Source organism: Pseudoxanthomonas sp. CCNWLY206-1, assembly GCF_039710385.1.
Taxonomy (GTDB): domain Bacteria; phylum Pseudomonadota; class Gammaproteobacteria; order Xanthomonadales; family Xanthomonadaceae; genus Pseudoxanthomonas_A.
In genome coordinates this window covers 57,672-115,342 of the sequence record NZ_JBDKXI010000008.1, presented here as the reverse complement: position 1 = coordinate 115,342, position 57,671 = coordinate 57,672, and the positions used below count along the sequence as shown (strand labels likewise).

Annotated in this window: 40 protein-coding genes and 1 pseudogene (2 of these 41 cut by a window edge); 25 read left to right on the top strand and 16 right to left on the bottom strand. The window is 61.9% G+C overall.

Translation table 11 applies throughout. The features are described 5' to 3' along the window. Positions 1–10: the end of a hypothetical protein gene (locus tag AADW18_RS17220; protein ID WP_337344631.1), read on the top strand. The gene continues 470 nt to the left of window position 1, outside the view; only the last 10 of its 480 coding nucleotides appear in the window; its start codon lies beyond the left edge, outside the window; the stop codon is at positions 8–10. Positions 11–223: 213 nt separating this feature from the next. On the opposite strand, the gene AADW18_RS17215 is transcribed toward AADW18_RS17220, so the two are convergent. From AADW18_RS17215 to AADW18_RS17170, 10 genes and pseudogenes are all read right to left on the bottom strand, one after another. After that, positions 224–1,351, bottom strand: a complete 1,128-nt coding sequence (locus tag AADW18_RS17215) for a cupin domain-containing protein (RefSeq protein WP_337344630.1) — start codon at positions 1,349–1,351, stop codon at positions 224–226. A 307-nt stretch (positions 1,352–1,658) separates the two neighbouring features. After that, positions 1,659–2,417 carry a 2-dehydro-3-deoxy-D-gluconate 5-dehydrogenase KduD gene (kduD, locus tag AADW18_RS17210; protein WP_337344629.1) on the bottom strand — a complete coding sequence of 253 codons (759 nt, stop codon included), beginning with the start codon at positions 2,415–2,417 and terminating at the stop codon, positions 1,659–1,661. Positions 2,418–2,585: 168 nt separating this feature from the next. Continuing rightward, positions 2,586–3,434 carry a 5-dehydro-4-deoxy-D-glucuronate isomerase gene (gene kduI / locus AADW18_RS17205; protein ID WP_337344628.1) on the bottom strand — a complete coding sequence of 283 codons (849 nt, stop codon included), beginning with the start codon at positions 3,432–3,434 and terminating at the stop codon, positions 2,586–2,588. Between the two features lie 244 nt (positions 3,435–3,678). Next, entirely contained in the window at positions 3,679–4,737 is a 1,059-nt protein-coding gene (locus AADW18_RS17200) for a LacI family DNA-binding transcriptional regulator (protein WP_337344627.1), read from the bottom strand. A gap of 56 nt (positions 4,738–4,793) precedes the next feature. Continuing rightward, positions 4,794–6,296: pseudogene (locus AADW18_RS17195) on the bottom strand (family 43 glycosylhydrolase); the annotation flags it as partial. Positions 6,297–6,434: 138 nt separating this feature from the next. Then, entirely contained in the window at positions 6,435–7,580 is a 1,146-nt protein-coding gene (gene pelA, locus AADW18_RS17190) for a pectate lyase (protein WP_337344626.1), read from the bottom strand. Next, positions 7,577–8,857 (bottom strand): TRAP transporter large permease, encoded by a 1,281-nt coding sequence (locus AADW18_RS17185; RefSeq protein ID WP_337344625.1) that lies wholly within the window; start codon positions 8,855–8,857, stop codon positions 7,577–7,579. Before AADW18_RS17185 ends, pelA begins: the two co-directional genes overlap by 4 nt. 3 nt (positions 8,858–8,860) lie before the next feature. Next, positions 8,861–9,382: a TRAP transporter small permease gene (locus AADW18_RS17180; RefSeq protein WP_337344624.1), complete on the bottom strand. Its 522-nt coding sequence runs from the start codon at positions 9,380–9,382 to the stop codon at positions 8,861–8,863. 10 nt (positions 9,383–9,392) lie between these two features. Further along, positions 9,393–10,388: a TRAP transporter substrate-binding protein gene (locus AADW18_RS17175; RefSeq protein WP_337344623.1), complete on the bottom strand. Its 996-nt coding sequence runs from the start codon at positions 10,386–10,388 to the stop codon at positions 9,393–9,395. Continuing rightward, complete coding sequence (locus AADW18_RS17170; RefSeq protein WP_337344754.1) at positions 10,385–11,236, bottom strand: 2-keto-4-pentenoate hydratase; 852 nt, start codon at positions 11,234–11,236, stop codon at positions 10,385–10,387. The genes AADW18_RS17175 and AADW18_RS17170 overlap by 4 nt, the downstream gene beginning before the upstream one ends. A gap of 185 nt (positions 11,237–11,421) precedes the next feature. Between AADW18_RS17170 and AADW18_RS17165 the strand changes: the two genes are divergently transcribed. The 3 genes from AADW18_RS17165 (at position 11,422) to AADW18_RS17155 (ending at position 15,123) form a co-directional block, all read left to right on the top strand. Beyond that, a complete protein-coding gene (locus tag AADW18_RS17165; RefSeq protein WP_337344622.1) occupies positions 11,422–12,945 on the top strand; it encodes a hypothetical protein in 1,524 nt (507 codons plus the stop codon). A gap of 55 nt (positions 12,946–13,000) precedes the next feature. After that, on the top strand, positions 13,001–13,954 hold the full coding sequence (locus tag AADW18_RS17160) for an alpha/beta hydrolase (protein ID WP_337344753.1): 954 nt from the start codon (positions 13,001–13,003) through the stop codon (positions 13,952–13,954). A gap of 275 nt (positions 13,955–14,229) precedes the next feature. Further along, the gene (locus AADW18_RS17155; RefSeq protein WP_337344621.1) at positions 14,230–15,123 is read left to right on the top strand and encodes a rhamnogalacturonan acetylesterase; all 894 of its coding nucleotides are present in this window, start codon (positions 14,230–14,232) and stop codon (positions 15,121–15,123) included. Positions 15,124–15,228: 105 nt separating this feature from the next. On the opposite strand, the gene AADW18_RS17150 is transcribed toward AADW18_RS17155, so the two are convergent. The 4 genes from AADW18_RS17150 to AADW18_RS17135 form a co-directional block, all read right to left on the bottom strand. Next, positions 15,229–17,388 (bottom strand): hypothetical protein, encoded by a 2,160-nt coding sequence (locus AADW18_RS17150; RefSeq protein WP_337344620.1) that lies wholly within the window; start codon positions 17,386–17,388, stop codon positions 15,229–15,231. Positions 17,389–17,563: 175 nt separating this feature from the next. Next, on the bottom strand, positions 17,564–20,761 hold the full coding sequence (locus AADW18_RS17145) for a TonB-dependent receptor (RefSeq protein ID WP_337344619.1): 3,198 nt from the start codon (positions 20,759–20,761) through the stop codon (positions 17,564–17,566). 228 nt (positions 20,762–20,989) lie between these two features. After that, positions 20,990–22,345, bottom strand: a complete 1,356-nt coding sequence (locus tag AADW18_RS17140; protein ID WP_337344618.1) for a hypothetical protein — start codon at positions 22,343–22,345, stop codon at positions 20,990–20,992. 166 nt (positions 22,346–22,511) lie between these two features. Beyond that, a complete protein-coding gene (locus AADW18_RS17135; protein WP_337344617.1) occupies positions 22,512–25,334 on the bottom strand; it encodes a TonB-dependent receptor in 2,823 nt (940 codons plus the stop codon). A gap of 240 nt (positions 25,335–25,574) precedes the next feature. On the opposite strand from AADW18_RS17135, the gene AADW18_RS17130 reads away from it, so the two are divergent. From AADW18_RS17130 to AADW18_RS17085, 10 genes are all read left to right on the top strand, one after another. Continuing rightward, positions 25,575–26,594, top strand: coding sequence for a sugar kinase (locus tag AADW18_RS17130; protein WP_337344616.1), 1,020 nt, complete (start codon positions 25,575–25,577; stop codon positions 26,592–26,594). A gap of 320 nt (positions 26,595–26,914) precedes the next feature. Next, positions 26,915–27,811 carry a CoA ester lyase gene (locus AADW18_RS17125; protein WP_337344615.1) on the top strand — a complete coding sequence of 299 codons (897 nt, stop codon included), beginning with the start codon at positions 26,915–26,917 and terminating at the stop codon, positions 27,809–27,811. Positions 27,812–27,888: 77 nt separating this feature from the next. Continuing rightward, the gene (locus AADW18_RS17120; RefSeq protein WP_337344614.1) at positions 27,889–30,348 is read left to right on the top strand and encodes a sodium:solute symporter; all 2,460 of its coding nucleotides are present in this window, start codon (positions 27,889–27,891) and stop codon (positions 30,346–30,348) included. Positions 30,349–30,465: 117 nt separating this feature from the next. Beyond that, positions 30,466–31,335 (top strand): LysR family transcriptional regulator, encoded by an 870-nt coding sequence (locus AADW18_RS17115; protein ID WP_337344613.1) that lies wholly within the window; start codon positions 30,466–30,468, stop codon positions 31,333–31,335. 429 nt (positions 31,336–31,764) lie between these two features. Next, positions 31,765–34,008: a TonB-dependent receptor gene (locus AADW18_RS17110; RefSeq protein ID WP_337344612.1), complete on the top strand. Its 2,244-nt coding sequence runs from the start codon at positions 31,765–31,767 to the stop codon at positions 34,006–34,008. An 80-nt stretch (positions 34,009–34,088) separates the two neighbouring features. Beyond that, positions 34,089–35,501 carry a serine hydrolase domain-containing protein gene (locus tag AADW18_RS17105; RefSeq protein WP_337344611.1) on the top strand — a complete coding sequence of 471 codons (1,413 nt, stop codon included), beginning with the start codon at positions 34,089–34,091 and terminating at the stop codon, positions 35,499–35,501. Further along, positions 35,498–36,445 carry a ribokinase gene (locus AADW18_RS17100; protein WP_337344610.1) on the top strand — a complete coding sequence of 316 codons (948 nt, stop codon included), beginning with the start codon at positions 35,498–35,500 and terminating at the stop codon, positions 36,443–36,445. Before AADW18_RS17105 ends, AADW18_RS17100 begins: the two co-directional genes overlap by 4 nt. Before the next feature lie 42 nt (positions 36,446–36,487). After that, positions 36,488–38,659: an SUMF1/EgtB/PvdO family nonheme iron enzyme gene (locus tag AADW18_RS17095; protein ID WP_337344609.1), complete on the top strand. Its 2,172-nt coding sequence runs from the start codon at positions 36,488–36,490 to the stop codon at positions 38,657–38,659. Continuing rightward, positions 38,656–40,566, top strand: coding sequence for a beta-L-arabinofuranosidase domain-containing protein (locus AADW18_RS17090; protein WP_337344608.1), 1,911 nt, complete (start codon positions 38,656–38,658; stop codon positions 40,564–40,566). Before AADW18_RS17095 ends, AADW18_RS17090 begins: the two co-directional genes overlap by 4 nt. A 198-nt stretch (positions 40,567–40,764) precedes the next feature. Continuing rightward, the gene (locus AADW18_RS17085; protein ID WP_337344607.1) at positions 40,765–41,976 is read left to right on the top strand and encodes a CoA transferase; all 1,212 of its coding nucleotides are present in this window, start codon (positions 40,765–40,767) and stop codon (positions 41,974–41,976) included. A gap of 158 nt (positions 41,977–42,134) precedes the next feature. On the opposite strand, the gene AADW18_RS17080 is transcribed toward AADW18_RS17085, so the two are convergent. Then, the gene (locus AADW18_RS17080; RefSeq protein WP_337344763.1) at positions 42,135–42,428 is read right to left on the bottom strand and encodes a hypothetical protein; all 294 of its coding nucleotides are present in this window, start codon (positions 42,426–42,428) and stop codon (positions 42,135–42,137) included. On the opposite strand from AADW18_RS17080, the gene AADW18_RS17075 reads away from it, so the two are divergent. The 11 genes from AADW18_RS17075 to AADW18_RS17025 all read left to right on the top strand — a co-directional run bounded on the left by AADW18_RS17075 (position 42,321) and on the right by AADW18_RS17025 (position 55,781). Continuing rightward, a complete protein-coding gene (locus AADW18_RS17075) occupies positions 42,321–44,333 on the top strand; it encodes a protein-L-isoaspartate(D-aspartate) O-methyltransferase (RefSeq protein WP_337344606.1) in 2,013 nt (670 codons plus the stop codon). The genes AADW18_RS17080 and AADW18_RS17075 overlap by 108 nt on opposite strands. Before the next feature lie 336 nt (positions 44,334–44,669). Next, a complete protein-coding gene (locus tag AADW18_RS17070) occupies positions 44,670–45,092 on the top strand; it encodes a CBS domain-containing protein (RefSeq protein WP_337344605.1) in 423 nt (140 codons plus the stop codon). A gap of 94 nt (positions 45,093–45,186) precedes the next feature. Continuing rightward, positions 45,187–45,696: a BON domain-containing protein gene (locus AADW18_RS17065; protein ID WP_337344604.1), complete on the top strand. Its 510-nt coding sequence runs from the start codon at positions 45,187–45,189 to the stop codon at positions 45,694–45,696. A 475-nt stretch (positions 45,697–46,171) separates the two neighbouring features. Further along, the gene (locus tag AADW18_RS17060) at positions 46,172–47,677 is read left to right on the top strand and encodes a tyrosinase family protein (RefSeq protein ID WP_337344603.1); all 1,506 of its coding nucleotides are present in this window, start codon (positions 46,172–46,174) and stop codon (positions 47,675–47,677) included. A gap of 91 nt (positions 47,678–47,768) precedes the next feature. Next, positions 47,769–49,235 carry an asparagine synthase-related protein gene (locus tag AADW18_RS17055; RefSeq protein ID WP_337344602.1) on the top strand — a complete coding sequence of 489 codons (1,467 nt, stop codon included), beginning with the start codon at positions 47,769–47,771 and terminating at the stop codon, positions 49,233–49,235. A 357-nt stretch (positions 49,236–49,592) separates the two neighbouring features. Further along, positions 49,593–50,627 carry an aldo/keto reductase gene (locus tag AADW18_RS17050; protein ID WP_337344601.1) on the top strand — a complete coding sequence of 345 codons (1,035 nt, stop codon included), beginning with the start codon at positions 49,593–49,595 and terminating at the stop codon, positions 50,625–50,627. Then, positions 50,624–51,478: an amidohydrolase family protein gene (locus AADW18_RS17045; protein WP_337344600.1), complete on the top strand. Its 855-nt coding sequence runs from the start codon at positions 50,624–50,626 to the stop codon at positions 51,476–51,478. Before AADW18_RS17050 ends, AADW18_RS17045 begins: the two co-directional genes overlap by 4 nt. After that, on the top strand, positions 51,475–52,236 hold the full coding sequence (locus AADW18_RS17040; protein WP_337344599.1) for an SDR family oxidoreductase: 762 nt from the start codon (positions 51,475–51,477) through the stop codon (positions 52,234–52,236). Before AADW18_RS17045 ends, AADW18_RS17040 begins: the two co-directional genes overlap by 4 nt. Positions 52,237–52,281: 45 nt before the next feature. After that, complete coding sequence (locus AADW18_RS17035) at positions 52,282–53,157, top strand: fumarylacetoacetate hydrolase family protein (RefSeq protein ID WP_337344598.1); 876 nt, start codon at positions 52,282–52,284, stop codon at positions 53,155–53,157. Further along, positions 53,150–54,463, top strand: a complete 1,314-nt coding sequence (locus AADW18_RS17030; protein WP_337344597.1) for an L-fuconate dehydratase — start codon at positions 53,150–53,152, stop codon at positions 54,461–54,463. Before AADW18_RS17035 ends, AADW18_RS17030 begins: the two co-directional genes overlap by 8 nt. A gap of 145 nt (positions 54,464–54,608) precedes the next feature. Next, the gene (locus AADW18_RS17025; protein ID WP_337344596.1) at positions 54,609–55,781 is read left to right on the top strand and encodes an alpha-hydroxy acid oxidase; all 1,173 of its coding nucleotides are present in this window, start codon (positions 54,609–54,611) and stop codon (positions 55,779–55,781) included. A 914-nt stretch (positions 55,782–56,695) separates the two neighbouring features. Here AADW18_RS17025 and fucP read toward each other — a convergent pair. Next, positions 56,696–57,671, bottom strand: the 3' portion of a protein-coding gene (gene fucP, locus AADW18_RS17020; RefSeq protein ID WP_337344595.1) for an L-fucose:H+ symporter permease. The gene runs 311 nt beyond the window's last position; 976 of the gene's 1,287 nt are visible here — the last part of the coding sequence; the start codon falls outside the window, past its right edge; the stop codon is at positions 56,696–56,698.

Sequence of the window (57,671 nt, the reverse complement as noted above, 5' to 3'; positions counted from 1 at the left end):
TGCTGATTGATGAAGGTAGGGGCAAGGGTCAGAGATCAGCGAAAGCATGGTGGCTTTGCCCCCTTTTAAAAGGGGGCTACGGGGGATTTGCTTTTGCTTTGCGCTTTTTTCTTAAGAGCAAAAGCAAATCCCCCTCAATCCCCCTTTTAAAAGGGGGAGGTAAAGCAAAAGCCCTTTCGTTCTCCGTTCTCCGTTCTCCGTTCTCCGTTCTCCCACTCCACCTTCAATCCCGCTTCTTCCCATACATGATCAGCAATTCGAGATCCTCTTCACCGATCTGGCGAATCGCATGCGTGCTGCCGGGCCGGGTCAGCATGGCGTCGCCTGCCTGCACGTCGTAGGCCTTGCCGTCCAGCACATACGTTCCGCGTCCGCTGAGCACGTAGTAGATCTCATCCTTGTGGTGCTGGTGCAGGCCGATTCCCGCGCCTTTGTGCAGCACGCGCTTGCGGAACTCGAATCCAAGCGCGGGGGCGTCGCGAAAGAAAGGATAAGCGGTGGTCGTGCCGGCACCGCCGTGCGGCCCGACCTGCTTTGTGGCGATGGCACGTTCGTGTGCAATCAAGGAAGGGTGGGATTGAGCGCGCAGATCGGCTAGCGCGGTGGATGAAGCGCCGCAATCGGTGTCGCGCACGACGTGTGTCTTCAATGACTCATCCAGGCGCTTCCATTCGTCCACCACCAGGCAGGCGACCGCCACCGCACCTTGCGACGACAGGTGCGTGTCGTCGGCCTGCTGCTGTTCCGGTACGTGCATGAAATAGGCCTTGGAGGGTCCATCGCCCAGCGCTCGCAGCCAGTCCATGCTGCGGGCGTTGAGATCAATCAGGCCAAGATTCTCTCGCTGTGCCAGATCGCGCACGGCCTGGGTGTAGAGACCATGCGTGTCCAGCAGCTGCTTGCCATGATCAAACGTGCGGCGCGCTACCGGTGTGATCAGGATCGGCGTCGCGCCTTTCTCGCGCGCTAGCGTTGCGTAGCGCATCAGCCACTGCGGAAACGCATCTTGCGGCTCGTTGTAGCGCGTGGGATCTTCGATCTTCTCGTCGTTGTGGCCGAACTGGATCAGCAGCACATCGCCAGCGCGGAGCTCCTTGGCGACGCCGTCGAACCAGCCTTCTTCGATGAAGCTGCGCGCGCTGCGTCCACTCTTTGCGTGGTTGTGCACCACGAAGCTGTCGTCCAGAAAGGACTCCAGCGCCTGGCCCCAACCTTGCCGCGGAGCCCGCTCTGGGCCGTATTCGCTGGCGGTGGAATCGCCGGCAATGAAGACTTGGCGTGGGGGATTACGGGCTTCCGCTGCGAACGACACGGCGACGCAGATCAGAATGGCGACGGACCATCTTGGCATAGCAGTGCCTCGTCAGTAACAGCGCAGCGGTAGGAGCGATATTTAGCTTTCTTGTAGGAGCGGCGTCCCGCCGCGAGCTCTTTCCATCAGATTGCGATAAATCTAAAAACGATTGACGCGGAAAGCCTGCACTGTTCACCGTCTTGACGCGCTGCGGCGCGTTCTTGGTCGCGCGCACCGAAGGGCTGCCGCGGCGCGGCGCGGCGTCCCGCCGCGAGCTCTTCCCGTCCGGATTGCACGGACGCAAAAGCTCGCGCCGGGGACGGCGCTCCTACGAAGGATTGTTGGTTCTTGTGGTGGGGAATCCTCAGCGAGCCAGCCAGCCACCGTCGACGGGGATAACGGCGCCGTTGACGTAGTCCGAGGCGCGCGAAGCCAGGAACACCGCGGTACCACCCAGATCGGCAGGTTCACCCCAACGTGCGGCCGGAATGCGGTCCAGGATGGATTTGTTCCGTTCCGCATCGGCACGCAGTTGCGCGGTGTTGTCGGTGGCCATGTAGCCGGGCGCGATCGCGTTGATGTTGAGTCCCTTGCTGGCCCATTCGTTGGCCAGCAGGCGCGTGATGCCCGCGATGCCTGACTTGCTGGCGGTATACGACGGCACGCGTATGCCGCCCTGGAACGACAGCATCGAGGCGATGTTGATGATCTTGCCGGAGCCCTGCGCAATGAAATGCTTGCCCGCGGCTTGCGACATGAAGAACGCGCTCTTGATATTGACGTTCATCACGTCGTCCCAGTCTTTCTCGCTGAACTCCACCGCGTCGGCGCGGCGGATCAGTCCGGCGTTGTTGACCAGGATGTCCAGTCCGCCCAAACCACTCACCGCCTCGGCGACGATGCGCTCCACCGGCTCAATGGTGATCAGGTTGGCTTCGATGTTGAGGAAGCGGCGACCGAGCGCCTTCACTTTTTCTTCGGTTTCTGTGGCGGCCACGATGCCGGCAGCGGCGATATCCGCGCCTGCTTCCGCCAGCGCCAATGCGATGCCCTGGCCCAAACCGGTATTGGCGCCGGTGACCAGCGCGACCTTGCCTTGCAGACTGAATGCGTTGCTTGCCATGGTTTCCTCGTTATGGGTGCTGCGGCGTTGTTGTAGAGCCGGGCTGCGCCCCGTGATAGAACAAAGTTAGTAGCAATGAGGCCGTCGCAACGGCAGGTGAGCGAATAACGCTTACGGACACCTCTTGTGCCGCCGTCCCCAAGGGGAAAAGCAGCTCGGCTCTACAAATTACTTAAGCTGGCAAATATCCAGCACGTGCATGTCGGTGTAGTCCAGGTTCTCGCCGCCCATCGCCCAGATGAAGCAGTAGTTGCTGGTGCCGGAACCCATGTGGATCGACCACGGCGGCGATACGACGGCTTCGTCGTTCTGCACCACGATGTGGCGCTGCGCTTCCGGTTCGCCCATGAAGTGATACACGCGATCGTTGTCGTCCAGATCGAAGTAGAAGTAGACCTCGGAACGGCGATCATGCAGGTGCGGCGGCATGGTGTTCCATACGCTGCCGGGCTTCAGCACGGTCAGGCCGAGCAATAGCTGCGAAGACTGGCAGGTGGCCGGCACGATGTACTGGTAGATGGTGCGTTCGTTGCTGGTCTCCAGCGCGCCGCGTTCCAGCGAAACTGCATTGGCGATCGCCAGCGGCTTGGTCTCGAAGCGGGCATGCGCCGGAGTGGAGGTCAGATAGAACTTGGCAGGCGTGCCGGCATCGTCGGATTCGAAAGCCACATCGGCGCTGCCCATCGCCACGTACAGGCCATCCTTCGGTCCCAACGCGTAGACCGTTCCGTCCACGGTGACTTTGCCCGCGCCCTGGCCGACGTTGATCACGCCCAGTTCGCGCCGCTCCAGGAAGGGCTTGCCGGCAGCGGAGGCGGGTTCGGTCTGGCGTGGCAGTTCGACTTTCTTCGACACCGGTGCGGCGCCGCCGATAACGAAGCGCTCGTTGTGCGAATAGTTGAGCTGCACCGTATCGGCTACGAACAAGCCGCCGATCAGGTAGCGGTCACGCAGCTGGTCATTGCTGGCGCCGTCCATCATGTCGGGGTGGGTGGCGTGATAGGTCTTGCAGAACATGGCTTGGCTCCGTGAAGGCTCAGGCGGGCGCGGAAGGCGCATCCGCGACGTGGGGTGGAAGGATTCTAGCGGCTTTGGTAACCGGTGTCATTGCGCGGTGCGGTAGGAAAGCCGGGAATGGGGAATAGGGAAACGGGAGTCGGAACGGGTGCCAAAGATGACGAGTGCGGCGGGATATTCCTGGGGTCCTGGGCTCAAAACACCGGGAAACAACTATTCCCGACTCCCTATTCCCCACTCCCAGCTACTCCGGCGGCTGACAGGAGTCGCGGATGACCAGGTGCGGACGGATGCTGGCGGCCGACAAGGCGCCAACGGTGTCCGGATGGATCAGCATGGCGGCGGCGATACGGCCGGTGTCGCGGGTGTTGCGGCGTACGGAGGTCAGGGCGGGCCACAGGCGGGAGGCCAGCGGGCTGTCGTCGAAGCCGACAATGGACAACTGGCGCGGGATGTTGATGCCTGCGCGCAAGGCAACTTTGTACGCACCAGCGGCCATTTCATCGTTGCCGGTGAAGATGGCGGTGGGGCGCTGCTTGCCCGACAGCAGTTTTTCCGCGGCGGCCACGCCGGACTCGAACGTGTAGCCGGCCTCGATGATGCGCGACTTCGGCAACTCGATGCCGCGCTGCGCCAAGGCGTCCACGAAGCCGGAGGTGCGTTCATGCGACGAGCGATACGCGCTGGGACCGGTAATCAATGCAATGTCGGTGTGGCCCAGCGACAGCAGATATTCGGCGGCTTCGGCAGCGCCGTTGCGGTCGTGCGTCACGACCATGCGCGACGGTTCGTCCATCGATACCGACGCGATACGCGTATAGCGGACGCCGATTTCGGCCAGCATATCGGCCAGCGCCTGGTCTTCCGATGCACGCGGAATCAGCATCACACCATGCAGCTTCTGTTGCTGCACGAAGCGCCGCACGCCGTCGATATAGCCGGGGCTGCGGCTGTCGCAAGGATGCACGACCAGTTCGAAGCCCGAATCGCGTAGTGCATCCAGCGCGCCGTACTGCATGTTGACGATGTACTGCGCGGTCGGGTTGTCGTAGACCATGCCGATCAGGAACGAGCGGCGGAACGCCAAGCCACGTGCCATCGGGTCGGGCACATAGCCGACCTCACGCATCAGCGCCTCCACCTTTTCGCGGGTGTCCTTACGGACCAGCGGCGAGTGGTTGATGATGCGGGAGACGGTCTTCTTGGAGACGCCCGACAGCCTCGCGATGTCGTTGATGGTCGCCGCCTTGCCGGAGGAAGCCGGCGGGCTGGCGGAACTTTCGGGCTTCTTGCGCACGGGCATGGGAGCGTCTACGAGAAAGGAACGGTGATTGCCGGGGATTCTAGCGGTTTACGAACTCAGTCCAGCGCCCGGTAGCGGAAATTCCGGAACCGCACGGCGCCGGTGCCGGCGGCATAAATGGCCGGTTTCAGCGCCAGGAACTTGCCGGCGACGTTGTGGTGATAGCCGGAAACCTCCATCTGCACTGGATATTTGGTCCATTGCTTGCCGTCCTGGCTGGAATGGATAGTGACGATATGACGGTTGTTGGTCACCCGCAGCCATAGCTTGCCGCCACGCCCGCTGGCCGCCAGCTTGGCCGGGCGCTCATCGCCGTAGCGATGCATGACGAACTGTTCGCCATTGCTTCCGACACCCGCATAAAGCCGATCGCTGTAGAACAGCAGCGCCCCACCGACGGCGCCGGGCTCCACTTCCATTTCCACTTCGAACTGATAAGCCTGATCGCCAGCGATGACGGTCAGCGGCGACGCGTCCCGCGGTGCGCTGCCTTTGCCTTGCAGCGTCATCACGCCGTCGCCGAACGACAAACGCTTCATTTCATCGACAGCCGGGTTGAAGAACGACCATTGCGGCCCCAGCCGGCCGCTGCGGAAATCATCCGACAGCGCCATGCCGTGTTGACCAGTGGACTTGCCGCTGGGCTTTGCCAAGGGTTGCCCCAAGTCGCCACCTTTGGCGATGAACCAGCCATCGCCGGTCCATTCGATGGGCTCAAGAAGTGCTTGCCGGCCCAGCGTCCAATAGCCGTTCTCGTAGCCGTGATAGATCATCCACCAGCGGCCATCGGTGCCTTCCACCAGCGTGGCGTGACCGCGCGACCACCAAGGCTCTTTCGCCGAGCGGGTCCGCGTGATGGGGTTGTGCGGCGAGTTCTCCCACGGGCCGTGTATGGAACGCGAGCGCGCGGAAATGACCATGTGACTGGTGGGTGGACCGGCGGTGCCGCCAACAGCGGTCGTCATGTAGTACCAGCCGTCGCGGAAGGTGATCTTCGGGCCTTCCTGCGCATAGCCTTCCACATCCCATTCTTCCGGGTACCGCCAGCCGTCGTAGACGTGTTTGGGGTCGCCCACCACCTTCAGACCATCATCGGACAGCGGCACGTAGTCGCCCGCGCTTAAGAACAAGTAGCGTTTGCCGTCTTCACCCACCGCATGGCCTGGATCGATGTGCTTGCTCAGACCGATATCGATGGGATCGCTCCATGGCCCGTTGATGTCGTCGGCCCAGACAACGAAGTTGCTACGTGTGCCGGTTTCGCCCCGGCGCGCCGGGAAATAGATGTAGTAGCGCCCCTTGTGCTTGATCAGGTCCGGCGCCCAGATCGCACCGACATTCTGGGTAATCGCGTGGCCGATCGGCTTCCAATTGACCAGGTCGCGCGAATGCCACAGCGGCAAACCGGGATACGCGTCGAACGAAGACAGCGTCAGGTAGTAGTCATCACCGTCCTTCAGCACGGAAGGATCGGGATGATCGCCGGCGAGCACGGGATTGAGAAAACGGCCATCACCCAGATCGGCTTGGCGTTGATTCTCGATGCCGCGCTTCCAGTCGACGGCTTTGTCGCCGGCGGCGAAGGCCGGTGCGATCGATAGCAGGGCGACGGCGGCGGTGGCGTACCACGACTTCGTTTGCATACGTTGCGTTCCTCGTATTTCCAGATGCTTTCTTAGTGCAGGGAACAAGCGGCGTTAGTGCGGCAACCGTGCCTTCCAGCCCGGGTAGTCCTTCGATAGCAGCTGCTTCGGCCATTGGCCGTACCATTCGTAGCCGGTGCGGCGTTCGCGCGGGATTTCGGCGTAGTCCTTCACACGTACGCCCTCTCGCGTGGCCAGCACCACGCTGTTGTCGCTCAGATCGTAGAAGCGCGCCCACAGGTTTGATGCGGATGCGTCGCGTACCAAACGGCGATCCGTTTTTGCCGCGTGATAGCGGTACTGCTCGGGTTCGGCCTCGAACGTTTCTATCCGCCAGCCTTCCAGTTCTATGCGCTGTAGCCAAGCGACGGCACCTTCGATCGCGGCAATCACTTCCGGCGACGGATTCGGAATGCTCATCAGGTAACGCACGACGCCGACGGATTCCTGCGTCGCCATGGCGGGCAGTTCAAAACGGCGTCCGTGAGTCGGTTGCAAGGTCTGGTCATCGTATTGCCCGGCCCATCCTGTCAGCGTTTTCCCCTGGCGCACCTGCAGCTGGAGCAGGCAGGCATCGCCGTCGTCGACGGCCTTGCGAATGCGTTCGCGTAGTGGCGCCTCGATAAAGCCGAAACGTGGCGCATCGCTTGCGGCCGCGCGCAGCGTACCCAGCACACCCGCGGTGACGTCGTCGGCGATGGTGATGTACGGGTGGTAGGACTCGGTACCCGGCACGCTATGCGGCCAACCGCCACATTTCGGATTCTGGTGCGCCAGGATGAATTCGAGGCCGCGCACGCTGGCATCGCGGTAGCGTGCGTCGCCGGTCAGTGCGTATGCGCCAGCGAGATAATCGACATGCGTATAGATGTTGCGATTGTCGAAACTGCCGCCGGTCTTCGCGGCTTCTTCCGCGTATTGCTTCAAACCTTCCGCATCCAGGATGCGCGCCGGGTCCTGGTTTTGTATCCAGCCGCCATCCTGGCGCTGATAGCGCAGGATGTTGTCGGCGATCTGCGCCACTTGCTCGGGCGCATAGCGCGGATAGGCATCGCGGTGCGTGTTCTGCCAGTGATGGATCGAGTCTTCGAAACCATCCAGTACTGGTGTGGCGGGTGAGGGTGATTGCGCATTAGCCGACCCAGCGGCGGCCATTGCCACCGCCAGCAGCGCAGCCGCCAGGCGCCGCCCACTGATCATTTCAGCAACGCCGGAAGCCACAGCGACAGGCCGGGGAAGAACGCCACGATCAACAGCACCACCAAACCAGCCAGCCAGAACGGCCAGATCGTGCGCATGCTTTCACCAATGGAGATCTTGCCAATGGCCGTGCCGATGAACAGCACGGAGCCTACCGGAGGCGTGACCAGCCCAATACCGCCAGTCAGAACCAATACCAAGCCGAAGTGGATCGGATCGATACCGTACGCCTTGGCGACCGGCAGGAAGATCGGTGTGCAGATCAGGATCATTGGCGCCAGGTCCATGAAGGTGCCCAACAGCAGCAACACCACGATGATCAGCAACAGCACCAAGTACTTGTTGTGAGCGATCGACTGCAGCGCTTCGACCGCCGCCGCCGGCACCTGCAGGTATGCCAACAGCCAACCGAATACCGCGGCGGTGGCGATCACGAACAGAATGACGCCGGTAGTGCGTGCCGCGTGGGCAACCGTCGCGAAGAAATCGCGCAGCTTGAGTTGGCGATACAGCACGCCGGTCACCAGCAACGCGTAGACCACGGCGATGGCTGCGCTCTCCACGGCGGTGAAGATGCCCGCGCGGATGCCGAAGAAGATCAATGCCACCAGGCCCAAGCCGGGCAGGGCGGAGATCAGGCGTGTCATCACCGCCCGCATGCCTGGGAATGGCTCGACCCCGTAGCCACGATGGCGCGCCACCATCCAGCCGGTGAACATCAGCACTGCGGTCATCAGCAGCGCCGGGACGATGCCGGCTGCGAAAAGGTCGGCGATAGACAGCCCGCCACCGGCCGCCGCCGAATACAGGATCAGGTTGTGCGAAGGCGGCACCAGCAAGGCGACCAAGGCGGCGGTGATACTGACGTTCACCGCGAAATCGCGGTCGTAACCACGCTGGACCATCTGCGGAATCATGGTGCCGCCGACGGCCGATACATCCGCGATCGCCGACCCGGAAACGCCGCCGAAGAACAGGGAGGACAGAATGCTGACCTGGCCCAGGCCGCCGCGCAGACGCCCGACCAGGGAGGCGGCGAGACTGATCAGGCGCTCGGAGATGCCACCGCGCAGCATGATCTCGCCAGCGAAGATGAAGAGCGGGATCGCGATCAGCGAGGGCGAACCGGCACCCGCGGAAATCTGCTGCACCAGCACGATGGAAGGCAGGTCCAAGTAGAACAAGGTCGCCAGCGCGGCGGCGGCCAGCGCGTACGCCACGGGAACACCGATCAACAGCAATATTCCGAAGACGGAAAAAAGAAGTGCGATCGCCATGGTTCAGTCGTTTCCTTTGGCGGAAGATTCGGTCAATGCCTGCACCAGTCGGTTCAATGCAAACACAACCATCAGCAGTCCACCCACCGACAGCGGCAGATACGGCAGGCTTTGCGGAATGGGCGCACCGGCCATGCGGATATCCAGGCCATCCAGCAACAACACCCATCCCCAATACGCCATCACCGCGCCAATGACGGCGACCACCGACGGCGACACCGCGTGGACCAGGCGCTTGGATCGCGGACCCAAGGCCTCCGCCAACAGGAAAAATCCGAAATGGCGATTCGTATGCACACCGCTTGCTGCGGCCAGACCCATGGCGGTACTGAGTAGCACCAGCGTGACCGGTTCGGTCCAGCTGGGCGAGTCGTTGAGCACATAGCGTGCGATGACCTGCCATCCCTGCACCAATACCAAGCCCACCAGGGCGGTAGCGGCTATGCCGATGACAGCATTGGAAAGCAGGTCCAGCGCGCGTCTGGCGCCGCTGGCGGACGGAGTGATTGCTGTGTCTTTGGACATCGCGATGGCCTCAGGCGAAGTCGCGTATGCGACGGTAGAGGGGCGCTATATCCGCGCGCTGCGTGTAATCGGCCAACAGCGGCTCAGCGACTGTGCGGAACGCGTCGATGTCGACATCGTTCATCTTTACCCCGTAATCGATGACCGCTTTGCGTGCGGCGCTTTCCGATTCATCCCAGTGCTGGCGCATGATCGACACGGACTGCCGTGCGGTTTCCAGCAACAGCTGCCGATCGGCGGGAGACAGCGAATCGAAACTGCGGCGCGAGATCAGCAGCACGTCCGGCGCGTAGGAATGGTCGCTTTGCGACCAGAACCGCGCCGCCTCGAAATGACGGCTGGAGTGGAAGCTGCGCATATTGTTTTCGGCGCCGTCGATCATGTGCGTCTCCATGCCGGAGAACACCTCGCCCAGCGACAATGGCGTGGGGTTGGCGCCGAACAGACGCATCATGCGGATGAAGATGTCCGATGCAGGCACGCGGATCTTCAATCCATGCAAGTCAGCTGGGGTTTGGATGGGACGGCGCGTGTTGTAGAAACAACGTGCGCCGGAATCGTAGATCGCCAGTCCCACCAGCTCGCGCTGTTCGAATCCGCGCAGTACTTCCTCGCCCACGCCTTCGTCCATCGCGCGGCGCATGTGTTCCACCGAATCGAATACATAGGGCAGACACAACGCCTGGGTCAGGGGAAACGCATTGTTCAACGCACCGGAATAGACACGGGTCATGTCGATGGCGCCATAGCGCGCCATATCGATGGCTTCCGATTCACGGCCTAGTTGCCCGGCGTGATAGAGACGGATCCTCAGGCGTCCGCCAGTCTCGCGTTCCAGCGTCTCGCCTATCCAGCGCACCGCTTGAACGGTGGGGTAGTCCTTCACATGCACGTCGGTGGCGGTCAGTATCCGCGCGTCCGTGACGGGGCTCGACGAAGCAGCCGCCCACGATGCGGTGACCGCCGCGCCTGCGCTTGCGGTCAGGAAAGTACGGCGACTGATCATGCGCTGGCTTCTCCGGTCCCCCGCGGCGTGGCGGCGACGGCGCGGCAGACGATGTCCTTGAATCCGGCGAACTCAATGCGGGCGTGCTGGCCGGCCTGGATATCGTGGATGCCGGTGGCGTTGCCGGTCGCGATGAGATCGCCTTTTTTCAGAGGCCGGCCGCGTTTTGCCGATCGCGATAGTGCGAATGCGAATGCGGCCCGCAGCCCGCCCGGCAGCACGGTGGCTCCGCCGCTACCCACACGCTGTCCGTCGATGAAGGTCTCGCAGGTCAGTTCGTTCTCCGGACGCGAGGTCCAATCGGAAATCTCCTCACCCAGGATCAGCCCATTGTTGTTGCCGAAATCCGAGATCACCACGCGCGGGCCAAGCAGGTTGATGGTGGCCAGCGGACTGCTGGCTACTTCCATGCCGGTGTACAGCGTGGAAGGAACCGCGGCGGCTTCCTCGGGTGTCCATTCGGTCTTGTCGGCGGGCGCGTCGCCGTCCAGTCGCAGCACGTACTCGGCCTCCACTGCGCCGAAGCCGCCAGAGAACACGTGAAAATCCAGCGATTCCCCCGGATGACCACCGGTAGCCATTTGGAGCGCGCTTTTAAAGATCGGACCCAGCAGGCGCTCGTCGCCGGAGACATCGCGGCGCTCCGGCGCGATATAGCCGACCTTCCACCCCACCACGCGGTCCGGCCATTGCGCGATAGCAATGTCCTGTACGCGATAGGCGGTGACCAGGTCTTCGGGGATTTGGCCGGGGAACTCAGGCAGCGAGGCGCCCATTTGCCGGGCCTGGACGAATCGGTCCGCAATGGCGGCCAATTCTTCCGGCGGGTTTCCTGGTGGCACTTCCATGGCGCGGTCGTTGATGCTCAATTGGGCTCTCCCCGTAATTCAGTTTGCTGCACTGCCGAGTGACAACGCAGTCCGATGGAAGGTATATGGTAAACCGGTGTCATTTACAATGTGCACTGCCGCAAAATCGAGTGCCTGATCCATTGCCTGGCGCGTGAGCGCCAACCACTCCTGGGAGGGAGTCAATGCTCCGTTTCGCTGTTCCTAAGAACCTGCTCACGATCCTGCTGCGCTCGGCAGGCAACCCGCGTGCGGTGCTCGCAATGCTCACGCATCCCCAATACGCTGCGCCTGTGCTTGCATCCCCTTGGGCGGCTCCGCTCCGCCACGGCCTGCCAGCTTTCGCTCGCGACGGATCGTGGACAGGTTCTAAGAAGGCGATCCGTCGCCGATTCGCCCACGCCACCCTCCTGGTGCTGTTGTCGTGCACTGCAGCAGCCGTTTCCGCGGCGGAATCGGCCGGTCCCTTGGCTTTTCCCGGCGCGCAGGGCTGGGCAGCGCATACGCCAGGCGGACGCGGCGGCAAGATCATCCGGGTCACCACGCTGAAGGCGGAGGGTCCTGGGTCGTTCGCAGAGGCGGTGAAAACGCCCGGTCCGCGCACCGTGGTGTTCGAGGTAGGCGGCGTGATCGACCTGGAGCGCAAGGAGCTGAAGATCACCGAGCCGTTCCTGACCATCGCCGGCCAGACCGCTCCCGCACCGGGGATTACCTTCATCCGCGGCGGCCTGGCCATCGCCGCACATGACGTGGTTGTCCGTCATATCGCGGTGCGCCCGGGCGAAGCCGGACTGTCCAAGCGCGCCGGTGTCGACTTCGACGCCATCAATACCGTGCGTGGCGCCTACAACGTGATCGTCGACCATTGTTCGCTCACCTGGGCCACCGACGAAAACCTTTCCGCTTCCAGCACGCGCTTCGCCGGCGAGAACGAGCAGGAGTGGATGCAGAACGCTTCGCGCCGCATTACCTTCAGCAACAACCTGCTGGCCGAGGGCCTGGCAAATTCAACGCACGGCAAAGGCGAGCACTCCAAGGGCTCGCTGATCCATGACCATGTCAATGATGTGCTGATCGTCGGCAACCTGTATGCGCACAACTACGAACGCAACCCGCTGTTCAAGGGCGGCGCTCGCGGCCAGGTGCTGAACAATCTGATCTACAACCCCGGTCAGCGCGCCGTGCACTACAACCTGATCGCGGAAGAATGGGCTGGGCACACGCCGTATTCCACCGGCCAGATGATCCTGCGCGGCAATGTGATGCGTGCCGGCAAGGACACCGAGACCTTGGCGTTCTTCATGATCGGCGGCTCCGGCGACATGGAGCTGTATGCGGAAGACAACCGGGTGGTCGACCGCATTGGCAACGCACTGCCGCAGCAAGGGCGCTATACGACCACACCGATCAAGCTGACCGAGTTGAAGCGCGCACCAGCCCTGCCGTTCGGCGTCCAATTGCTGCCTTCCGCGCAAGTGCAGGACGCAGTGATCGCAACCGCCGGCGCGCGCCCCTGGGATCGCGACCCCATCGACCGCCGTATCGTCGCCGACGTGATCGAGGGGCGTGGCGACATCATCGACAGCGAACAGGAAGTCGGCGGATATCCAAAGCACAAGGAAACACGCAAGCCTTTCGTGGAATCGGACTGGAACCTGGACACGATGGAACCGTTGAAACCATACGAGCGTGGCGAGCCGCTGCGCTGAGCGTTACTTCGTGAGGGTTACCCGCTTGGTCGTACTGATGTTCGTCGTGCTGGCGATGGCCGTCGCGCCGTCGACACGCGCGGCGACCACTCAGGAGGACAGCGAGGAAAAGGTCTATCTGTGGCCGGATCGCACCGCACCCGGATCGACTGACTTCGGCCAGAAGCAAGCGATCACCGAACGCAGCAAGGATCCTTCGGTACCTGACCGCATCATCACCGGCGTCAGCCAACCTTACCTGGTGGTTTACCGGCCCAAGCGGCCGAACGGTGTTGCGCTGCTGGTGACGCCCGGCGGGAGCTACGAACGCATCGTGCTGGACAAGGAAGGCACGGTGCTGGTGCCTCCCTTCGTCGACGAAGGTGGCATCACGTTGTTCATGCTTCGCTATCGCCTGCCCGATGCCGCTCACGCTGAAGGCGCGAACGCTCCGCTGGCTGACGCGCAACGCGCCATGCGGTTGCTACGTGCACGCGCAGCGGAGTGGGGCGTCGATCCCCAGCGTATCGGCGTGATGGGGTTCTCCGCGGGCGGGCACGTCGCCGCCAGCCTGGGTAACCGTTTCGGCGAAAGCACGTACATGCCCGTGGACGCACACGATCGAATCAGCGCGCGTCCGGATTTCATGTTGCTGATATACCCGGTGATCGACATGGGCGAGCATGCGCATGGCGGTTCGCGTACCCAGTTGCTACGTGCGCTGTCAAAGACATCCACCGACATCGCCACGTACTCACTGCAGAACCGCATCACTGCCGCTACGCCGCCCACCTTCCTATTGCATGCCAGCGACGACGACGTAGTGACGGTGGAGAACAGCATGCTCTTCTTCGATGCGCTACGCCGCGCAAATGTGCCGACCGAGCTGCACGTGTATCCGAAGGGCGGCCACGGCTTCGGCATCCGTGGCACGCGGGGATTGCCAGTGGCGGAATGGCCGCGGCTGGCGGTGACGTGGATGTCATCGTTGCGGACGGGATCTGCCACAACAAAAAATAGTGATCGCTGAGCTCATGCCAATGGGAGCTGGAGCGGTCGCTTTTCGTAGAGCCGAGCTTGCTCGGCTGCTCTTCGACGTGGATCCGGATCGGAGAGCAGCGGAGCAAGCTCCGCTCTACAAGAAGCACAATAACGGGCTATTCGCCACCGCTTGCCGTTGCGACGGCCTCATTGCTACTGGTTCGGTGTTATCGCGGGGCGCAGCTCCGCTCTACGTGAATCTTGCTGTCGTCACGGCCGCATAGCCGTTCGAATATCGTCCCCCGCTGCCAGACAACATCAACCATGAAAAAATTTCCCGTTTTGCTTCTGATCTTTTTCAGTTCGACATCTGCCCTAGCTGCCCAGGAAGCACGCCCATCGGTCAAGCCAATCCAAGCCGACAAGATCGTGCTGGTCGGCGACTCCACCACCGCGGTGCTAGGCGGTTGGGGCCCGAGCTTCTGCGCAAAGCACGTCACCTCATTCCTTGCGTGCATCAATCTGGCCCGTGGTGGGCGAAGCAGCTACAACTATCGCGCCGAAGGCTCCTGGAACATCGTCGAACGCGAAATGCGTGCCGGTGGTTATCGCAACGTCTGGGTGCTGGTGCAGTTCGGCCATAACGATCAACCCGGCAAGCCGGGGCGCTCCACCGACCTGGCGACAGAGTTCCCCGACAACCTGCGTCGTTACGTGAAAGAGATCCGTGCGGCGGGTGCGCATCCGGTCCTGCTGACGCCACTTACCCGGCGCCAGTTCAAGGACGGGCAGGTGATCGACGATCTGGCGCCATGGGCGGAGGCTGTGCGCAGTGTTGCTAACGAGTTGAAAGTTCCTTTAGTGGATCTGCACGCCCGTAGTCGCGATGCGGTGCAGGGCATGGGCCCGGTGCAGGCGATGCGCTTCGCGCAAATGCCGCCGACGCCGGAGCAAGTGAGCGCGGCGCAGACGGGTACCACCATCGGCGATACACGAACCTCCGCGGGAGGCAGCCAGGCCGCGGCGAATCAGATGCAGGTCTCAGGAAAGGCAAAAGCCACGCCACAGGACAACGCCGCGGCCGAACCAATGGGGCAGGCAAAGCTCGCTTTCGACTACACACATCTAGGACCGGAAGGCGCTGATTTCTTCGCCGCCATTGTTGCCGACGAGTTGGCGCGAGCGGTGCCGCAGCTACGGAAGCAACTGATTCCCTGATTTCCAAGAATCCGAACGTGGCTCTACCGCTGCAAAGAAAGAACCCCGGCATTGGCCGGGGTTCTCGATAGTGCCGCTATCAGTGGCACATTGCCTAGCAACTCTTCACTGACAACTCGCCGGCGCCGCCGCAATGATCGCAGCAATTCCCGCCGTCTCCGGCGAAACATACGGCACCTTGCCGCCCTTGCCCGCGGTGGCGAAGACGTAGCGCGCCAGATCCATGCCCGCTGGCAATCGGTTGGTGGTGACCAGATCCTTTGAAAGTGCGTCGTAGCCGGCAAACATGTCCGGCGTGGTGCCGTAGGAAAGTGTCAGGTCGCCCGGTGTGCCGGTCGCCTGGCAGGCGGCATTGGCGTACCACACGTAACTGCCGGTGGTCCTGATGTTGCCGCCGGTGTAATCGCGGATCAGCGTCGCGACCCAGTACGCCATGTCATCGCCTTGGCTGTTGTCGACGTTGTTGAGGAACATGTTGTCCTCGAAGGCGATGCGGCCGCCCACGCGGATGCTCAGCAAGTCCTTGCGGTAACCGTAGAAGACGTTGTTGAAGATGTGCGACTGACCGCGGCGCAGCAGCGGCACTCGGCGCAGGCCGTTGTAGGCGGCTTCGCCGTAGTGCGCGTCGGTGGTGACGAACAGGTTGTCGTGGATCGTGGTGGTGATGTTGGCGGCCATAGGCTCGCTGTCGCCGGATGCGTGCAGCGAAGCGCGCTTGACGTTGAGCAGCTTGTTGAACGAGACCGTGATGCTGTTGGCACCCACCTTCACGTCGAAGGCGGAATCGCCCGTGTTCTCGAACGTATTCTGGTGTATCCAGATATCGCGGGATGCCCCGGTGGAACGGGTCATGTCCGGGTCGAGGTTATGGTCCTCGACATGGCCAACACCAACGAAGCGATTGTTGGTGATGATCACGTTCTGGCTCAGATGCGTGCTGGCGCCTTCACTGTCGGCACCAATCTTGAAGCCGCTGAACAAGAACGTGGCGTTGCTGCCGCGGCCGTCGATGGTCGTGTTGGAATCGATCATCGGAAGCTTGATCGCATTCAGGCTGCTGTTGTTGAGGCGGGTATTGAAGAAGGTGTTCTCACACGTTGCGCTCGACACGCCATGGTTGGCGCACCACAAGCGGTGATCCATGCATTCGGCCACGGTGGCGTTGTCCAGCGCCGTCAGCACGGCCGAGTTGGTGCAGCCATTGCGATACATGGCCACGTCGGTCGCGGCGGCGAAGTTGCGCTTGTCGAACACGATCCACTTATGATCCGGCGTGCTGATCGCGTCGAGGATCTGCTTTTCCGGGGTGACCGTGCCGTTCTTCGTGATCACGACCAGCCGGCTGCCGCCGCTCGGATTGTAGCCGCCCGTTGCCTTGTAGCCGAAGCCCACCGCGCCGCCGAGCGAATCTGCCAGGCAGGCGACAATCTGCTGGTCGGTGGTGAGCACCGTCGATTCGCGCCAGTTCACGTTGGGGTCGTTGATCAGCGTGCGGCAGGCTTCCACCACGCCGCCGCCACTGCTCGGCTGAATGGTCACGCCAACCGCGGAAGAGTCGTAGCCCGTGCCGCTGCTGTTGATCGCCCTCACCCAGTAGTAGTAAGTGCCGCTCGCGAGTCCGGTGTCGGCATAGCTGGTACCGGTCACGCCATTGGCGATGCGCACGCGACCAGTCGGGTTGCTATCGGTATCGCGATAGACTTCCTGATTGGTGGCAGTGCCGCCGCTGACTGACCAGCTCAAGTTCGCACTGGTACCGGCAGCGGCCGCGCTCAGGGAGACGCTTAAAGGCGTCGGCGTAGTGCCTCCGCCGGCGGCATAGGTTTCGAACTCAGCGACAGCGGGCGTCGCGCTCGAGCCGGTGATTTCGAAATTGATCTTGGTCAGTGAAACAGGCGTGAAGCTGATGGTGCCGGCACCCGTGCCAGTAGCCAATACCGCGCCGTTGCCGTTGTTCACCAGTCGCCATGTGCCGATGCGGCCGGTGAGGCCGGACGGCTCACGGATAACCACCGTGCCCACCGTGACCGCCGAACCCCACTTGATCGACACGCGTCCGGTAGAACCGGCCGGCGACCAGTAAGTGCTCATGTTGCCGTCGAGAACGCTGCCGTAACTGGTGCCGCTGGCCTTGCTGGAGCCGTCGCTGCCGGCTCCCAGGCTGAGATTCGTGCCGCTCTGGGCGTGCGCGGGAAGTGATGTTCCCGTTCCGATACCGATCCAGAGTAAAGCCGCCAACAGACAATGCGATGCAGATGTCTTCATATCCGGTCCCTCTATGGTTAGCAATCAGAGCCATGCATCCAAGCAGTTGTCGCTCGCATCATCCTGATGGAGCGCGTTACGTTTTCCACACCGCTCTCATCCCCGGAGTTTGGAATGGGTAGCCGGAGCGACAGGCCCGTTCGCTGTGGCGACGGACGTGCCGGCCGGCTGTGTGTCAGAACTTGTAGCGCGCCCCGATGTAGTACTGCCTTCCTGTGTGGGTGTATCTGTCCTGCAGCGATAGCACCGAATCCACATACCGGCTGTCTTCGGTATCCAGCAGGTTGATGGCCTCGAACGTCAGCGACAGGTTGTCGTTGACGCGGTAGGACATGTTGAAGTCGACGTTGCGCACGTCGTACTTGCCGGTCACGTCGGCGGTGGTCAACTGGTTGCCGTCCAGGTCCCAGACGTTCTCCTGGCTCAGGATCTCGTTGATGTAGCCATCGCGGTAGCTGGTGGAAATGCGCGCGCTGAACGTGTCGTTGTCGAAGTACAGCGTGGCGTTGTACGAGTTCGGCGACAGGTTGATCAGATCATTCTCGGTCAGTGTGGTCACTACCGTGTTGTTGTTGTTGGCCGCGGTGCTGAACATGTACTTGATCTGCGATTCGACGTGCGTGTAGTTCAACTGCACACCGAAATGACGCCAGAAACCAGGCAGGAAGGTGAACGGTTGCTGGTAGGAAAGCTCGAAGCCTTTCAGCGGGCCGCCCGGTGTATTGAAGAAGCTCTGCACGTTGAAAATCGTGTCCGCGGTGAAACCAGTCGGCAGCAGGTCCAGCGAATAGCCCAGATCGCCCCACGTGGTCAGCAGGCGGGTGCGTTGGATGTAGCTCTCGATGTCCTTGTAAAACACGGCGGCAGACAGCAACGCACCCTCGCTGAAGTACCACTCGGCACTCAAGTCGTAGTTGGTCGAGCGGAAAGGTTCCAGCTTGGGATTACCGAGGTTGATCTGGAACACGCGGCCATCGTCGAAGTAGCCGGTAGGACCGCCGCTGACGCCGGGCGACATCTGGGTAAGGGTCGGCCGCGCCATGGTCTTGGCCGCGCCGAAGCGGAGCACCAGGTTGTCGGCGATGTCCCACGCCATGTTCAACGACGGCAGCACGTCATCGTAGTCGTGCGACACGTCGCTCTTCACCAGCAGCCGGTCACCCGCGGCCGCGGTGGCGCTGGCAACACCGAAGAACGGCTCGCAGGCGCTGGAAATGGCAGCCGCATTGGTGGCGGTACACGGTGCGTAGCCCGAGGCGGTGATCTGCGTATTGGCGAAGCGCACGCCTACATTGCCGCGGAACGCACGGCCGAGCAGATCGGTGTTGAAGTCCAACTGCAGGTAAGCGCCCAGCGATCTTTCGTTGACTTCGAAGTTGTTGTTGGACGAGCCGAAATGTCCGACGCCCGCCAGCCGATAGTCGCCGCCGAGTGTTCCGCTATTGCAGTTGCAATAGATATCCAGCAGGTCGGCGATCTTGTTGAAGTCCGGAATCAGCCAACTGTTCGGAACATTGCCATCAAGACCGCTGCCAAAACCGGACAGCGTGGTGCTCAGGTCTGCGACAGTGACACCGGCAGGAAGCCCTTGCGCCAGGCGGCCGTAGCTGATGTGGCGGTATTCCTCCGAACTCATGTCGTAGTCCTTGTAGGACAAACCGGCTCGGAAGGTGAAAGTGGGATTGAGGTTGAACTGCAGATCTACCTTGGCGGTATCGAATGCGTTCTCGACGTAACTGGGATTGAGCCGCACTTCACTGATGTTGCCGCCGCGCGCGGTGCCGTTGCTGTTGACCGGCACACTGCCGTAGCCCAGCCATGACCATGCGCTGGGGTCGTTGAGCGCGAACGGGAAGGTCATGCTGGGCATTTCCCCGCCACCTCGCATGTCCAGCACGAAACCATCCAGGTTGGAGTTGTCGAAGCTGACCAGCGAGAACACCGGCCGCGCATAGTCCGACGAGGAATGGCCGACGATCGCATCCACGCGCACGTCGTCGTTGAACTGGTGCTCCAGGCTCAGGCTGAACTGCTTGAACTCGGTGCTCTCCTGGATATCGGACGACTCGGTACGGAAATCGACGTTGTCGAACACGCCGTAGACCAGACGGTTCTGATCATCCACCTGCGCCTCGCGCACGGTGATCTGCGTCTTGCCGCCCAGGTTGGCGGCGCGATGCAGGTTGGCGCCCAGGGAGTCTTCGCGTTGATCCTTTTCCAACTTCGAATACAGCGCATCGAAGTTGAGCAGGGTGTCGTCGGAGACTTTGAACTGCAACGCCGCCGTCACGCCCAGCCGTTCGATCTCGTGAGCGGTGCGGATGTAGCGCGGATAGCGCGGGATCCAGGCGTTGGTCGCGGTCTCGTAGGCGGCGATGTTCTCAGGGGTGTTGGCCGGCCGCGGAATGCCGGTGCCGCAGGCCGTGGCACTGATGCCATAAGTACCCCAACCGTTGTTGCGGTCCCGGTTGGCCTGGCTCGAGCCGGTTTCATTGGTGACCGGATTGCGTGGCGTTTGCGGGTTGTAACCCACTGGGCTGCAGAAACCGTAGGTGCCGTTGTTGGTGGCCGTGGCCTGGTTGGAGTTGCGGTGATTGCCGTGTTCCCAGCGCACCGGGTTGTAGCCTTCTTCGTAGACATTGCGCTTGCTGTAGGAAGCGGATAGCAATGCGCCGAAGCGACCATCGAGCCAAGTGTTGCTGATCAATCCGGAGATACGCGGATCGTTCTCTTCGGACAATTCGTTGTAGCCCGCCTGGCCGCTGAGTGATGCCTGGAATCCCTCCAAGTCGAACGGCCGCGAACCGCGCAAGTCGACGGTGGAGCCCAGCGAACCCTCGTCCATCTGCGCCGATTGGGTCTTGTTGACGGTTACCTGGCTGAACAGTTCCGACGCAAAAACGTTGAAGTCGAAACCTCGGCTGCGGTTTGGACCCGTCGAACCATTGCCGGCGGTGGACAACGCTTCCAGACCGTTGAGGCGCACGCGAGTGAAGTCGGCGCCCAGGCCGCGGATCGAAATGCGCTGGCCTTCGCCGCCTTCGCGGTCGATCGACACGCCGGCGATGCGTTGCATCGATTCGGCCAGGTTCTGGTCCGGGAATTTGCCGATGTCTTCAGCAAAAATCGCATCGACCTGCTCGACACGGTAGCGCTTCTCGTCAAGCGACTGCTGCAGGCTGGCACGGTAGCTGCCTTTGACCTCAACGTGATCCAACTCGGTCACATCTGTCTGCTGCGCGGCGGCGGCGGATTCCCTGGCGGCCGTTTCCTGCGCAGCCGCCGTAACGTTGATTTGCAGCGCCAGCGCGACCGCGCAAGCTAGCAAGGTAACCGGTGTCTTTTTTTGATGCGAATGGTGCCGAGTTGGCATTGGTTCCCCTCCCAGGGTTGATGCACAGTGAAAAACTTCGAATGGAAAGCTAATTGGGTAAGTGCTGGGTGGTAAGCGATAAGCGGTAACAGTGAGTAGCAAGACGGCTGCTTCACCTCTCCCATTTTTTAAAAGGGGGGTTAAGAGGGATTTGCTTTTGCTCTAGAAGTGACAGCACAGCCCCCGTAGCCCCCTTTTAGAAAGGGGGCAAAGCTAAGAGCTCATCACTCACTTGAAAGGCCCTGCCCCTTGTTTTACCGATACCGGTACCGTTCCGGTGGGCTCGATAGGGCCATGCAGCGTCGGCGTCCAATCCACGGTTCCGATCAGGGTGTTGCCGTTGGCTGCGTTGAACGCCGCCAGCGGATCGATCGCGCTGTTCTGCGAAACACCATTCAGCAGCGTGCCGGCGACATGGATCCGCTGGCCATTGAGACGATCGATGAAATATTCCGGTAGCACGGCGTCGTCGACGCGGAAGTGGTTGTTCTCCGCATAGATCTGCGACTCGGCACCGACGCCCCAGCTGTAGCCGTAGTGCTCCGCCGCCTGCGCGCTGACGGTGTAGTGGTTGTTATAGAGATGGATCTGCCCGTAGCGCACGCGCGGCGAGCGCTGGCCCACGTCTTCGAACAGGTTGTGATGCAGTGTCAGCCGCAACTTGCCGCGGTCGGCCACCGCGCTATCGGACGATCCAACCAGCATGGTCTTGTCGTGGTGGCTGAAGCGGTTCCAGGAAATCGTGACCAGGTCGGATTCGTTGGTGACGTCCAACAGGCCGTCGTGGACCTGGTAAAGCCGGCCGAAGTAGGTCGGCAGCAACTCATCGGCGGTGGCGACGTCGCGGAAACCATTGTGGTCAATCCAGACGTGCGTGGCATTGCGTATCGATATCGCATCGTACTGCGCGTTCCAGTTGCCTTGTACGCCATCCGTAGGCGACCACTGTGGGAAACAGTCGTAGGTGTCCTCGAATGTCAGGTTGCGAATGATCACGTTCATCGGCTGGTTGCCGCTGCTGGTGCTGGGACGGATGTCCAGCCAGGCACCACGGAACCCAGCGTCGCGCGTCGCACCCACAATCGTCGTGTTGGCGGGTACACGGATTCGCACACGGGCTTGTTGCGCGGCGACGGAAGCAAGCCGCGCGCGTTCCATCGGACCGGTGGGCGCAATGCGGCCCCAGGTCGCCGGATCGTAGGCGGTCAAGAATGATTCCAGCGAGTACGGGGCGCCGGTCTGCGGATCAGGGCGCTGATAATCGCTACAGGTCAGGGGCTGGTTATCCGCATCGACGTTCGCATCGATCATGCCTTCGACCAGAATGATCTTCGGCGTGGCGTCAGGAAAGGCGAGGGCGGCCACCAGGGCATTGCGATCGCGGACGGTATGCACGCGCGCCGGCGTAGCCGCGGAACCACCGGTCGTACCTTGTGGCAATGCGGAAGTGGGCAGCGAAGCCCAGCCATCCCCAACGGGTAATGTTTCGCGACTCAGGTCAGGGACATGGCCCGCATGAACAGCCGCGGATGACAGCGAGCATGCTGCCAGGACAACGAGTGCGGAAGAATGAAAGCGACGCATGAGGAGCTCCTTCTGAACGGACGCACGCGGACGCGTGCGGGAACGAATAGCCAAGCGGATCGCGGATGGGAATGAGAAGGCCGTCGACTCGTCGTCGTTGGAGAGACGAGTACCCATGGCAGAAGAAACAAAGCCCGGGCGGATTGCCCGCCCGGGCCGGACAACATTAGAACTTGTAACGCAGGCCCAACAGGTACTGGCGGCCGGTTTCGCTGTAATCCAGCGGTAGCTCACCGTTGGCGTTGGATACCCACGATTCCTGCGGCTCGTCGGTCAAGTTGATGCCTTCCAGGCTGACCTCCCACTGATCGTCGATCTTCCAGCGCAACGACGCATCGATCGTGGTGGTGCCGGTCTGGCCATGCACGCCGTTCAAGTTGTAACCGGCTTCGGTACCGGGTGCTTGCAGTATGTAGTCGTCGCGGTTGGTTGCCGAGACACGACCCGAGAAGCGGTCGCCTTCGTAGTACAAAGTGGCGTTCCAGGAGTGCGGCGACAGACCTCTGAGATCGGTCTTGAATACGTTGGCACCCGTGCTGGTGACGTACTGGATCTCCGACTGGACGTAGGTGTAGTTCAACTGCACACCAAAGTCGCTCCAAAAGCCTGGCAGGAAGGTGAAAGGTTGAACGTAGGTGGCTTCAAATCCCTTCAGCGGCCCGCCCGGAGTATTGAGCGGCACTGTGAATACGAAGTCTTCATTGACGCTGACGTTGGTGCCGTCGAGCAGACTGGCTGGCAAGCCACTGGACGCGTAGCTGCGCACTTCGCGAGTGTTCTGCACGAAAGTGTCGATGTCCTTGTAGAACAGACCCAGGCCAAGCATGGCACCTTCGTCGAAATACCATTCGAAGCCCAAGTCGAGGGTTTTGGCGCGGATCGGATCCAAGTCCGGGTTGCCGGCGGTAACGGTGCGCGAACCACCGCTTACGTTGACGGTCACGCCGGGAGTCAAGGCGCCCAGGTCCGGACGCGACATGACTTTGGCTGCACCCAACCGAATCAGGAAGTCAGGTGTGATCTCGGCCACGAGGTTCAACGAGGGAAGCGTATCGCTGTATTCGCGCGATTCCGTAGATGGAACGGGCGCACCGGTGCCGGTGGAGATGCCGGTGGAAATCTGTTTGGTGCGGACGTAACGCACGCCGAAGTTGCCGGAGAAAGGAACAGAGCCCAGGTCGGTCGAGAATTCGCCCTGCAGGTAAACACCACGATCTTCTTCCTTGACGCTGCGTGTGTTCGCCGGGCGCTCGGTCACCGCGAAAGCACCGCTGTTGCTATAGATGTTGAAGAAGTCAGCGACGGCGTCCAGATTGGGGACCACCCAAGTACCTGGCGAACCGGAGATACCCTGCAGACTGGCCAGCTGAGTCATGTCGACCGGCACGATACGGGTGCCATTGCTGAAGTTCGGCACAGCTGGCACGCCAGCGGCCGCCACGGCGCCCAGTCCCTCCGTCGCACGTCGCCATTCTTTGGTGGCGAACTCGTAGTCTTTGGCTTGCACGCCACCTTTGAGGCGGAAACCTGGGCTGATATTCCAGTTGAAATCCAACTGGGCCATATCGAAGTCGTTCTTTACCATCTGCGGACGGATGCGAATTTCGGCCAACGTCCAACCAGTGCCACTCGTCGGATCGATACCGTAGTTGATAACCGGCGCATAAAGATCGCCCCGATAGTCGTAGCTGTAGCCGTCGACGTTGTACTTGTCCATGATGATCGTGGTCTGGATCGGGTTCTCATGCTCTGAGCTTGAGGTGCCGACCTTGCCGGAGATCTTGAAGTTGTCGGTGAACTCGTGCTCACCTTCCAGGCCGAGCTGCTTGAACACGGTGTTCCACTCGTCGTGACGGCTCTCCGAACGCACGTCCACATCGTCGAAGAGACCATAGACCAATGCGTTGTTCTCGATCACGCCATCGCGGACGATCGTCTGGGGCTTGCCCACGGTGGGTGCCGTACCGGTGCCTCCACGGCTGAAAGAAATCGCCTCGATATAACTTTCGTCACGAACGGCATCGATCTTGGAGTACAGCGCGTCCAGTGAGAACTGCGTGCGATCCGTCGGTTTGAACTGCAGTGCTGCAGTTACGCCGAGGCGCTGTTGGTCGTGTTCCATCAGGGTGTAGCGCGGGAAGCGCGGGTGATAGGTATCGGCAGACAATGCAGGGGCAAATGGCGAAGCGGCGTTGAATCCTCCATTGCTGGTGCCATTCGCCCAGCGCCCACTACCCGTGCCTTCTTCCAGGGTCCGGCGATCCGAATACGCCACGGACAACAACGCGCCAAACTTGCCGTCGGCCCAGGTATTGGAAACCAAGGCAGCCAAGCGTGGATCGGCCTTTCCGGCCATCTCACCGTAGGTGGCCTGGGTACTGGCAGCGAGGGTGAAACCGTCATAATCGAACGGGCGCGCAGTACGCATGTCAACGGTAGCGCCCAGCGAGCCTTCCTCGACCTCAGCCGATGCGGTCTTGCGCACGATCAGCTGCGAAAACAAGTCGGAAGCGAACACGTTGAAGTCGAATCCGCGGGTGCGATTGGAACCACCAGACTGGTCCGAAGCACCGACCGAGGTCATTGCTTCCATGCCATTGATGCGCACGCGGGTGAAGTCCGGGCCTAGGCCACGGACGGAAATGTTGCGGCCTTCGCCGGCATCGCGCGTGATCACCACGCCCGGGATGCGTTGCAAAGATTCGGCCAGGTTGAGGTCGGGGAATTTGCCGATGTCTTCGGCCACGATCGCATCGACCACGCCGGCTTCGCCACGCTTGATGTCCAGCGCTTTTTCCACGCTGGCGCGATAGCCGGTGACGCTGACGGTATCCAGCGTATCCACGCTCTCCGGCGTTGCAGCGGTACCGGCGGTCGGCGCGGGTGTGGTTTCCTGTGCGGATGCGTTGACGCTCATTTGCAGCGCCAATCCAATCGAAAGGGCCAGCAAGGTAACCGGTGTCTTCCGGTAAGTGTTGCGAGTTGACATGTCTTCCCCTCCTCAAGGGACCATGGCCGCTTAAAAACGGCTGTTTTAGTTGCGTAAAACCAAGTTTCAATCACCTTTTACAGGTCGCCGGCGATAGAATGACACCGCTGGTCAAACGAAACGCTAACAGAGTGTGCAGTGCAGCAACAACTATTCCTTGGGAGGCCGTATCGTGTCCCCAGGACAACAGGGCGCGGCCGCCACTATTGCCATCACCAGGGACATTACGGGAGCGGAGTCATGCGGGGAAAGATCGTTTGTTTTGGAGAATTGCTGTTACGTCTGGCGCCGCCGGCCCGTCAGCTCCTGCTGCAATCGCCACAGCTGGACGTCCAAGTGGGCGGCGCGGAAGCGAACGTGGCGGTTTCGCTGGCACGTTTCGGACACGACGCTCGCATGGTCGGCGTGATTCCCGACAATCCGCTGGGCGAAGCCGCACGCGGCGAACTGCGTCGCTACGGGGTGGACACGCGTGCCGTGCAGGCGGTCGATGGCCGGATGGGACTGTACTTTCTGACACCGGGGGCCATTCAACGGCCAAGTGAAGTCCTGTACGACCGTGCGGATTCAGCATTCGCCCGCGCTGGTGGCGGACAGCATGATTGGCCAACCTTGTTGCAGGGTGTCGACTGGCTACACGTATCGGGGGTTACGCCGGCGTTGGGGCAGGCTGCGGCGGACGGCACGCTGGGCGCCATGCGTGCCGCGCGCGCCGCAGGTGTCCGGGTGTCGTTCGACGGCAACTTCCGGCCCAAGCTGTGGGAAGCGTGGCACGGCGATGCAGCCGGCATTCTGCGCGGCATCATGGCCGAGGCCGATGTGATGTTCGCCAGCCACCGCGACATCGAAGTGGTGCTGGGCCGCTCTTTCGAGCAAGCCACTGCGCAGGAACGTTTCGCCGCTGGCGCCGCCGCCGCTTTCGAAGCCTTCCCGCATTTGCGGCAGATGGCCGCGACCGTTCGCGTGCAGCGCAATGTGGATCACCACGCGCTATCCGCGGTCACCGCGTTGCGCAGCGGGCAGTTGCATACGACGCCCACGTACGAAGTGGCATCGATCGTCGACCGCATCGGCACCGGCGACGCATTCGCGGCGGGCGTGCTGCATGGCGAGATCGCAGGAATGAGCGCTGCCGATGGCCTGCACTTCGGCCTGGCCGCGGCCTGCCTGAAGCACTCGCTACCCGGCGATTTCAATCTGGTCAGCGTCGCCGACGTGATGGCATTGCTGAGCGAAGGCGGCTTCGACGTGAAGCGCTAGCGCGATTCTTGTGGGAGCGGCCTTTGCTTTCGTAGGAGCGGCGTCCCGCCGCGAGCTCTTGCCGCCAGATCGCGGCAGAAGCGAAGAGCTCGCGGCGGGGCGCCGCTCCTACAAAAAGGAAAATACCCACGACCGTAAGAGCGCCGTCTCGGCGCGAGCTCTTGGCTTTGTGCGGGTCTGGCGAGAAGAACTCGCGCCCAGCTGCAACCCAACATGCCACCGCGGCGCAGTCGCAACGAAAAGTTGCGTCTGAATATGTCTGGGGCGACTTTTCTTTGTTTCCGCTTCGCTCACACTGCGCGCCATGATGAGCGCGGCCCATGCGTAGCAAACTATTTGTGCCCGGCATACGGCCGGAGCTTTTTTCCAAGGCGTTGGCAAGCGAGGCCGACGCCTTGTCGTTCGATCTTGAAGATTCCGTACCGGAAGCGCTCAAGGCCGAAGCGCGAGACCGCGTAGCCGCGTTCGTGCGCCGCTTCGAGGTGCGTGCGGCCGCCAAGCTGATCATCGTGCGGCCAAATCCGCTCGCCACGCCCCATTTCTCCGAAGACCTGGGCGCCATCGCGGTGGATGGCGTGGCACTGATCAATCTTCCCAAGATCGAATCGGCCGATGATGTACTCACTGCCGTCGCGGAAATCGAGTGCGCGGAAGCCGCCAACCGCGTGGAAAGTCCCATCGGGTTGCTGATCAATATCGAAACGCCACGCGCGTTGCGAGCAGCGGCGGAAATAGCCAGTGCGCATCCTCGCGTAATGGGCTTGCAGCTGGGATTGGGCGATCTGTTCGAACCCTTTGGCCTGGCGCGACACGACGAGTCCAACGTGCACGCGGCCATGTTTGCGGTGCGCATGGCTGCGGCCGAAGCCGGGGTGTTCGCCTGTGACGGCGCATTCGCCGATCTCCAGGACGACGCGGGCTATCGCACGGAAGCGCAGATGGCACGGCGCCTGGGCTTCATCGGAAAGAGTTGCATACATCCGCGCCAGGTCGCGCTGGCCAATCAGGTATTCCGGGCGAGCGAGGCGGAGATCGCAGCGGCGCGACGGGTCGTCGAAGCGTCACGCCAGGCCGCGGCGAACGGCCGTGGCGCTTTCGTCGTGGATGGGCGGATGATCGACTTGCCCTTCCTCAAGCGAGCCGAGGCGATCGTGGCGGCCGAAGGCCAGGCACTCGCCAACCCGCCTGCGAACGACCATGCTGACGGAACGCGTTGAGCAGCATGGGCACTTCTTTCCCTTCGCCATATCGTGATGCGGTCTCGCATCGCGACCCGGAATTTTGCGCGGAACACATGACGAACACCTTCCAAGAGCCCCGCTACTTCCATCAGCCACCCGCGCGATTCGTCAGGCCTGGATATATCCGCTGGCTATTGATCCTGCTTTGCCTGTTGCTGGCCACGCCGGTGGCCGCGCAAAACCTGTCATCAGTACGGACCGGAGCGTTGCCCGCCTTGAAGACCGACATGCCGTTGACGGGCGTGACGAATATCGATGGCGTACCGGTGGCGGTAACTTCCACTCAGCTGTGGATGCTGGCGGGACAATCCTGGGAACCCGTTTCGTGGCAAACGCCACAGGCAAATGAATCGATAAAAGGCATTGGCGGTGACAGCCGGCGTGCCTACTTGCTGCTTGGAAACGCAGCGGACGATGCAGTGCGAAGCGTCAAGCGCGTCCAGGTGGAGCGGCGATCGCTGAAGACAACCGACATGCCCGCGCTGCCCGTGCCGCTGACGCAGGTCCGGCTGACGACGCTGGCGGACGTCGCGTATCTGACGGGAACGGATCCGAACGGACGCCCGCAGTTGCTTCGCCTCGATGCCACTGCTTCCGGCGATGCCTGGACCACCGTTCCCATCTGGCCAAGCGGTGGTGCGGCGAGCACGTTGGTGGCCCAGAAAGGCAGCCTGTTCGTGACCGTGCCGGATACCGCCACCCAAGGCGAACGGCTGTGGCGCTGGTCTGCCGACGATGGCTGGCAAAGCCAGGCACCAGTCGTCGGGCGGGTATTGGCGGATTCGGCACGCGCCATTGGCCAGGCACATGTGTTGTATCTGGTGAAGGAAAATCCGAACGCCGCGCCCGTATTGATGACGTTCCACGCCATCACCAGCGCCTGGTCGGCCATGCCCGACGCACAGGCAGCCAATGCCGGCATGACCGCGGCGTGGGGTAACGGATTGCTGTGGACGGTGCCTGGCCGCGACCCTGGCCAGGTGGAATTTCGCTACGCCGAATTGGAATCCGGCAAGTATCTGCTGAAGTGGCTGGATTGGCTGGTGATCGTGGTGTATCTCGCTGCCATGGTCGGCATTGGCCTGTATTTCTATCTGCACGAGAAGCGCAATTCGACATCGGATTTCTTCGTCGGCGGCCGCTCGATTCCGTTCTGGGCGGCAGGCGTGAGCCTCTACGCCACCAACACCAGTTCCATCAGTTTCATTGCGATTCCGGCGAAAGCATTCGAAACCAACTGGCAGTATCTGACCAACAATCTCATCGCCATCCTGGGATTGGTCTTCGTCGCCATCTGGATCGTGCCGCTGTTGCGGCGGCTGGATCTGATGTCGGTGTTCTCGTACCTGGAAACGCGCTTCCACCCGGCTATCCGTATGTTGGCGAGTGCGCTGTGCATCCTGATGCAGATCGGCAGCCGGATGAGCGTCATCCTGTTCCTGCCGTCGCTCGCTATTGCCACCATCACCGGTATCGACGTGGTGTGGAGCATCCTGATCATGGGCGTCTTCACTATCATCTACACCACCCTGGGCGGCATGAAGGCGGTGATCTGGACGGATTTCGTGCAGGTGTTCGTGATGTTCGGCGGGGCGATCTTCGCCATCGGCTTCATCATCTACAACCTCAACGGCGGCGTGCCGGAGTTCCTCACCACTGCGATGGCCGAGGACAAGATGAAGGTGCTGGATTTCAGCTTCGATCTGACCAAGGCCACGGTGTGGGGTTTCATCTTCCTGGTGGTGTTCGATGTGGTGCTGACCTTCCCGAAAGACCAGGTGTTGATGCAGCGCGTACTGTCGACCAAGTCGGATAAGGAAGCCGGGCGCTCCATCTGGATGTTCGCGGCCATCATGATTCCCGGCGGATTTTTCTTCTACATGATCGGCACCGCGCTATTCGTGTATTACAAGACCCATCCAGAGCGCATGAATCCGCTGCTGCCCATCGACGCCACGTTCCCGCTCTTCATCGCCGCTGAACTGCCGATGGGCGTCACCGGACTGATCATCGCCGGCATCTTCGCGGCCGCCATGTCCACGTTGTCCAGCATCATCAACAGCGTTTCCACCTTGGCTTCGGTCGATTTCTACGAGAAGCTGGCCAAGAAGCCAACCCCGAAGAAGAGCGTGCTGTTCGCCGAGATCATGGGCGTCCTGGTGGGTCTGTTCGGTATCGGCATCGCGCTGCTGCTATCGCGCTACGACATCCATTCGTTGTTCGATGTGTCGATCGAACTGGCCGGTTTGCTGGGTGGCGGATTCGCGGGCGCTTACACACTCGGCATGTTCACCCGGCGCGCGAACTCGCCCGGCGTGGCCATCGGCATCGGCAGCAGCATCGTGCTGACCACCTTGGCGTGGTCGATCAACCTGGTGCATCCGTATTTCTATCTGGCCATCTCCATCCTGTTGTGCATCGTCATTGGCTATGGCGCCAGCCTGCTGTTCCCGGCACCGCGCCGCTCGCTGGATGGGCTGACCATCTATCGGGATATCGGTCCGGCCGCGTAGGACTTGTCGATGTGACTCCTCCTGATAGTGCTCGCAGGCCTAATGCAATGGGCCGAAGGTCCTGTCGCCTGGACCCGGGCCCTCGTGTAGCCTGCGTGGCAACCTGCGGGGAGTGACGTGGATACCCAGTTTTTGAATACCTTCGTCACCGTTGTCGATCGTGGATCGATGGCGGCTGCCGCGCGGCTGCTGAACATCACGCCCGCCGCGGTGGCGCAGCAGATACGCACGTTGGAGCGGGAACTGGGCGTGGCGCTGATTGCCCGGGTAGGGCGCACCGTCAGCGTGACCGAGGAAGGCGACCGGATCCTGCAGCGCGCCCGTGATCTGCTGCGCGACGTGGCCGACATGCGCAGCGTCGCCAACGACCGCTCAGTGTCCGGCGAGCTGCGCTTGGGTGCATGTCCGACCGCCCTGGCCGGCATGTTGCCGGACATCCTGGCGCGGATGGTCGATAAATTCCCGCAGATCAACGTCTTCATCAAGCCGGGCTATTCGGCGGATCTGTACCGCGCGGTCGAGTCCGGCGAACTGGATGCGGCCATCGTGTTGCAGGCGCCGTTCCCGCTGCCGAAGACCTGCAACTGGCAGCTGCTGCGCGAAGAACCGCTGGTGGTGCTGGCGCCGGAGAGCATGGCGCACCGGGATCCGCACGAGCTATTGGCCAATGAGCCGCTGATCCGCTACGACCGGTACCAGTGGGGCGGGCGGCAGGCCGACGAGTACCTGCGCAAGGCGGGCATCGTGCCGCACGAGCGTTTCGAATTGAACGCCTTGAACGCCATCGCGGTGATGGTCGACCGTGGGCTGGGCGTGTCGCTGGTACCCGACTGGGCGCGGCCCTGGCCGGAGGGCTTGCGCCTGGCACGCCTGCCACTGCCGGAGGAATGCGTACCGCGGCGGATCGGCATGGTCTGGTCGCGATCCACCGTCCGCATCCGCTTGGTGACCGTGCTATTGCAAGAGAGCCGCGCCGCGATTCTGTAGAGCCGAGCTGCGCCCCGCGGTAGGACCGACTCGGTAGCAACAAGGGCGTCGCAACGGCTGGCGATAACGAATAGCCACTTAGAGGTGCTTTTCATTGCCCATCGTATGCGGAGCCCGTGTGCGTAAAAGCAGCGGAGCAAGCTCCGCTCTACGAGGATCAATAGGGGTCCGGGAATATGCTGCAGCGCAACCAAAAAATCATCGCGGTAAGCAACAAAAACTAGCCTCTGAACATAGGCGCGACCCGTTCTTTTACTTCCCGCCAATCTCTAGTCTCTGCGCATCGTAGGGTTCGAGTGTCTGGGAGGAACGCTCGGCAGCAGGCGCGTATCGTCGCCGCCTGGTTTTTTTGCGCATGCCGCACTGGTGAGACGCGCCTCAGCAACTTGCGTCTCCACAACCATCATAAAAATCACAGAGACAAAGACCATGAAGCAAGTCCCCGCCGCTTTTGGCGTATTCCTGCTAGCCGCTGCCGTCAGCGCCAGCGTCCATGCGCAGCAGAACACGCCGCCAGAAGATCCATCGCAGCCCACGGACGAACAGCGGTCTGATCCGGTCGAACTGGATAATGTAATTGTTACTGGCGTACGCACTCCCAAGGCGGTGGACAAGATTCCGGGTGCGATCACCCTGGTTTCGCCAGAAGAGATTCAGCACACGCTGCTGCTGACCGAAGATGCGACCGCCGTGCTCGCACGTACGGTGCCCGGCTACGCCGAGTCTTCGCAGGCGATGAGCAATTCCGGTGAAACCTTGCGCGGACGCGTCGCGTTGCGCTTGTTCGACGGTATTCCGCAAGGCTCGCCATTGCGCGAAGGAAACCGCGCCGGCACCTTCACCGACATGGGTATGGTGGGGCGCATCGAGGTGATCAACGGGCCATCCGCATCCGAGGGCATCGGTGCCGCGGGCGGCATCATCAACTATCTGTCCAAGGTGCCTGAGAAGGATGGCCACGAGACCACCGTGATCTCGCGCTATTCGACCCAGTTCGGCAGCGATAGCGCCGGATGGAAGCTGGGCGTCAACCATGCTTACCGGGGCGACAGCACGGATTTCATTGGCGGCGCATCGTTCATCGATCGTGGCATTTCCTACGACGGCGAAGGCCGTCGCATCGGCATGAACACCAGTGGCTCGGTGTCCGACTCCGAAGCCAAGAACCTGTTCCTGAAAGGCGGCATCAACTTCGGCGAGAGCGGCGAGCAGCGTCTGCAGGCCACGCTGAGCCATTTCAAGATCGAGGGCAAAGGCAACTACGTGCAGGTCGAAGGCTGCCGTTACGTGAGCGAGGAATGCCCGGTACCCACGCCCAACACATCCGAGCGCGGGCAGATCTTTGGGCAGAAGGCCGAGTTCAACGATTTCAAGCAGTACGCGCTGAAGTACACCCACGCCGACTTCTTTGGCGGCACGCTGGGCGTGGACGCGTACTACGCCGACCAGGCCATGCGTTATCTGCCGGAAAACGGCGACGACAAGCAGCTGGTCAAGGTGGACGATAACTTCAACGAAGCGGACCGCATTTTCGACCAATCCGAAATCGTGACCGAGAAGAAGGGCGTGCGCATCGGTTGGACCCGGCCCGAGCTGTTCAACGTATCCGGCCTGGAGCTGCGCACCGGTATCGACCTGGTCCGCGATACCGCCGAGCAGCGCCTGGCGCTGACCAATCGCGTGTGGGTGCCGCCGATGGAGTACGAAAGCAAGGCTCCTTACGCACAGCTGACCTACGACGTCGGCCCGGTCACGTTGAGCGGCGGCTATCGTCGCGAAGACGGCGAGCTGCATGTGGACAGCTATACCACTACGCCTTACCGCAACAGCGTCTTCGTTGAGGGTGGCGGTGTGAACTACGAGGAAAACCTGATCAACTACGGCGCGATCTGGCGCATCAACGACGAGTGGTCGGTGTTCGGCTCGTATGGCGAAGGCTTCGGGCTGCCCAACATCGGCATTCCCCTGCGCAACATCAGCGTGCCTGGGCAGTCGGTGGATCGCATTGCAGACATCGCGGCCATTGTGGTGGAAAACACCGAGTTCGGCGTCAACTGGCGCGGTCGCCGTGGTTCTTTCAGCGCGTCGCACTACGATTCGAAATCGCCGTTCGGCACATCGCTGGCCATCGATCCCAACACGGACGATTTCATCCTCAGCCGCGCACCGACACGCATCAAGGGTGTGGAAGTCAGCGGTGAGTGGCGCTTCAACGAGCAGTGGAAGGCGAGCGCGCTGTATTCGCGCATCCGTGGCAAGACGGCGTTCTGGTCGGCACATCCGGGCGGCAACTATCCGGCTGGCGGACTCAACAAGCCGATGGGCGTGCTGGATATCAACCCCGACAAGATCGCGGCGTCGGTTACCTGGCAGTTCGTGCCCAACGGCGACATCACCCTGGGCGCCACCATGTTGAGGGATCGCCAGCTGTCCGGCAGCGACGTGCGCGAGTTCGATGGCCAGGCGTTCTCCTTCACGGAGAACACCCAGGGCTACACGCTGTTCGATCTGAGCATGAACTACGAAACCGACCGCTTCGGCAAGTTCTCGGTCGGCATCGAAAACCTCACCGACAAGCAATACATCCTCAGCTGGTCGCAGGTGGAAGGCTTCCAGAACTATTGGGCCGGCCGGGGCCGCATGATTTCGCTTACCCACACCATCAGCTTTTGAACCCTAGGGCGTGTCATCCAATGGGTAGTCACCCGCGCCGCGCCGCCGCGCGTTCGGCGCAAGGAAGAGCGAGGAAATGTATGCCGATACACGCCCGAGCGATGACACCGCGCCGGGCGCGCGGCGGCGCGGCGCGGGTGACTACCCATTGGATGACACGCCCTAGAGCACCTCAACGCCAGAACTTCCTGTCGAAAGGCATGCAGCGGCTCCGGTCGCTGCTGCTCATGGCAGGAATGGGTGTCGCACCGCTTTGCACCGCGTTCCCTCCAGCGGTGCCCCTTCCTTCCGCGGGATCTCCCGCGGAGGAGGGATTCTCTGCCGAGCAGCTGCAGCGGCTACATAGCCTTATTGAGAAATCGACCGGTCCGCAGGGCTATCTGGGTGCGGTGACGCTCATCGTTCGCGACGGGAAAGTCGTCGACTTTCAGGTCTATGGCCATCGTGACCTGGGTCGTTCGTCACCAATGCGAGAGGACACGATCTTCCGAATCTATTCGATGACCAAGCCGGTTACTTCGGTGGCGGTATTGCAGCTGGTCGAGAACGGGCAGATCGGCCTGGATGATCCGATCTCCCGTTACCTGCCTGAGTTCGCGAGCATGCAGCGCTTCGTCGGCGGCACCGCCGATGCACCGCGAACCGAAACTGTCCAGCAACCCATTACGATTCGCCAATTGCTGACGCATACGGCGGGCTTCGCCAGCGGAGGCGAGGGTTACGAAGAAGCCACACGCCTGTTGGAGCGCGCGGACTTGCATGGTTCGCCGGATCTGAAGACGTTCGTCTCACGGTTGGCGCGGGTACCGCTGGCAACCGAACCGGGCACGCGCTTCAAGTACGACGGCACCGGCATTGAAGTCCTGGCTCGGCTTGTCGAAGTGGTCAGCGGCAAATCCTTCGATGCCTATCTGCAACACCACATATTCGCCCCTTTGAAGATGCGCGATACCGGGTTCAGTGTTCCGGAGCGTTATCGCGATCGCATCGCCGACATCACCCGCATGGGCGCCGATGGCCGATTGGTGTTGGACGACGGCCCCAGCGCTCGCCGACCCGGCGCCAGCCTTAACCCATATCCCAGTGGTGCGGGCGGTTTGTATTCCACCGCCGGCGACTACGCACGCTTCTGCCAGATGCTGATGAACGGCGGTCGTTTGGAAGGCGATGTCATTCTGAAGCGAAAGACCGTCGACCTGATGATGCAAAACCAGCTTCAAGGCCAGTTGGATCCGCCCGTCAACGAGTTCAGCAGCGGCGAAGGTTTCGGGTTCGGCGGGTATGTGGTGCTTGATGCGGCCAAGCGCGGGCGCTCGGGTTCGGTCGGCGCTTTCGGTTGGTCGGGTGCTGCGTCGACCACCTTCACACTGGATCGCGAGGAGAAGTTGATTGCCATCTTGTTGATGCAGCACCTGCCGAATGGAGAGAAGAATGATCTGCCGCGCATCGCCGTGGGGTTCTACGACGCGGTGTATGAGGCGCTAGGGCGATGAGTGGACATCATTCGCGAATCTTCGTTGCCGGATCGGCCAACCTGGACTTCGTCGTGCGTACGCCGCATGTGCCGGCACCTGGCGAAACCGTGATGGGACGCGAGTTCGCTACATTCCCAGGCGGGAAAGGCGCCAATCAGGCGGTCGCTTGTGCCAGGGCCGGTGGCGCGCCCACGCGCATGCTGCTGGCGTTGGGTGAAGACGCATTCGCCGTGCCGCTGGAATCGTCATTGCGTGAGGCTGGAGTCTCTCTGGACATCGTGCGGTCTCCCGACGCGGCAACCGGGATGGCTTTCATCTGCCTGGCCGATGATGGCGAGAACGCGATAACCGTGGCGCCCGGCGCCAACTCGCTGCTGCATCCCAAGGATCTCCCTGCGCTGGAAGACACCAGCCATTTGCTGTTGCAACTGGAAACGCCGCTGGAAACGGTGGAGGCCTACGCGTTGAGCGCGCGCGCCGCCGGCGTATGTGTGCTGCTGAATGCGGCGCCCGCCCGCGCGTTGCCGACCCGGCTGCTGGAAGCGTTGGACGTGCTGGTGGTGAACGAAGGCGAGCTCGCCGCGCTGGCGGGCACCCACGATCTGGCTGAGGGCCTGGCGCGTATCCAAGTGCCCTGCCTGGTGGTGACGCTGGGCGCGCGCGGTTGTTTTGCCCGTGTCGCGGATGAAGTCGTGCTGCAACCGGCTTTCACCATCGATGCAGTGGATACCACCGCGGCGGGCGACACGTTCTGCGGCGTATTGGCCGCTCGCCTGGGGCAGGGTGCGGGTCTGGCCGACGGACTTCGCTACGCCAGCGCCGCTTCCGCTTTGGCGTGTACCCGCCTGGGTGCGCAAGCCAGCATTCCCACATTGGCGCAGGTCGAGGATTTCCTGAAGACCGCGCCTGCTCCATCGCCCAACGCCTACGCCACGCTGGCCGCATACTGCGGCATGGCTTGATTTTCGCTTGCACAAGAAACCAGACCGATAGAATCCCTCGATATGACCTCCCCCACGGATCCCACGCCCGCTTCTGAACGTTCACCGGTGAAAACCGAATACAAGTTTTCCCACGTCACCACGGGCCGCTATCTGCCGACACCCGGCAAGGCACCGGGATGGCCGTTCGCCGAGATCGGCCACTGGAAGATTGACGTCAACACCACCTCCGCCGATTGGATCAGCGAGCTGCGCGATTGGCGGCGCGAACACCTCACCCGGATCGGCTACGACGACGCGAACTACCGCCGGCCGGAGCTGCAATGGGCGCAGCGCAATTTCGTGCATGCGCAGATGATGGTGGAGGACCGCTACTTCTACGATGCAGAAGCCGGCTGCTACACCGTGGACCGTTATCTGGACGACCTGGAACAGCGTTTCGGCGGCTTGGACAGTGTGCTGCTCTGGTACGTCTATCCGAACATCGGTATCGACGACCGCAACCAGTTCGACATGGCGCGCGACCTGCCCGGTGGCGTCGAAGGCCTGCGCGGGGCGGTGAAGGATTTCCATCGCCGCGGCGTCAAGGTGTTCCTGCCGACGATGCCGTGGGACAACGGCACCCGTGAGCAAGGCGAAGCGGATTGGGTTGCCGTTGCGAACCTGGTGAAGGAAGTCGGCGCGGACGGCATCAACGGTGACACCTACAACGGGGTGCCGCGTGCTTTCTTCGATGCCTGCGATGCGCTTGGCCGTCCGGTGGTGGTGCAGCCGGAATCCACCATCAGCGCGGAAGAACACCTGATCTGGAACGTGCAGAGTTGGGGCAAGAAAGCACCGAACGAAGTGATCCCGCCGGTGGCGAAGTTCAAGTGGCTGGAACCGCGCCACATGATCAACTACGAGAACCGCTGGGGCCGCGACCGCAACCACGACCTGCAATACATTTTCTTCAACGGCATTGGCTACAACGCGTGGGAGAACGTCTGGGGCATCTGGAACCAGTTCACCCCGCGCGACGCCGAGTCGCTGCGCCGCATTGCCACTATCGAGCGGCAGTTCGCACCGCTGATGGTCAGCCTGGAGTGGACGCCGTATTTTCCCACCTTGCAGGCGGGCGTGTTCGCCAGTCGCTTCCCCGGTGAAGGGAAAGTCCTGTGGACCATCGTCAACCGCAACGAATACGACGTGGCCGGCGAGCAGATCGCGCTGCCGCATAGCGAAGGCATGCGCTATTACGACCTGTGGCAGGGCACGGAATTGCAGCCGCGCATTATCGATGGCCATGCCATCGTGGAAATGGAGTTTGAAGGGCGTGGGTTCGGCGCACTGCTCGCCTTGGGCGCAGGTAGTGAGGTCGAAGGTTTATCGTCATTCCTGTCGTTGATGGCCGGTTTCGCCCGCGTGCCGCTGCGCACGCTGTCCAACCGTTGGCAGGCCATCCCGCAGCAGATCACGCCGGTCACCCCGACATTGCGTGCCGCGCAGGCGCCGGAAGGCATGATCACGATCCCGGCCGGCGAATATCTGTTCGTCGTCGGCGGCGTGGAGATCGAGGGCCAGACATGGGAAGGCGTCGACGTCCAATATCCCTGGGAAAACAGCGCCCGTCGCCATCACCGCCGGCGCATGGCGATGACGTCATTCCACATCGATCGCTTCCCGGTCACCAACGCCCAATTCAAGACATTCCTGGACGCCAGCGGCTATCGGCCGCGCGACGATCACAACTTCCTGCGCGATTGGCGCGATGGCGCACCGCAACCCGGCTGGGAAAACAAGCCGGTCACCTGGGTGTCGATCGAAGACGCGCGCGCGTATGCCGCGTGGGCGGGCAAGCGACTGCCGCATGAGTGGGAATGGCAATACGCCGCGCAGGGAACCGATGGCCGCCTGTATCCGTGGGGCAACGAATGGCGCGCGGATGCCGTGCCAGACGTCAATCGCCGTCGCCGTTTGCAGCCGCCGGCCGATGTGGATGCGCATCCGCAGGGCGCCAGTCCCTTCGGCGTGATGGATCTGGTGGGCAACGTCTGGCAGTGGACCGACGAATACGCCGATGAGCACACCCGCGCGGCCGTGTTGCGCGGTGGCAGCGCCTACCAGCCGCAGACGTCGCACTGGTATTTCCCGCAGGCCTACCGGTTGGATCAACATGGCAAGTACCTGTTGATGGCACCCAGCAAGGATCGTTCCGGCACAGTCGGTTTCCGCTGCGTGGTCGACGCGAAATGAACCGTTCGCATCGCAATGACGGTGCTGATGCCGCCGAACCGATGACGGCAGCCCGTGACGTGCGTTTGGAAGGCTTGCTGGGGAGGGCATTGGAAGCCAATCGCCAGGGCCGGCTCAGCCATTTCATCGTCGACGAAACCAGTCCGGCGATCGCCATCTTCGATCCGGCGAACACCGCTCATAATCTCGAAGGCGATTGGTATGGCGAGCACGCTGGCAAGTGGCTGTATGCCACCGCGAAAGCAGCTGCGCGATCACAGGACGCGTCGCTGACGGAAAACCTGCACCGCGTCGCACAGTACCTGGTCGGCGTACAGCACGCGGATGGTTATCTGGGCAACTACGCGCCCGAGCGTCGATTCATGCACCCGCAGCCACTTAAGCCGGTCAGCTGGGACGGTGCGCCCAGCGTGCGCACCTGGGACATCTGGACGCATAGCTATCTGATCCTCGGCCTGCTGGAAGTGCACAAGCATTTTCCGCGGCCGGAGTACCTGCAGGCCGCATGCAAGATTGGCGATCTGTGCCTGCGCACGCTGACCGATGGCGGCATCGATATCACCGACCTGGGCAATCACCACGGCATGTCCGCGACGGTGTTGATGGATCCGGCGGTGGAGCTGTACATCGCCACCGGCGAAGAACGCTACTTGGATTTGGCGAAACGCGTACTCGAACAGGCCGACCGCAATCCAATGCTTGCGCTGTTGACACGCGCTTTGTCCGGCGCCGATGCGTCGGAGATCGCGACCGGCAAGGCGTACCAACTCGCGTGGAATCTGGTGGGGTTGGCCAAGCTGCATAAGGCTACCGGCGAAGCAGCGTTGGCGCAGGCCGTGGAGCACCTGTGGCAAAACATCCGCGACCATCACCTCACGCTGGGCGGAGGGCCTTGGGGCGGGGTGGCGCACCGGTCGCGCGAAGTCTTCAATCCGGCTGGCGCGTTCTTTCCCCAGGCTTATGTGGAAACCTGTTCGATACTCGCCTGGATCCAACTCAACCGCGAACTGCTGGCGATCACAGGCCAAGCCAAATACGCGGAGGAAATAGAACGCACCGCCTACAACGATCTGTTGGGTGCTCATGCGCCCAATGGCGAGGACTGGTGCTACTACTCGTTCCCCAACGGCAAACGCGTGCATACGACCTACTGGCGCTGCTGTAAATCCAGCGGCGCGATGGCGCTGGAGGAACTGCCGGCGATCGCGTATGCCGTCTCGTCCGATGGCGCGGCGCAGGTCAATTTCTATGGCCCGGGCGTTGCTCGGTTGGTATTGCCCCAGGCCGGCGGCGTGGAACTGCGGCAGGACACCCGCTATCCCTTCGATGGCGGCATTCGCATCGCGGTGACGCCTGAGCAATCGTCATCGTTCGCCATCGACCTGCGGATTCCTTCCTGGGCGATGAATGCACACATTCGGATCAACGGCACGCCCATCCAGAGTCCGGTGGAAACAGGTACATATGTGCGAGTGGAGCGCGAATGGAAACCGGGCGATGAAATCGTCCTCGACTTCCCGATGCAACCCGTGCTTCATCGCCGCGTTCACCGCAATGTGCAGGAATCGCGGGCACCCGATGGCACACCGGTGGCGCAAGAAGTGCTCCGTTACGAATATCTCGGCATCACCCGCGGGCCGCTGGTCTACGCCACCGGCCTGATCGATGGCTACAAGACCGAGGAAACCATGCGTGTGCCATCGGCGCCGAGCGACCAATGGCTGGAAGTGCTGCCTGTGCAGCCTGGTGAAGAGGGCCCTGGTATTCGCATGAAGCTGGACGGCCGGGCGGATTTGCTCTTCTGGCCGTACTACCGCGCGGGAGGGCGGGAAGATGGCGCCTGGCGATTGACGTGGCTATCGCTGGCGCCAACCACATCGCCGTCGGATACGTCACCGTCGGCGTGACGCTGCGCACAGGCTCATGCATTCCATGGTTCGCGAAAAGCAGGAGCTCGCGCCGAGGACGGCGCTCCTACATGGCGTACCAGCCAAATACGCAAGAATTTATGGCAGCAGAAAATATGAATTCGCACTGTTTCGCTGCCTGCTCCTGCATCAGACTGCCAGTGACAATAGTCGCGATGGTTGATGGATCTGCCGCCAATGGATAAGACGTCTCCGGACAATGCATCACTTTTCGGCTCGGCCGAGCGCCAGGGTCCGCCCGGTCCGCTGAGCGGCATCAAGGTGCTCGATCTCAGCGCGTACATCGCCGGTCCCTACGGCTGCACGTTGCTGGCCGATCAGGGCGCGGACGTGCTGAAGGTGGAGCCGCCCGATGGCGACAACCTGCGCCAGTATCCGTCCACGTTGCAGGCGGAAAGCCGCGCGTTCATGGGCGTGAATCGCAGCAAGCGCGGCGTTTCACTGGATCTGAAGAATCCCCAGGACTTGGCGAAGCTGCTGCGGCTGGTCCGCGAAGCCGACGTGCTGGTGCATAACTTTCGTCCTTCGGTACCCAAGCGCCTGGGCATCGACCACGAACGTCTCAATCTTCTCAATCCTCGCCTAATCTATTGCGCGGTGACCGGCTACGGTGAAACCGGGCCGATGAAGGACAAGGCGGGTTACGACCAGGTGCTGCAAACCATGACCGGCATGTGCACGCTGCAGGGCAAGCGCGGCGGCGCGCCGGAAATCATCTACGGCTCGGTGGTCGACTACTACGCCGCGGCGCTGCTGGCGGCGGGCGTATCTTCGGCGCTGTACGAACGCGAACGCAGCGGACTGGGCCAGTTCGTCGGCGTTTCACTGCTGCGCAGCGCACTGACCATGCAATCGGCGCGGATGATCTGGGTGGAAGGCGAATCGCTGGATATCGGTCGGGACATGCGTTCGGGCGGGGTCACCGGTATTCACCCGGCACGCGAAGGTTATCTCTACATCTCCGCCAATACGCCACGGTTCTGGCAAGCGTTGTGCCGCAAAGTTGGCTTGGATGCGCTGGCCGAGGATCCACGTTACGACAGCGTCCGCAAGCGCGCCGAACATGCCGCCGAGATCGTGCCGCAGTTGCACGTGGCACTGGCCGCGCACACGGCAATGGAATGGGAAGCATTGTTCGGCGACGAGGTGCCCTGCGCCGCGGCACGCCGCGTGGAAGACATGTTCGAACATCCGCAAGTGGTGGCGGAGGACATCGTGGCCACCATCGAGCACCCGGTGGTCGGGGCCTATCGCGGTGTCACCCGGCCCATCAAGTTCGGCAGGACCCCCGGCCCGGCACCGTTCGCCTCACCGGTATTCAACCAGGATGAAGAGGTGTTTTCGGTTTTTGGCGAACCGGAAGATGCGTCTCCATCGATGAAGCGTTAACGGCGCCCAGCTCCTCGCTGGCTCTAAAACGTCACGAAAAACTTAACGTGTAGGAGCGACGTAAGTCGCGATGAAGCTTTCATGGGAAGGCTTCATCGCGACTTATCGGTGCCGGCATGCCGGAACCACTCCTACACGTTATGTTTGTTTTAGTACTGTCATTTTTCACCACCCCAGCACGCCACCCAGCGCAAACTCCAGCCGTCCCACACGATGGCCGGCGCGATGAAGATCCCGAGGGCTTCGGCGAGGGCGCTGGCGCCCTGCGCATCCAGAACAAGCAGCAAAGTAACGGCGGGCAAGATGCGCGGCGGGGAAGTTCGCACCCGGGAGGCCGCATCGCCATGAACTTCCAGGCTCAACGCGAACGCATGGTCGATCAGCAGATCGTCCGGCGCGGTGTGCGTAACCGCCACGTTCTGGACGCCATGCGGAAAATTCCGCGTGAGCATTTCGTATCCGACGAGCTGCGCGAATTCGCCTATGAAGATTCGCCGCTACCCATTGCCGCCGGGCAGACGATATCCCAGCCCTACATCGTGGCGCTGATGATGGACGCCGCGGAAATTTCGCCTGCGGACCGGCTGTTGGAAATTGGCGCGGGCTCCGGTTACGCGGCGGCGGTCGCTGGGGCAGTAGCGTCAAGGGTATACGCGGTAGAGCGGCACGCGGAACTGACAGCATTGGCGAAAGGACGCCTGCAGCGGCTTGGATACACCAACATCGAAGTGCGCACCGGCGACGGCACCGCGGGTTGGCCGGAAGCGGCGCCTTTCGATGTCATCCTGGCGGCCGCGGGCGGCCCCTCGGTGCCAGAAGTGCTGCTGAAACAATTGGCACCAGGAGGCCGACTGGTGATGCCGGTCGGCGATTCGCGCCGCAAGCAGCATCTGGTCAAGGTGACGCGCAAGGGCCAGGACGATTACAAGCAGGAGGATCTTGGGCCCGTGCTATTTGTCCCATTGATTGGCAAGCACGGCTGGGCGGCACAGGAAGGCGACGCCCCTGCGATTGCCGAGAAGTCGCACGAAGACCTTGATGGCGATGCCGTGGCAATACAAATACGCCGCGCCGCCGAGCCGCTGCCTGCCCTTAACGGTCATGCGCCGGAGGAGGATGCGTTCGGCCGTGCTTTCGACCGCTTCGCCCGCGCGCAAGTCGTGCTGCTCGGCGAATCCACCCATGGTACTTCCGAGTTCTACCGCGCCCGTGCCGCCATCACGCGCAGATTGGTGGCAGAACATGGCTTCAACATTGTCGCAGTGGAAGCAGACTGGCCCGATGCCGCGGGTATCGACCGCTACGTTCGCCATCGAACGCCGGAAGGCGATCCAGAAGTGGTATTCCAGCGATTTCCCACATGGATGTGGAGGAATACCGACGTCGATGAGCTGGTTCACTGGCTGCGTGAATACAACGCGACGCGCGACGCCGAGCACCAGGTGGGATTCCACGGCCTCGATCTGTACAGCCTCAACCGTTCCATCCGTGCCGTGATCGATTATCTGGATCGCGTCGATCCCGAAGCCGCGGGCATTGCACGCGAGCGGTATGGTTGCCTGACGCCGTGGGCCAGGGATCCGGCCGGCTACGGTCGCATGGCGCTTAACAAGGGCTATGCGGTTTGCGAGCAGGCGGTCACCGACATGCTGGGCGAACTGCTGGCGCGACGGCTGGAATACCGCGACGATCAGGACGACTACCTGGATGCCGAGCAGAATGCACGTCTGGTCCGGAACGCGGAAGCGTATTACCGCGCCATGTACTACGGATCGGCCGAGTCGTGGAATCTGCGCGACACCCATATGTTCGAAACACTCCGGCAGCTCCTGGTCTCGCGCGGTCAGGACGGCAAAGCGGTGGTGTGGGCGCACAACTCGCACATCGGCGACGCTCGCTACACCGAGATGGGGCAACTGCGCGAAGAGCTCAATCTGGGCCAGTTATGCCGCCAGAACTTGCCTGGCCACGTGGCGCTTATCGGGTTCGGCACTCACGCCGGTACCGTCGCGGCCGCGAGCAATTGGGATAGCCCGATGAAGGTGATGGAGGTGCGTCCCTCGCTGGAAGGCAGCTATGAGCGCGCCTGTCATGACGCGGGCATCGATCGCTACCTGTTGGATCTGCGCGAGGACGAGGACCAGGCCGAACTGCGCGAAGCACTGATGACGCCGCGGCTGGAGCGCTTCATCGGCGTGATCTACCGCCCCGATACCGAACGCTTCAGTCATTACGCCGAAGCGATCTTGCCGCAACAGTTCGACGCCTTCGTGTGGTTCGATACCAGCCGTGCGGTGGAAGCGCTGCCCGCCAAGCCGCGCGGTGGTGTGCCGGATACGTATCCGTTTGGGTTGTAGAGCGGCCTCCCGCCGCTGCAGGGTTCGCGCCCCAGCTGTTGTAGGAGCGCGGTCCCGGCGCGAGCTTTTCGCTTCTATCGCGATCTGACGGGAAGAGCTCGCGCCGGGACGGCGCTCCTATGACAGGCAGAAGCTATGCGCACGCCTTTTCATCGCCACGATTCGCCGGCGAGTCCGCGCTGCTTCGGGCGAGAAGCGACACATGTGCTTATGGCCGCACATGAACACGAGAAGCGAGACGAATTTAACCCTTGATTCACGGTGGTTTGATTGTCGTTGCGGGACCATGCCTCTGGTTTTCGAAAGCCCAGATCCGAACGCCCAGAGGAGATAGCCATGGATGTCAAAACCATCATGACCGGGCGGCCCATCGCCGCTACTCGCGATACGCTGCTGAAGGACATCGCCAAGATGATGTTGGACCATGACGTAGGCGAGATTCCCATCGTCGACGGCGAGGCCCGGCCGCTTGGCGTCGTGACCGACCGCGACATCGTGGTGCGGCTGGTCGCCACCGGACAGGATCCTACCCAGGTGCGCGCAGAAGACTGCATGACGAGCCCCGTGGTGACTTTGAACGTCGACTCGGACCTGCGCGAATGCGCCGATGTCATGGTGCGCGAGCGGATTCGCCGCGTTCCCATCGTCGATGACGATGGCCGGCTCTGCGGCATTGTCGCGCTGGCCGATCTTGAGCGCAGGAACGACGTGCGTTCGCTGAAGGCGGAGGTTTCGCGGCAGGTATCGCAGCCGCACTGACGCGTTCGGGCGCCCCGCGCGGAGAAACCGCGCGAATGGGATCGTCTTGTGCTTCGGCGGTACTGGCAAAACTGATTCGCTAGGAGAATCTTCCATGAACCCCATGCTCAGAGTGGTCGCAAGTTTCGCTGCGGGTGCAGCCTTCATGTATTACCTGGACCCGGTGGCGGGTCGTCGCCGGCGCAGCCTGGTCCGTGACCAGGCCGTATCGGTTCGCCATGATGCCGAACGTTACGCCCGCGCCAAATCAAAACGTGCTGCGGACCATGTGCAGGGTGCGCTGGCGAAAACGCGGGCGAAGATAGCGCCGCGGCCCGTGGACGATGAGCAATTGCGCGAACGGATCCGTGCCAAGCTGGGTCATGTGATCGACCGCCCGTCGGCGCTTGAAGTGGATGTGCGCGGTGGCCAGGTGGTGCTGAGCGGAGACGTCCAGAATCCGGAAATGGAGATTGCGGTGGAAACCATTTCCAAGATGCATGGCGTCCAAGCGATCGTTATTCATTTGACGCCACACGCCGGTGGCGAAACGCCCTCCACCATGCGCGAAACCGCGCCGATGGAAACGCAGGAAGCGCAACCAAGAAGGGAAGTGCAGCACTAGCACTCGCTGCACCGGCTTCGGGGTAAGCCGCCCGTTACCTGTAGGAGCGACGTCAGTCGCGATGTGGCCTTGCTTGTAAAGCCTCATCGCGACCGGCGTCGCTCCTGCTTTGTTTTCTGCATCTGAATCGCCCCTTCACGCCAGTTTGACTCCGCTAAATACGGCGGAGTGACTGTGTGCGCATTTATAAATCGCATGCGCGCGCATTTAGGTGAATGAACCCAGCACATTTTGCGTGTCCGATTCGCCACTGGTCGGACGTTGGCGAAGATGTGCGGGCTGCGTCGCTTGCACGTTAAAAATTTGATCCGGCCGTGACGCAGGTCATGTTCTTGTAAACGCAGGCTTTGGGTGCGTGTGCGTTTCGACATCCGTGGGGAGGACCTTCGCGAGGCGTCAGCTCAACTGCTTTGCTTTTCGGCGATTCGTCGCCGATCGACGACCAAGAACAAATAACAATCGAGGTTCCAATGTCATGAATGCCGTATCCACATCCCGCCGCAATTTCATGCGCGGCGCAGCTGCGATGCCCTTTGCGTTGTGGCTATCGAAAAACGCCTGGGCGGCAACGCCCTTGGTGCGCTACGACGCCAGCAGCGCCAATGGGTTGATGATGCTGCAGATATTCGCCGATGCCGTTGCCAAGATGAAGCTGCGCGGTGAGAGCGATCCCCTGAGCTGGCTATGGCAGTGGTACACGCACTTTGTCGATGGTGCGACTACCAAGGCCGCCGAGATAAACCGGATATTCGGTGCTTCGGTGACGCCGCAGAGCATGCTGGCCGGAGAAACATGGAATACCTGCCAGTCCCACGCAGGACAAAACGCCAATCATTTTCTGCCTTGGCACCGCATGTTCGTCTTCTTCCTGGAGCAGATCGTCCGTGAGGTGGCGCAACGGCCGGACTTCACACTTCCCTATTGGAACTACACCTCTCACGACCCGGCCAAACGAGGCGTGGTGCCATTGCAGTTCCGCTTGCCCAGTGATCCCTTGTACGGGTCGCTTTACCGTCCCGACCGCACCAGCCTGGCGAACTCCGGTCAGCCTATCCATCTGAACCAACCTGGCGACGCCATGGATATCGCGCCCGCCATGGCCTGCCCGTACTACCACACCGTCAACGCCGTGCCGGGCTTCTGCCGTGTAGTCGATTCGGGTATCCACGGCCGGATTCATGTGCTGGTGGGCACTGGTACGAACATGGGCGCGGTGCCGTATGCCGGCAAGGACCCGTTGTTCTGGGTGCACCATTCCAACGTCGATCGGCTATGGGCAAGCTGGATGCTCAACGGCGGCACGATGCCGGTCTCAGGCACGTGGCAGAACAGCGTGTTCGTCTTTGCCGATGCCTACGGTCAACGCGTAAGCGGCACGCTGAGGGACTTCTTCAGCATCGACACGCTGGGCTACACCTACGACAAGTTCGTTTCGCCCACCGGCACCGAACCGACGTCGAAGCGCCGGACGAAGGCGGTCACGACACTCCTGGCGACGGCCATCGGCCTGGTTTCCGAACTCGTTGCCCGTGGCACGGCTTCCGCCGAACTCAATGATCGGCCGGTGCGCATCGGCTTGGCCCCGGTGAGCGCAGCTGCTCGCCAGGCGGTGGTCGCGCTGGATCCGTTGAAGCGCCGCCGCACGTATCTGGTCCTCAAGGATCTGCACACCTGGGCACAGCCGGAAGTTCTCTACCACCTGTACCTGACGCGCAGCCAGGACACACGGCTGAACTCGAAGTCCTACGTAGGCAACATCAACTTCTTCGATGCCGAATTCCATGATCATGGGAATGGCGCGTTGAGCGATGCGCTGGGCGACAACTTCTACAGCTTCGACGTGACCGAGTTGCTGCGTTCGATGGTCAACAGCGGCGCGGCCAGAGCGGGCGACACGCTGGCACTCAGCTTCGTCCCCGGCGGTACGCCGACCGCCGGCGCCAAGCCGTTGGTTGGTTCGATCGAAATGTTCTGGCAGTAGACCGGCCGCCGTCGGTTCTTCCGGCATGCCGGAAGAACCGATGAAGGTCGATGCGGTTGATTCGCCACCAGCCTCAGCAACGGAGCTGTGCTTGAACCCCATCCAACTCATAGCATCGCCGTTTCATGGCGAACCCGATTTCGCACTACTGGCCGATCGCGTCGAGCGTGGCGGCCTGGATTCCGTGTCGCTTGCCGACCTGCTGCGCAACGGCTTCGTCTATCCGCCATATTCGATATACGAGAACGTCCGGTTGGTCAGTTGCGGATTCGACCCGACGCAGGACATGTTCGCCGATCCGGTATACCGGCCCATGTTCGGCGCACCCGGTCAGCGCAAGGTCCGTGCCGCCAGGAAGCAGGACTGGGCGGCCGAATACCACCGTCTGTTGAGCGATGCGTTGGTTCGCGCCAGCCATCGGATGGCCGCACCCTGGCTCTTGCAAAGCGGCGGCAAGGATTCGACCTCGCTGGCGATCGCCGCCAGCGAGGTGCGGCCCGATACCACCTGCCTGACCTATCTGGGCGGCAGCGAAGAAAACGAAGTGGCCTCCGCCAAGCATGTGGCGCAACACTTGGGCTTGCGCCACGAAGTGCTCGTCTGCGATCCCGGCCGCGCCTATGATCGCTATCTGGCGTTGCTGCCGAAGATGCCGCTACTGACCGCCGATTTCGCTTTGCTGTCCTATGTCGACCTCGCCACGGAAATCGTCCGGCTGGGTGGCGATGGTGTGATCGACGGTCTGGGTTCGGACGTCTATCTGGGCGTGCCGGCGACCTGGCACAAGCACTTGCTGCGCCTGCTTGCCAGGAATATCCGCCTGCCGGGCTTTTTCCACGACTCGGAGTATCTGGATCTCAATTTCGAACTGAGCTATTTGCTGTCGACGCTGCAGATGGATCCGTTCGAACGTAGTTTTCCCGGTTCGCGCTTCACCGACGCGGAAGTGGATGCGCTGTTCGGAAGACAGGTCGCGCAGCAATCCAAGGCACGATTGGCCCGTTTCGCGCCTGCGATTTCCGCGGCCGGCAACCTGACCGAACAGCTATCCATCACCTTGGACATCATGGCCACGCCTGGCGGCATCGCCAAAGGCACGTACACCACCACAGCGCTTTCGCTGCACGTCGCTTATCCCTACTGCGACGCGAAGCTGAGGCACTGGATCACTCATGAAGTGCCGCCGGAGCAGCGGATGGATGTTCGCAAGGGCATCAACAAGGTGCTGGTAAGGGAACACATCGCGCGTCGCTTTCCCCAGCTGCCGTATGTCGTGGCGAAAGGCAGCTTCCGCTTCGACCTGCGCAAGTTGGCGCAGCAGCGTTTCGATCAGGTCTACGACTATTCGCTGCAGACGCGCGACATATTGCCGGGTGCGCCCGCGTGGCTGATGCGTCATCGCAGCCGGATGAGCAACAAATACCACGCGTCGAAGTTCTACCTGCTGGCCATCGCATTGCCGTGGGTCGCGCAGCATGCAACGAGCCATCTGCGTCCGCAGGCAAGGCCGGACGAGGCGGATGTCGCCCCCAGGACGTTCGCTCGCTTGGGGAGGTAGTCGGACCTGGTTCTGGGGTGAGTGAGCGCTCCTTTCGCGAGTAGCGATATTTCACGGCGGGAGTGGCGCCGCGGCGGGCGGGGATGGGAGAGTCGCGACCTTGCTGCGCGGCTTGGCGCATCGTCGCGCCATACAAAAACCAGGCCTTCGCCGCGTTCAGGATTGCCCGTCCTGGGTTTGCATCGGGTGCGCACGCTTGCCGAGCGGCCTTGTTTTGCGGATTTCATATGCGCATGTATAGTTCATATAAGAAACGTGCGTCATGCCGGCAAGAGGGCTGGCGCGCCGGAAATTCCCTGCGACCTGTGCCGCCGAATCGTTCTTCGACGCGGATTGGATAGTGAGAAAAGCAGTCCGATGAGTGAGCCCGACGGAATGCGTCAGAACCAGCCAGCACCGCGCCGTATCGCGGGCGATGTCCGGGTTTCCGCGCTGGGCTTCGGCGCGGCGCCGATCGGCAATCTGTACGCGCCGGTGGCGGAAGAGGAGGCACTTGCCGCCGTACACACCGCGCTGGATGGCGGGATCAGCTTCTTCGATACGGCGCCTTATTACGGCTACGGGCTCAGCGAGTCGCGCCTGGGCCGCGCACTGGCTGGGCGGCCGCGCAGCAGCTATGCGATATCGACAAAAGTCGGCCGTCGGCTTCAAGACGAACCGTCCGCCGAGCCTGGACGGCACGGATTCGCCGTCAGCGGCCGCGACGCGGTATTCGACTACAGCCGCGACGGCGTGCTGCGGTCGTTCGAATCCAGCCTGGAGCGGCTGCGGACCGCCCATGTCGATGTGCTGCTGCTGCACGACATCGGTCGCCTCACCCACGGCGACGACCATCCGGCGCGGCTGCGGCAAGCGTTGAATGAAGCTCTTCCAGCAATGGCCGAGTTGAAGGCGTCCGGGGCATGCCGCGCCATTGGCATCGGCGTCAACGAGGAAGAAATTTGCCTTGAATTGATGCCGCTGTTTCCACTTGATTGCATCATGCTCGCGGGGCGCTACACGCTGCTGGAGCAGCGGAACTCCGCGCGGGTGATGGAAGAAGCCCAGCGCCGGTCCATCTCGATCCTTGCCGCCGGGCCCTACAACTCGGGTTTGTTGGCCAATGCCGACAAGCCTGGGGACCGATACAACTACGAACCGGCCGACACTGGAATCATTGAACGTGCGCAGCGTATCTACGCCATCTGCCATGCCCATGGCGTGGACACGGGTGCGGCCGCGCTGCAGTTCCCGCTCTCGCATCCGTCGGTGACGACCGTGGTGGCTGGCATGCGTTCCGCCGACGAGGCGCGCAGCGCGATCACGCGCATCGGTACGCAACTGCCTGCCCGTTTGTGGAAGCAGCTGCGCGAAGAAGGACTGCTGCCGGCGAGCGTTGCGGTCCCGGCATGATCGTCGACACGCATCAGCATTTCTGGCGTCCGGATCGCGGCGACTACGGCTGGCTGAGTCCGTCGGACAGCGTCCTGTACCGCGACTACCTGCCGCAAGACCTCGCACCAATGCTCGCCGCTCACAACGTGCAGGCGACGGTGCTGGTGCAAGCGGCGCCGACAGAAGCGGAAACGCGTTATCTACTGGATCTGGCGGCACAAACGGATTTCGTGGCGGGTGTCGTTGGTTGGGCCGACATGGAAGCCCCTGATGCAGCCAGGCGAATCGCCGGCCTTGTGGCCTATGGCAAGGGAAAACTCAAAGGCCTGCGGCCGATGGTGCAGGACATCGCCGATCCGCAATGGCTGTTGAAGCCGATGCTTGACGCCGCCTTCGAAGCGATGATCGACCATGGCCTTGTATTCGACGCATTGGTGTTGCCGCACCAGCTGCCGACGTTGCAGGCGCGCTTGCTTCGCCACCCGAAGTTGCGCGCCGTGCTCGACCACGCGGGTAAACCCGATATCGCCGACAAGGAATTTTCAGGTTGGGCCGAAAACGTGGCCCGACTTGCGCGTGATCTGCCGCTGCTGCATTGCAAGCTATCGGGCTTGCTGACCCAGGCAGGTGATGGTGCGGGCGCGGACGAACTGGAGCCGTACGTGGCGCACTTGTTCGAACACTTCGGCCCGGAACGCCTGATGTGGGGCAGCGACTGGCCGGTGCTGAATCTCAAATCGGACTACGGCCACTGGCTCGAACTGGCGCAGGCACGGGTGCGCCGCCATGCTCCCGGCCATGAACAGGATGTATTCGGCGAGACCGCGATCGGTTTCTACGCCTTGGATCAGAAAGAGGAAACGCTATGACGTCACACCCGATAAGCGCTCGCTTGAATGGAAAGCGGGTACTGATAACAGCCGCCGGCGCGGGCATCGGTCGCGAAAGCGCTTTGGCTTGCGCACGGGAAGGCGCACAGGTGCTGGCCACCGATCTGGATGCCGCCGCGTTGGCGTCGCTGGCCGCGGAACAGCCGGACATCCGGACCGCATCGCTGGACGTCACCGACGCCGCGGCCATCGGCGCACTCGTGGCCGAGCAGGGAACATTCGACGTGTTGTTCAATTGCGCCGGATACGTTCACCAGGGAAGCATCCTGGACTGCGACGAGGCGAGCTGGCGGCGCTCATTCGCCATCAACGTCGATGCGATGTACTTCCTGTGCAAGGCGGTCCTGCCCGGCATGTTGGCCCAGCGCAGCGGCAGCATCATCAACATGTCTTCGGTGGCATCGAGCATCAAGGGCGTGGCGAACCGCTTCACCTACGGTACGACCAAGGCCGCCGTCATCGGACTCACCAAGGCGATCGCCGCCGACTATGTGGCCCAGGGCGTGCGTTGCAATGCGATCTGCCCCGGCACGGTGCGTACGCCATCCCTGGCCGCGCGCGTAAAAGCGCTGGGCGGCGACGAGGAAGCCGTGTGGAAGAGTTTCACCGACCGCCAGCCGATCGGGCGCCTGGGTGATCCGAAAGAGATCGCCGCATTGGTGGTTTATCTGGCATCCGACGAATCGTCGTTCACCACCGGACAGACGCACATCATCGATGGTGGTTGGTCCAACTGATTTTTTGTTTACACCTATTGAATGCCGCATCTATAAGGAGCTGGTATGAAGCTGTTGCGCTATGGCGAGAGTGGCCGCGAAAAACCCGGTCTGCTCGATTCGCAAGGAAAGATCCGTGACCTGAGCGGCGTGGTGAACGATATTGCAGGCGACGCATTGAGCGCGGATGGCCTGGCGAAACTGCGCGGCCTCGATCCCGCGAGCCTGCCGGAAGTGCAGGGCACACCGCGCCTGGGTCCGCCGGTGGGCCATGTCGGGAAATTCATCTGCGTCGGATTGAACTATGCCGACCACGCCGCCGAATCGGGCATGGCGGTGCCCGAGCAGCCGGTGATCTTCATGAAGGCGACCACCGCGATCTGTGGGCCGTTCGACCAGGTGATCATTCCGCGTGATTCGGAAAAGACCGATTGGGAAGTCGAACTCGGCGTGATCATCGGCGATGTCGCGCGCGATGTTCCGGTCGAAACAGCCCTGCAGCATGTTGCCGGGTATGCCGTCATCAACGATATCTCCGAGCGCTTTTTCCAATTGGAACAAGGCGGGCAGTGGGTGAAGGGCAAAAGCTGCGACACGTTCGGGCCGATCGGCCCGTGGCTGGTGACGCGCGATGAAGTGCCGGAGCCGCAGAACCTCGGCATGCGCTTGTCCGTCAACGACCACCAGTACCAGAACGGCAGCACCAAGACGATGGTATTCGGCGTGGCGACGCTGGTGAGCTATATCAGCCGCTATATGACGTTGATGCCTGGCGACATCATCAGCACCGGCACACCGCCCGGTGTAGGCCTGGGCCAGAAGCCGCCGGTGTATCTGAAACCCGGCGATGTCATGGAACTGGAAATAGAAGGGCTGGGCCGCCAGCGCCAAGAGGTAATTTCGCACGAGACAGCGTTAAGGGGAGCGATCGCGCATGGCTAGGATCACCGCACTGGAAACGTTCGACGTGCGTTTCCCTACCTCGCGCGAACTCGATGGTTCCGACGCGATGAACAAGGATCCGGATTATTCGGCCGCCTATGTGGTGATCCGCACCGATGATCCCTCCGGCCTGGCCGGATACGGATTGGTGTTCACCATCGGTCGCGGCAACGACGTGCAGACGGCGGCCGTGCAGTGCCTGTCGCACTTGGTGCTGGGGCGCGATGTCAATGAAGTGCTGGGCGACTTGGGCGGGTTTGCCCGCAGCCTGACCAACGACTCGCAACTGCGCTGGCTGGGCCCGGAGAAGGGCGTTATCCACATGGCCATCGGCGCGGTGATCAACGCCGTGTGGGACATGGCGGGGCGACGCAGCGGGAAACCGGTGTGGCGGCTCATCGCCGACATGAGCCCGGAACAGATCGTCGATCTGATCGACTTCCGCTACATCACCGACGTCCTGACCCGCGACGAAGCGCTCGCCATCCTGCGCGCGGCGGAACCGCACAAAGCCGCTCGCATCCAGCACCTCACCACGGAAGGTTATCCGGCTTACACCACCTCGCCCGGCTGGCTCGGCTATTCCGACGAGAAGCTGGCGCGGCTGGCGCGGCAGGCCGTGGCGGACGGTTTCCGGACCATCAAGATCAAGGTCGGGGAAAGCGTCGAGGAAGATATCCGGCGCTGCCGTATCGCCCGCGAGGCGATCGGTCCGGACGTGGCGATGGCGGTCGATGCCAATCAACGCTGGGATGTCGGCACCGCGATCGAGTGGATGAATCAACTGGCGTCGTTCGACATCGCATGGATCGAAGAGCCCACCAGCCCGGACGATGTGCTGGGCCATGCGGCGATTCGCCGTGGCATCTCGCCCGTGCCGGTGTCGACGGGCGAACATACGCAGAACCGGGTGATCTTCAAGCAGTTGTTCCAGGCCGAAGCAGTCGACCTGATCCAGATCGACGCGGCGCGCGTGGGCGGCGTCAACGAGAACCTGGCGATCCTGTTGATGGCCGCCAAGTTCGGCGTCCGTGTATTTCCCCATGCCGGCGGCGTTGGCTTGTGCGAACTGGTCCAGCACCTGGCCATGGCCGACTTCGTCGCCATCACCGGATCGATGGATGACCGCGCGATCGAGTTCGTCGATCATCTGCACGAACATTTCCTCGATCCGGTACAGATTCGCGACGGCCGCTATCTGGCGCCTTCAATGCCGGGATTCTCCGCAGAAATGCACGCGCAGTCGGTGGCCGACCATCTGTATCCGGAGGGGATGGCCTGGGCCGGCGAGCTAGCCAGCATCTAGGGAGTAAATTGCCGTCATGCCCGCCTTCGCGGGGATGACGAGCAAAAGCCGATTTGTTCACATCTGACTAAGTGATTTTCGGCTGACGAGTAATCGTTTTCGATATTGCCGTACTTCCTGTTGCATCTGGCACGGAGAAAGCCTCATGGCCTCGCCCATCACCAACATCATGGATCTGCGGGAGCTGGCACGCCGGCGCGTGCCGCGCGCTTTCTTCGAATACGCCGACCGGGGTTCGTACGATGAAGTGACGCTGCACGGCAACCGTGCGGCGTTCGAGGCGATTCGTCTGCGCCAGCGGGTGATGATCGATGTCGACAAGCGCTCGTTGGCCACGACGATCCTGGGACAACCGGCGTCGTTGCCATTGGCCATCGCGCCGACCGGGCTGACCGGCCTGCAGTGCGGCGGCGGCGAGATTCTCGGCGCGCGCGCGGCGGCGTCGGCGGGCATTCCGTTCTGTCTCAGCACCATGTCGATCTGCTCGATCGAACAAGTACGCGCTGCGGTGCCGGCGCCTTTCTGGTTCCAGGTGTACGTCATGCGTGATCGTGGATTCGTCCGCGAGCTGATCCAACGCGCACAGGCGGCGGAATGTTCGGCCCTGATGCTCACCACTGATCTGACGCTGCAAGGGCAGCGCCACCGCGAAATCAAGAATGGGTTGTCGGTACCGCCCAAGGTCACGCTGCGCAACCTCTACGACATCGCCCGCCGTCCGCGCTGGGCGTGGGGCATGCTACGTGCACCCAGCCGCTGCTTCGGCAATCTGGAAGGGCGCATCGGCGGCGCCGACAGCCTGACCACACTGGCGCAGTGGATCGCCAGCCAGTTCGATCCCACCCTGACCTGGCGCGATCTGGATTGGATCCGCGATCTATGGCCCGGCAAGTTGATCCTCAAGGGCATCATGGATCCGGAAGATGCACGCATTGCCGCCGCGGAAGGCGTGGATGCGATCGTCGTTTCCAACCATGGCGGACGCCAGTTGGACGGCGCGGCGGCATCCATCGATGTGCTGCCCGAGATCATCGACGCGGTAGCGGGACGAATGGAGGTGCTGCTGGACAGCGGCATCACCAGCGGCCAAAGCCTGCTGAAGGCCTTGGCGCTAGGCGCCCGCGCGGGCTTGATAGGTAAGGCCTTTCTCTACGGGCTGGGCGCGATGGGCGAAGCCGGCGTCACCAAGGCCATCGAGATCATCCGCAAGGAGCTGGATGTCAGCATGGCGCTGACGGGGCAGACCGATGTGCATGGGCTTTCGTCGGATATTCTTTTGCGGAGTGATGGGCGGCCGTATCGAACCCGCCAGTCTTAGTCCGTAGGATGGGTCGAGCGCAGCGACACCCATCTTGCTTCTTTGGGCGCTGGCGCGGACCATTCCTCGGAACTGATGATTCACGCGCTTGCAGCGGGCGTCACTTTGACCAGCCATTCGGCTGTTGAAAAGCGCTTCTTTGCTCGTGCAAAGAAAAGTAACCAAAAGAAACACGCCCCAGGCGGCGCGCCCTTCGGGTCCGCAATCGGGCCGGGAATTTTTGGAAGGCACATCCATGTGCCTGCCAAAAACGACGCACATCCTGTGCGCCGCCCCTGCGGGGTTTTACCCGTCCCGCTTGCCGCGCCTAAACGGGGCCCCGAAGATCAAAAGCTAAAAGCTAAAAGCTAAAAGCTAAAAGCTAAAATCAAAAGCTAAAAGTCAAAAGCTAGGCGAGGCGACAGCAAAAGTAAAAATCAAAGGAGGAGGCAGAAACAAAGGCAGGCAAAGCCAAAAGAAGGAGAAAAGCTAAAGGTAGACGCAAAAGAAACTGCGCCGAGTGCCGATAACATGAAGCGTACTGTCTCTGCCCTTACTGTTGCCCTTTTGCTGTTGCCCTTTTGCTGTTGCCCTTTTGCTGTTGCCCTTTTGCTGTTGCCCTTTTGCTCTTGCCCTTGGCTTTTTGGGGTCCCCTTTAAGGCGCGGTGGCGCCGGTGGGTACAACCCCTTGGGGCGCCGCGCACGACGCGCGGCGTTTTCGGCAGGCACATGGATGTGCCTTCCGAAAATTCCCATCGGCGACACGCACCCGAAGGGCGCGCTGCCAGGGGCGTGCTTTCTTTGGTTACTTTCTTTGCACGAGCAAAGAAAGTGACGCCCGCGGCAAGCGCGTAGATCCTCGGCGCCAGCGGACAACCCGCGCCAGCGCCAAGAGCTAAAGAGCTAAAGAGCTAAAGAGCTAAAAATCTAGCCCGTCAACCAGCCGCCCGACGCGACCTCACCGCAAACCCCAGAATCACCGCAAAGCACAACAACGGCACCCCCATCGAGCTATGTATCCCATACAAATCGGACACCAACCCCATTGCCGCCGTCAAAACCGCGCCACCAATGATCGACATCACCAACAGCGATGAACCCAGCTTGCGGTCGTCGTCGCCAAGTCCTGAAAGTCCCAGCGCGAAAATGGTCGGGAACATCACCGACATGAAGAAACTGATCGCGACCAGCGCGTAAAGCCCGGTTTGGCCCGGAACCAGCACCGCAACCGCCGCCAATAGAATGTTGATCACCGCGAAGGTAGCCAGCAGCCGCGACGCCGGCAGGAAGCGCATCGCGAACGTGCCCAGGAAACGTCCGGCGATGAACAGCACCAGTGATGCGGTGAGATAGTTGGCGGCGCCTTTTTCCAGCGTGCCGGGCACCGTGTCCTGTGCATAGCGGATGAGAAAGCTCCATACGCCGACCTGTGCACCGACATAGAAGAACTGTGCGATGACCGAGAAAATAAACAGCCGGTTGCGCATCAGCTTTCCAAGATGGGAAAGCCCACCGCTGGCGTCGGCGTCATGGTCCATCGTCTTCGGGAAGCGCGTGACCAGTATCAGCAACGCCCACAACACGACGACCGTGCCGATCACCAGGTACGGCGTCTGTACTGCGGCGGATTCGGTGGCGAAGTAGGCCGCGCGCGCGTCGGGCGTCATGGCCGCCAATTGCTCGGCCGAGTGTTCGACTCCGGAAAAAATGAAATGCTGGCCGATCAGCACGCCGCTGATGGAACCCAACGGGTTGAATGCCTGGGCGAAATTAAGTCGTCGCGCAGCGCCTTCGGGTGGCCCGAGTACCGTCATCAACGGGTTGGCCGATGTTTCCAGGAACGCCAAACCGCTGGCAAGTACGAACAACGCCAGCAGGAACGACCCGTAGTGATGTGCTTCGGCGGCGGGG

Coding starts and splice junctions, on each gene's coding strand:
- AADW18_RS17095 (WP_337344609.1), top strand. CDS start 36,488: ATGACCTCCCCCACGGATCCCACGCCCGCTTCTGAACGTTCACCGGTG.
- AADW18_RS17085 (WP_337344607.1), top strand. CDS start 40,765: ATGGATAAGACGTCTCCGGACAATGCATCACTTTTCGGCTCGGCCGAG.
- AADW18_RS17050 (WP_337344601.1), top strand. CDS start 49,593: ATGAGTGAGCCCGACGGAATGCGTCAGAACCAGCCAGCACCGCGCCGT.
- AADW18_RS17045 (WP_337344600.1), top strand. CDS start 50,624: ATGATCGTCGACACGCATCAGCATTTCTGGCGTCCGGATCGCGGCGAC.
- AADW18_RS17040 (WP_337344599.1), top strand. CDS start 51,475: ATGACGTCACACCCGATAAGCGCTCGCTTGAATGGAAAGCGGGTACTG.
- AADW18_RS17080 (WP_337344763.1), bottom strand. CDS start 42,428: ATGCTCACGCGGAATTTTCCGCATGGCGTCCAGAACGTGGCGGTTACG.
- AADW18_RS17030 (WP_337344597.1), top strand. CDS start 53,150: ATGGCTAGGATCACCGCACTGGAAACGTTCGACGTGCGTTTCCCTACC.
- AADW18_RS17065 (WP_337344604.1), top strand. CDS start 45,187: ATGAACCCCATGCTCAGAGTGGTCGCAAGTTTCGCTGCGGGTGCAGCC.
- AADW18_RS17075 (WP_337344606.1), top strand. CDS start 42,321: ATGAACTTCCAGGCTCAACGCGAACGCATGGTCGATCAGCAGATCGTC.
- AADW18_RS17140 (WP_337344618.1), bottom strand. CDS start 22,345: ATGCGTCGCTTTCATTCTTCCGCACTCGTTGTCCTGGCAGCATGCTCG.
- kduI (WP_337344628.1), bottom strand. CDS start 3,434: ATGTTCTGCAAGACCTATCACGCCACCCACCCCGACATGATGGACGGC.
- AADW18_RS17180 (WP_337344624.1), bottom strand. CDS start 9,382: ATGTCCAAAGACACAGCAATCACTCCGTCCGCCAGCGGCGCCAGACGC.
- AADW18_RS17105 (WP_337344611.1), top strand. CDS start 34,089: ATGCCGATACACGCCCGAGCGATGACACCGCGCCGGGCGCGCGGCGGC.
- AADW18_RS17025 (WP_337344596.1), top strand. CDS start 54,609: ATGGCCTCGCCCATCACCAACATCATGGATCTGCGGGAGCTGGCACGC.
- AADW18_RS17145 (WP_337344619.1), bottom strand. CDS start 20,761: ATGCCAACTCGGCACCATTCGCATCAAAAAAAGACACCGGTTACCTTG.
- kduD (WP_337344629.1), bottom strand. CDS start 2,417: ATGGCAAGCAACGCATTCAGTCTGCAAGGCAAGGTCGCGCTGGTCACC.
- AADW18_RS17165 (WP_337344622.1), top strand. CDS start 11,422: ATGCTCCGTTTCGCTGTTCCTAAGAACCTGCTCACGATCCTGCTGCGC.
- AADW18_RS17060 (WP_337344603.1), top strand. CDS start 46,172: ATGAATGCCGTATCCACATCCCGCCGCAATTTCATGCGCGGCGCAGCT.
- AADW18_RS17155 (WP_337344621.1), top strand. CDS start 14,230: ATGAAAAAATTTCCCGTTTTGCTTCTGATCTTTTTCAGTTCGACATCT.
- AADW18_RS17215 (WP_337344630.1), bottom strand. CDS start 1,351: ATGCCAAGATGGTCCGTCGCCATTCTGATCTGCGTCGCCGTGTCGTTC.
- pelA (WP_337344626.1), bottom strand. CDS start 7,580: ATGATCAGTGGGCGGCGCCTGGCGGCTGCGCTGCTGGCGGTGGCAATG.
- AADW18_RS17170 (WP_337344754.1), bottom strand. CDS start 11,236: ATGGAAGTGCCACCAGGAAACCCGCCGGAAGAATTGGCCGCCATTGCG.
- AADW18_RS17150 (WP_337344620.1), bottom strand. CDS start 17,388: ATGAAGACATCTGCATCGCATTGTCTGTTGGCGGCTTTACTCTGGATC.
- AADW18_RS17100 (WP_337344610.1), top strand. CDS start 35,498: ATGAGTGGACATCATTCGCGAATCTTCGTTGCCGGATCGGCCAACCTG.
- AADW18_RS17185 (WP_337344625.1), bottom strand. CDS start 8,857: ATGGCGATCGCACTTCTTTTTTCCGTCTTCGGAATATTGCTGTTGATC.
- AADW18_RS17175 (WP_337344623.1), bottom strand. CDS start 10,388: ATGATCAGTCGCCGTACTTTCCTGACCGCAAGCGCAGGCGCGGCGGTC.
- AADW18_RS17135 (WP_337344617.1), bottom strand. CDS start 25,334: ATGTCAACTCGCAACACTTACCGGAAGACACCGGTTACCTTGCTGGCC.
- AADW18_RS17160 (WP_337344753.1), top strand. CDS start 13,001: ATGGCCGTCGCGCCGTCGACACGCGCGGCGACCACTCAGGAGGACAGC.
- AADW18_RS17130 (WP_337344616.1), top strand. CDS start 25,575: ATGCGGGGAAAGATCGTTTGTTTTGGAGAATTGCTGTTACGTCTGGCG.
- AADW18_RS17035 (WP_337344598.1), top strand. CDS start 52,282: ATGAAGCTGTTGCGCTATGGCGAGAGTGGCCGCGAAAAACCCGGTCTG.
- AADW18_RS17110 (WP_337344612.1), top strand. CDS start 31,765: ATGAAGCAAGTCCCCGCCGCTTTTGGCGTATTCCTGCTAGCCGCTGCC.
- AADW18_RS17200 (WP_337344627.1), bottom strand. CDS start 4,737: ATGCCCGTGCGCAAGAAGCCCGAAAGTTCCGCCAGCCCGCCGGCTTCC.
- AADW18_RS17125 (WP_337344615.1), top strand. CDS start 26,915: ATGCGTAGCAAACTATTTGTGCCCGGCATACGGCCGGAGCTTTTTTCC.
- AADW18_RS17090 (WP_337344608.1), top strand. CDS start 38,656: ATGAACCGTTCGCATCGCAATGACGGTGCTGATGCCGCCGAACCGATG.
- AADW18_RS17070 (WP_337344605.1), top strand. CDS start 44,670: ATGGATGTCAAAACCATCATGACCGGGCGGCCCATCGCCGCTACTCGC.
- AADW18_RS17120 (WP_337344614.1), top strand. CDS start 27,889: ATGACGAACACCTTCCAAGAGCCCCGCTACTTCCATCAGCCACCCGCG.